Source organism: Moorena producens 3L (assembly GCF_000211815.1).
Classification (GTDB): domain Bacteria; phylum Cyanobacteriota; class Cyanobacteriia; order Cyanobacteriales; family Coleofasciculaceae; genus Moorena; species Moorena producens.
This window is the reverse complement of the sequence record NZ_GL890953.1, coordinates 1-57,671: the sequence shown is the minus strand read 5'-3', so window position 1 is coordinate 57,671 and position 57,671 is coordinate 1. Positions and strand designations below refer to the sequence as shown.

Genomic DNA, 57,671 nt, shown 5'->3' with positions numbered 1-57,671 from the left:
TGAGGATGAAATGTCATAATCATCCACCAAGCTAGCAGATGATGTATCAAAACCGTAGGCACAAAAATATGCTCATAACGGGGCTGTTTCCCTAGTAGAGGCACGAGCACAACTAAACATCGCCAACTATGAAGCAAAAAGCCATAATATCTCTCACCCGGTAACTTTTTTTTATGGTTGTCTAGATATCGAGCGTAACGAAACAGGGGAAAAACTTTTAATTCTTGGCAAATTTCTGGAACGACATCGTGGTGAGCAGCAACTTGTACTTGCCATCCCTGGGCTTCCGCAGCTTGAGTAATGGTTTTAATATACTCAAACCAGTGGGCTTTGAGATCCCTGAGGGCTTCTTCAACAACTAGTAATGATTTTGTCATCTTTTAACCGCGATGCTACCTAAAGTTAAGTGTTTTTGCTTCGTCCAAGCTAAATCCTAATTCTTCAATCAGTAGCTTCTGCTTGAGAGTTAGCCAACCTTGCTGATAGCAATCTGATTAACTGTTGTGACTAAATTTTGTTGCCAATACATGATAGAAAGGAATCGATGCAATCCTAGTACTTCCCTTACCCTGAGTGACAAAGACTTACAACCTTTTCGCTTTGAGCATTCTTTGAGCCATTCCTTAGCGATTTCCATTGCTTCATGAGCAGTTGTGGCGTCATTTTGTAGTCGTGCCTTCAGATAAATATCTGAGTAGAGACGCATGAGACTTTCACAATGTTTTGCGGTTAGCGATCGCTGTTGTTGACTAAGAAAATCTATGTTAGCGGTAGTAATTGCCTTCATAGATTGAAACCATAAAGCCAGAACATCTGGCTGATTTCGGTTGTCTTCAATTTCTTGGCGATAGAGTGCACCAGCGCTAGCAGTATATGCTACCGAGAATGTAGAAGTAAGGCGAAACCAAAAGGCTGTGTCTTCACTCATATAACGGTCAAGCGCTTCAACCCAAATAAATGGTGTATGCAAAATATCTCGCCTAACTATTGCTGAATGCACTGCCCAGGAAGCAAAGGCAATTGCTCCATCAGGAAAGCCAAAAGCTGTTGAATCATAGCCAGCAGGTGCTTTCAAGGTGCGCTGTTGTGGATTTGAATTAGCATATTCTTGCCAATGTCCGGCAATGATAGCTGCGTGAGGATGATCCTCAACAGGCGACAATAAATTTTCTAAATGAGTCGATTCTATAGTGTCGTCAGCATCTAGAAATAAGACCCAGGTTCCTGTTGCATGCCTTAACCCCACGTTGCGAGGTGCTCCAGGCCCACCTGTACGTTTAGGACATGAAATAAGATGGATTCTTGGGTCACAATATTTTTGGACGATTTCTAAGCCGTTATCTGTAGAGTTATTATCTACGACCCACAGTTCCCAATCAGTAATGGTTTGTGCAAGGACAGAATTGATTGCTGCACCTATATAAAGTGCTTTATTATAAAGAGGGACAATAATACTGACATCAGGCATAACTGATTTTCACGAAATCCTTAATTTGTCTGAGAAAGACACTCCAAGCTAACTGTCTTGTTGGCAACAGCATTACGATAGGCGGTTTCAAACCGGGTCACCACCCGAGACCAGATAAACGCTTCTGAAACCTGATCAGCATTTTTACCCAACTGCTCAGCCAGTTGAGGATCATTTAGTAATTGAAGTATGGCATCCTTCAGCTCTATTACATCAAGACCTACCTGATTGCCCTCACCGTAGGCTCTGCCTACTAACAAACCCGCACCCTGTCGCCCCAGTAGTTCCTCGAGAACTGGTAACCGACGGCCAATAACAGGTTTGGCATAACGACCAGCTTCCATATAAACTAAGCCAAATGCCTCCCCTTCAGAGGGAACACACAGCATTGTGCAAGCTGCCAGAGCATCATGCTTATCCTGCTCCGAGCCAAAGCCCAGTTCGAGAACTCCATCCTTTACTTCAAGGCACACTTGAGACGGTTGCTCCCCTGGTGTTGGGCCCATGCAAACCAACTTGGCGTCCGGACGCTGAGCCTGCACGAGAGAAAAAGCCTGCTTGAGCAAAGTATAGCCTTTATCTGGTGTTTTTCTGCCCAGAAATAGAACAATGGGTCCTTCAAGAGAGTAGCTCTGCCGGAACCGATTGGCATTGCCGTCCGTTCGATTATCGATACCGTTACCAACGATAAAAAAAGGACCAGATAGACCACAAGACTCTAGAAAGTTACGCTCAAAGTTAGTAATAGCAAACAGACCTTGTGCCTGTTGATAGAGATAGAAGTCAAAGGGTGAATCTCCCCATTGACCTGGATGTACTGTAGGCTGGATTACAAAGGGCACACCTAACTTGCGAGCGGCTGCCGCCGCTGCAAACCCAATCAACTCATGAGCCTGACCAATGTGGTGGATGACGTCAACTCCTCTTAGGGCAGCGATCGCCTGTCGGGCAAATAAAGCCTCAAATAAGACGATGCCTAGGGAGCGAAAACTCGGACGGCCAATGCATTTTGAAACCACCCACATGATGACATTCGCAACTCTGGGATGTCTGAGGACGTTAACTTGTAGACCGCTCACTTTAAGCTCAGAGACGGACTCAGAAAAAAAAAGGTATCCCAGTAAGAAGGGGTGCGCGAAATGGCTCGCGTCACTATTGTGACCTCGTGTCCCCGAGCACGCAATCTATGGGCTAATTTCTCTGCGTGGGCTTGTAGTCCACCGGACTTTGGGTAAAACGTTCTAATAGTTAGACCAATTTTCATAACCAGTAGAAATATACAATAACTTAAGATTATTAAAAAAGATAGCAATCCGACTTGATCGCTTCTAAGTATACTGAGACTGAAGCCACCACTAGGCAGGGCATCAAGTCTGAGAAATTTTCAAATATCAATCTTGGTTGCTACATAGAGCATCGTTTGAGAAGATCTGAACTAATTCGATCAAGCACCTGCGAAAATTGAAACCGGGTTTTGGCCGTTCGACGAGCATTCTGACTGAGATTCGCAAGTAGCCCAGGATGATCAAACAATCGACCCACCTTCTCAGCACAATCCTTCACATCCCCAGGCTGAAATAGTAACCCACTTGTACCATCATCAATGAGTTCTGCCACTCCTCCCGTGCGGGATGCAACAACTGCTAAACCAGCGGTCATTGCCTCTAAAATCACAATGCCCATGGGTTCCTCCCAGACGCTGGGAAATACCAAGATGGAATTTTGGGCATACACTTCTGGCAAAGCTGACCGTTCCATCGAACCTAACCAAACTACTGCATCCCCTAAGCTACATTTAGCAATAAGCTCTTCTAGCCTTGCTCGATAGGTTGGTGAAAGACAAGGACCTGCAAGGGTCAACTTCAGATTCTGTAAGTTATACTGCTTTCGCAATTGTCCCAAAGCTTGAATTAAAACATGAACGCCTTTATGCTCAGCGACCTGACCTACATAGAGTATGCGATTGGGATTGGCAGCAGGAGTTGAGGGTGGCTTAAATAAATCTGTATTAATGCCCCAATCTGTTTTGAGCCAGACCGAAGTATTCAAAGATTTGCCTTCATGGTATTGGCGCAGATAAATAGTCGGGTAATGTATAAAATCTGGAGAAATCATTGCTTGTGCTGGCGGTATACCCATCAGTTTTCCCAATTGAAGCACACATTGACGGCTAAACTGTCGCACCAGATTATTAGCAGGGGTGGTTACATGTCGCGACCAGGCATCTACATTGAGGTCTCGCCAAAAATGGTCAAAAATAAATAAGCCCCAAGAGTAGTGATTGAGCTGCGCGAACTCTACTAAAGACCGGGATAATCCACTGAGATTCCAAAAGTAAACGAGGTGAGGCTGAACTTCCCGCAGTGTAGCGAGGAAAGAACGCTTTGTCACATATTCATGAATCAGTAGTTGCCTGAATCGATCAATCGCTCCAAATTGGGACAAGTTTCGTCCAAACAGGGAAGGTAAAATTCGGAGAATACTATCCTCCTCTTTACATTCTTCCTGCCGATGGGAAGAAGTCAAAACAACGACTTCAAAACCTCGCTCCCGCAATCCTTGAGTAACTTCAGCACAGCCAAGCTCATAACCACCATAAAAGACAGGCGGATAAAAGTTACTGACAATGAGAATACGTGGTTTTTGTTTTTTATTCAAAATCAGCATTAAAAAAGATGATAGTGATTTAATTTTTCATCAGGCTACAGTAGGCTTTTGAACGAGAATTACCCAGGACTTGTTTGCAACCGTTCATTAGGTATTGCCATAGATCAAATTTATAAGGCAGGTATATTCACATTAAAATTCGATCCAGTTGGCGATTTTATATAATATCAAATTAATTTTTAACTACTGAGTTAAGCAATTTGCTAAAAGCCTTAATATCAACATGCATATCAGTTGGATGTAATGTCTTTTCAGAAACAATAATAGCTTTAAACCTGCTAAATTTATGTCCTAATTGTCTTGCCATTATTAAGTAATGAATTGGTAAATTAGTTGTAATTTCCACCTGACGAATAAGGTAAGTTTTTTTTAGCCAACTTTTGATAGTTGAGTACATACAGGCAATCAAAAATTTTATTGACAATCAACAATTAAGTGCAGCGTTTGCATCAATCCATAACTGATGACGTATAGGTCCAACATAATGCCGGGCTGACCAAGGTTGATTATGAAAAGACTCTATCCAATAAGTGAGACGGTCTTTATCAACGTACACATCTTGTTTTTGAATCGTGTCTCCAACAGTTTTTGCAAGAATTGCTACCAAAGTTTGTTCACTAAAAAGGTGAATTTTATCTTCAGTTAGTGCATATAGAAGCAATTCTTGATAATTATCTATTTCAGATATAAAACGATTAAAAATAGCAAAACCAGCATTTATAAAGGGAGGATACGACATTTCTTCCTGAAGAGCATTGGGAAGCTTAGATAATAACCTTAAATTGTAAGAATTTGTATAATCTTGAGCTGCATAAATTGCTTTTTTTGAGTAACAATTCATTAGCTGGACAACATCACGAAACCATAAAATATCACTATCTGCGTAGAGGACTCGATTCTTATGAGCAATTCTGAGACATGCTGCAAATTTAAAACCAAAGATATGTTTACGACAAAAATCTGCTAACAATGGCCATCCCCGTTCATCATGGAACGCTGCTGTACTGGCGCGATCCAGACAATATATTTTTCCTGGCCAAAAACTAAAAAACTCTTTTACTTCAGACTCAGTCAGTGACTCATCATATGCGATGACTAGATCTGGTAAAGCACGGGTATGTCGAGCAAGTGTTTCGAGGCTTACTTGACTCATCATCAGGTCCTTACGGCAAGTTAAAGTAACATAGCTGAAGTTTGCCTTGGGTTTTTCTGGGATCAATGGAATATTACGAAAAGCTATGCGATATCGACGCCACTCACTGATACGCCATTTTAGATTCGCTGAATTGTTGGGATTAAATATATAGTATGGAAATCTCATATATCTGTGAATAGTTAACGCCTATAGAAGTTAGGTGATAATGGGACGATACTCAGAAAGGTCAGATTGAACCAATAGACTATCCCGATTGCAACAATAGACCTTAATTCCTGCATTAACCAAGTTTTTATTTAAGTCAGGCCAGTGGTCTAACATCGAACCTTTCCATCCATAAACTTCTCCTACGGTAGCATGAACATTTTTTGCCTTAGCCTCTTGATCCCAAGGATTAATCAGTTCTGGATATCGATTTAATTCTGAGTCAAAGAATGTACCACCTCTATTGAGATCTATCCCAATCAATTTGATAACTGGAGCAATCCTGAGAATAGCAAGCACATTCAATAAACAGGTAAGACTTCCCCGACGGTAGAAAATATTTTCATTTAAAGAGTTAGCCCATTTTAAGTTTTCTCCTTTGCTAGTATCTCGAATAAAAAATATGGATAATAAATTAGGATGAACAAATGATTTAAAATAGTTTTCTAAAATAAAAATTGGCAGTTTTTTTTCTGTATTTAACAACTTCAATTCAACTTGTTTAAATGCCTTTTTGCCAATACCAATTGCATCAGCCATAAAGATGAACTGTGGCCAAATACCTATCAGATCCCAGTAAAGGATATATCGATTCATGGCAACTGATGTTTTACTAGAAATATAATTTTTTTCTTCTTGAGTTAAATCCAGCAAACTAGGACCAGAGCCAATAACAAATATTTCGTCATAGATAAAATCATCTGTATTTTTCCTAAAAACTAATGATTCATCTATAGAAGGTGATAATGCACTCGATTTAATTTTTAGAAGATTTAACTCATCTTCAAGTGTTGAAAAATTACTTTTCAAATCAGATATTTGACATATTTCTGACCAAAGTAATCTTTGAACAATAGACCTCAAGCTTGATCTAATAATTCCTTTCATGTATTTCAAGACTATGAAAAAAAATGACTTAATAATATATAGCAGTACGCTTCTAGGTTAGGACAAAGTGTATCAGTTACAAGGGAATAGTTAACGGTTAATAGGGAATAGATAAATATCCTAATTTTTCCCCGTAGTTCTATATTTATAAAATAGCTGTATTCAATCCAAAATATGGTTCTAATTTCTCTAAGCCGAACCAGAATCCCTCTCCATCATTCTTATGTCCTTGCCAAATTTCTGGAATAAAGGAAGCATTAGGCGTAGTCTTTTGCAAATCCTCCGCTAAAGCCGGAAAATCAATCTCACCTTCGCCAATTTGCAATCCTTCACCATCTATCCCTTCTGCATCAGCAATATGTAAATGAGCTGTTAACGGTCCAATTTGCTCAATAAACTCTTTGAAAGACCATTTATGATGATTACAAGCAAGTTTGGAGTGAGAAACATCTAAACAAACTCGATAGCCATATTTATTGCAAAACTCAGCGGTATCTTTTGGGTCTACAAATAAATTATGATAACGTTGACCGCCAAAATGCCAGGGGAAGGGAGGCATGGTTTGAGGAATGATTTCTACACCTTCTGTATCAAGTTCAGATAAACTTTTAACCAGCAATTCGTATAATTCACTCCGTTGAGATTGATGCAACGGTGCGTCTATGGTAAAACCACCAACATTGGTGACGATACAAGGTTGAGTTGCGCGTTTAAAGAAGGGCTTGAGTAGGCGGGTGATATCAATGACTCGTTGCAGTTCTCGGATAGAATGCTGACGGTACTCCTCATTCTGGGAGCATAAATCCAGTAAATGATCTCCAGCAAATAATTCTGGACTGTGAACTACTAAATCCAAATCTAGTGGTTGCTCAAAGTATTGGTAAATATCTTGCTCCAAATCCTTGTAGCTGAGGTGAAACTCTAGTAAATCTGGATTTGTTTTTGCCAAGATATTCTTGAAATCATGGTAACGAACGGGTATACCCCAAGGACGCTGAAACTTGTAATTACGGGCTTGAATTTGCTCTCGTTCTAAATCACTGGGAAAGAAAAAGTCACCCGCTTTAAATCGTCTTCTGGCTAATTGTCCAATTAGTTCGGTTTTGCGGTTTGGTTGCAAACCTTTACCAGGACTTTTGACTTCAATCATTTCTGATGTAATAACTTGTCCTGGTTCCAGGTTGCAGTTTATTACTAAACTTTTAGCTAAAGTCTCGCGGTTGATTAGTTCTCCTTGGCTGAGTCTACGTTTTTTTGCGTTACCCAAAGCCTCTTCTACCTGACGAATACCCCGCACCATTGCTTTAAACTCTTGTGGTAACAAACTTACTTTGTGGTCGTTACCTTCCATCGATTTATCAACGCTAAAGTGTTTCTCAATGACCTTTGCACCTTTAGCAACCGCTGCAATAGCTATGTAAATATCACGTTCGTGACCAGAATAACCAACAGGGCGATCGCTAATTTCTTTGAGACGTTCTAAATAGTTGAGATTTACATCCTTGAAGGGAGCAGGATAGGTAGAATTACAGTGCAGCAGGACGTACATAGCACCCAATCGCTCTAGTAAATTTGCAGCTTCACTAATTTCAGCTTCCGTTGACATACCAGTGGAACAAATTAACGGTTTCCCAGTTTTAGCCAGTGCTGCGAGTAAGTCATGATTTGTCAAGTCAGCTGAAGCTACTTTATAGGCTTGCATTCCATATTCTTCTAAGAATGCCAGACTTTCCAAATCCCAGGGAGTACATAGTGGTAAGATACTACGTTGTTTGCAGTAGTCAAAAGCAGCAAACATTTCCTCTGGAGTGAGTTGAAAGCGAGAAAGTAAATCCAAAGTGTATTGGGAACCTAAATCTTCACTCGCATCATTAGCATTACCAGCATTACGGTAGAGAGCTTTCATACTACGCATCTGGAATTTAGCACAATCAGCCTCTGCTTCTATTGCTAAGTCAATCAGTTTCTTGGCTAATTCCAAACTGCCATTGTGGTTATTACCAATTTCTGCAATTATGAATGCTGGTGATTCTGCATCAATAGTAAAGTTCCCAATTTGAATAACACCAGGTCGCTTTCTTGCAATAGCAACTAAGTGGTGATTTTTATCTATCAGAGGAAGAAATTCGATTTTTTCAGAAAAGTAGGACTTAATCTTTTCTGGTTCGTCTTCAAAATAAGCAAATTTGAAGTTTTTATTAGTAATATTAGAAACAGGCTGGTTTAATTCAATAGTGTTTTGATTTACCAACCACCGCCGAAAGTCGCCATCAGTTAATATACCTTCAACAATACCCGATTCCGTAACCGAGAAAATAACCCGACTTTTGTTGTCGCTAATTTTTTTCAGCGCGTTGATGATACTGTCTTCAGTAAAGACAATATATTGAGCAATATTTTTGTCAATTAGCATCTATTTTAAATAACTACTAGATTTATTCTTTAACTACATAACAAGGGGTCATACAGAAGGGGAATTTTTGAATTTTTATATTTTGGTTAGCAAAATACTCATCAACAGCCTTAGTTTCACCAGGAAAAACTCCATAGTCATCTAAAATTAGAACTCCTCCTTTGACAATTCTTGGGAAAAGACGTTCTAATATTACAACCGCTGGTTCATATATATCTGTATCTAGATTTAATAAGGAGATTTTTAATTCTGGATGCTGTTCTAAGTAATGAGGTACAGTCTGTAGAATATCTCCTTCTATAAGTTCTATATTTTTTCCAAGTCCTTTATTATCTAAAATACTTAATAATTGTTCTTTTGAAATAGATTCTTCTCCAGCGTTGTTGATAAATTTATCTCTGGGAGCTTTATCTTGAGTAAATTGAGTTTCAGGAAATTTACCAAAAGTATCAAAGCCAATTATTTTTTTAGAGTATGGATTTCCAAACAAATCTCTAAAGCTTGCAAATTTAACTAAAGAAGTACCTTTAAAAACTCCACATTCCACTATTGCACCAGGTACGTCTCGAACCATCTTATACAATTCATAGTGAGCTAGTAGTTTACCTATCCTTGTTGGGTCGCAGGATAAATAAAAGTTATTTTCGTATTCAAAAGCACGGTTTAAATCAGGTAATTCAATCATCTATATTCTCCAATTAAATAGAACTATACTTCTTCAAAAGAGACTCTGCTATTTCAAAGTCAGTCAAGGAATCGATTTCCCAACTAGCAGCTTCATTCATGACAAACATAGAAATTTTACCGCCGAGACGATTACTAAATTCTTTGAGAACCCAAGGTTTGAAAATATAAATAGAACCATTTTCAACATACTGTGGATTCATGTCCTGACGGCGCTTTCGATTACAATAATCATAATTAATGGACTTGACTACACCGTTAACTTCTTCCCAAAGAAATCTGTGGGAAGGAGAAACTGACAATAAAGAATCAGCATTTGTACTCTGAATTTTCTTGATAGCATTGTCAATATCTGTACCTGCTCTAATAGGAGAAGTACATTGTAAAAATACAATTAATTCAGGATAAATGCCAATTTTTTCAATCTCATAAGTTGCGTGAATAAGAGCAGATTCAGATGAAGCTTTATCGCTAGCTAATTCCTCAGGACGCTCAATGATTTCGGCTCCATATTCTTTAGAAATTTCTGCAATTTCTGCGTCGTCTGTGGAAACGTAAATTTTGTCAATTAAATTGGATTCTTTGGCATCTAAAATAGAATGAGCGATTAATGGTTTGTCTCCTAATGGGCGTACATTCTTGAAGGGAACGCCTTTAGAACCACCACGAGCGGGAATGATTGCTATTATGTTCACAATAATTTTTCTTGAACTAAAAAATTATATTGTTTTACTCATCAAAAAATGTTAGGTTTTCTTTATTAGTAAACTTTTTTTAATTAAGTAAATAGTTTCTTGCTTCATTATTTTATGAATGATTTTTGAGATAATAGAGCGTATAGAACCAATGTTAAAACGAAACAATCCTAGTGAATAGTTAATTTCAGAAAAATAGAAATATATTAATATTATTAAGTACAATTTTTTGTTTAAATTAGATAGATGCCTTTTGTCTGTTTTTCTATATAATGCTCTAATATTCTCATCTCCTTTAACTAATTCAAAACCAGCTTTTCCTAAAATGAAATTTAAAGTTGATAAGGAAAAGTGATAAAGATGTGCATTTTGAAAAAACCTTAATGGATTGACATAATTTCTATGAATCTTAAATATACCAGGAAGCTCAATATATAAATATCCTCTATCAGTGATTGAATTATATATCTTCTCAAGTTCTTCAAGAGGATTTGGAAAATGTTCAAGAACATGGCAAAGAATTACAAGGTCAGCTTTTCCGTATTTGTCTAAAGATTTTATATCTCCATGTTCTAGAATGAGTCCTATGCTTTTGCCACGATTCAAATATTGACTTCCTAAATCACAACCAAATACCTTACATCCTAAATTTTTGAAAGGGATCAGTACTCCCCCTGCTCCACAACCCACATCAAATACTGTTAAATTTTCATGAAACTTGAAATTTGGCTTTAGGAAATCCATAATTAATCTGCCATGACTTTCTTGTTCCTCAAAAAAATCATCTGGTGCTTGAGAATGGCCAACATAAATAGAACGGTAGTCTTGATCGTAAAATTTTGATAAACTAGACTCATCTAATCTTGGGCTTGTCCGCATTATCCCACAGGATTTACATAAGTATGTTGACACTGACAAACAATAGCGATCACGCTCAGTTAAACAAATACCTTCTGAATCACCACATAGACAAGAAATGCTCTCAAAGGTATATACTCCCTTATTCACTTTTGTCTGAAACTTACCAATAGAATCGTATTGAAATTCAGTAAGGTTTACTTGTGGACTTTCACAAATAAATAACCTACGAAGTAAAATTTTGTTTAGTCTATCAATTATTAGCATGATTCATTAAATCCACATAAACAGTATGTACATCTTCATTTCATAAATAAGATAGATGTCATTCTATATACTCATGAAGCTGAGATTTGACACCAATCTTTTTGCCCTTCTGCAAACTCAGCAATCTCTCTCAACACGTCATAAATACTAGTCTGAGGCTTCCAACCCCAAACATTTGCAGCCTTTGTCGAATCCAACACCATCCAAGCAATGTCAAAAGGCCGTTCCGTATCAGTTTGAACCACCGTATTAGCCCCAAACCGATCTTCACACCAATCAGTTAATTGTCGCAGTGACATACTATTGCTCACCCCACCACTTAAATTCACAGTTCGGGGTTTATTCGTCACCAACGGCTCAGTAAACTGCTTTTCTAACAAAGACACTAAATCTTGAGGATGCAAACAATCCCGTACCTGATAGCCATTACCTCCAAAACCAATATATTTGAGCGCTCGTTTTTCGCGGAAACTATGAATCCAAAAAGCAAAAATCCCCTGTCCTGGATGACCGAATTGTCCAGCACCAGCCATTACTCCACAGCGATTAATCCACACCGGAAAATTAAAAGTTAACCCATATTCCAGAGCCAGTGTTTCTGATGCTAGCTTTGTCGAACCATACAGCGAGACCGGCGGAGCCGTTGAAAACACTTCACTAATACCCTGCTCACTCAATCCCACTGGCCAACTAGACGAGTCAGTTAAACAAGGTCGAAAAGCCCGGTCATGCACCTCTACCTTTAATTGTGCCAATGGTGGAATCGAATATACCCGGCTGGTTGAGAGCAGTATGAAACCTGCATTCCAACGTTTGCACACCTCCAGCAAGTTAATTGTACCACCCAAGTTATGCTCAATCAGTTGACGACTACTCGATTGACCATCGACCCCGGCCAATACACTAGGGTTCGCCGCACAATCAATCACCCAGTCAAAGGGACCATTAGCTTCCAGGTCGCTGGCATTACGAATATCACCATGAACCACCTTCACCCCTTGTTTAGTCAAAATCTCACGATTAAGCCAAGAGCCTGACCGAGATAGGTTATCAATACCCGTAATGGCTAAATCTGCTTTATGGTCAAGTAACGCTTTAGTCAGGGTACTACCCACAAAGCCACAAATTCCTGTAATAAAAAGTTTCATAAAATCCCTTAAACCGTTAAGCTGCCACCTGACTACTCTGCAACTTCCAATAGCGGGCATATAGCAATCCTATCTGATTCGTGAAAGAAATAGGCTGCTTTAAGGCAGAAGGCAGAAGGCAGAAGGGACAGGAGTTGGAGCTAGTTTTTAATAAGTCTAGTGATTTTACAAATGATTTAGGATTGCTATAGCGCTCACCTTGATGCAGAAGCGACTTATGGGTACCCTGCTCCACAACCTCTCCCCGCTCTAGCACCAAAATTTGATCAGCCTCAGCAATGGTCGAAAGTCGGTGTGCCACAAAAATCACTGTTCGTTCTTTCTGGAACTGTTCCAATGCCTGCTGAATCAACTCTTTCTGCTGTTTGAACTTGGCAATTTAGGATGCCATAGTTTACGTTTTAAACTCACTTGCCATTCTCCAGTTAGCAGCCCTTTGGCTAGGTTCCTAGTGATTGCCTTAAGCGTCAGGAGCAAAAGCTGCTTATATAACTTCATTAGCTCTGGCATAGCCATAGTTGCGATTGAACTATTTGGAAAGACTGGATAGTTTCGCTGAATCCCAAATCCTAAGTAGTTGAAAAGGTCTGGACTAGGGTTATCGATAAACCCAGCATTGACCAGATTTTGCTCTCCATGGCCAAGATATTCATCTTTAATTTGCTCGACCTGGAACTGAAAAATATTTCGAACATGATGTCTGTCTTTAAACGGGCGTGCTCGATGAATACCATGCAAATCAAAGATGATGAGGTCGCCCTTCTTTATTTCAAAGGTTCTGATATCCTGCTGATAGTGCGTCTGAACCCAGCGATCGCTGATATAAATCTCATCGTCATACTTTGATGACCAAAGGTGGGAACCCTCAATATACTGAAACGGGCTTAAATTTGGCTCGGAAAGATATATAATAAATACCAGACCTTGCATCTGGTGCTTACCCAAAAACTGACTACCGTACAGCAGATTATTGTCTGTGTGCCAGGGCATATGAAACCCTCGACGGGTCTGACAGAACCTGTGATTTATCAGCTGATATCCTACTTTTAAATAGGCATTACAAACATCTAAAACCTGTTGAGACGTAATCAAATCGTAGGCTCGCTTCGACTTTGCCAGGCAATGGCTCAAAAACTTCTGATTTCCTGAACAAACCACACCTAGGTCATTTTTATTGATCAGAATCTCATCAAAGTCGATTTCTTCTAAGAGCCGGTCAGCCTCTATCTTATCTAATGCACTTTCTGCGAAGTAATAGCCCTTTTCCCTAATAGAGCTGACAATTTCAGCAGTGGAAGTAATATTGAGAGTGTTCCAAGACATAACAATACACCAGAAATGTTGAATCTATTTCACGTCTGTACCTACATTTAGATACCTGACTGGGTGATAAGCAACCTGGTGAACTTGGTAGGGTGTGGGAGAACGGGTGATTATAAAAATGATTATAAAAATACAGGAGCTGAGGCGTTGCTTAATAATGGAATGATTTTAATAGTTTTTAGGTGCGCTTTCCGTTAGCGAATTAAATTCTTAATGGGTCAAGGGCACCGGATATTTTCGGGCGGGCAGGATGCCCCTTACAAGGGTAGGTTTTTTACAAAGGGGCGAGTACGTACTTTTATTGTCTTGATGATTTTTAACGACAATAATGGTACATTTTCTTATACCCCACACCCCACACCTGAGGTGAAAGTTAAAAACCTACCCTGATGAGCGACTCCCGATTCCCGATTCCCGATTCCCGACCCAAATGTAAAAAACCTACCCCTGTGAGCCACTCCCCACTCCCTGATCAATTTTAGGGTCAAGAATGAAACAGCCCTGCCTCAAGCTACTGTTTTAAGCTGCCACCTGGCTACTCTGCAACTGCCAATAGCGTGCATAGCGCTCACCTTGATGCAAAAGCGAGTTATGGGTACCGTGCTCTACAAGCTGTCCCCGCTCTAGCACTAGAATTTGATCAGCCTCAGCAATGGTCGAAAGTCGGTGTGCCACCACAATCACTGTTCGTTCCTTCTGGAACTGTTCCAATGCCTGCTGAATCAACTTCTCTGATTCACTATCTAAGGCACTGGTGGCTTCATCCAAGATTAAAATCTCTGGCTGCTTAATTAATGCCCGTGCCAGAGCCAATCGTTGCCGCTGTCCACCGGAGAGTTTATAGCCCCGCTCACCCACCACCGTTTCGTACCGATCAGGCAACGCTAAAATAAACTTGTGGGCTTGGGCTGCTTTCGCTGCTTCCACCACCTCATCCAAGCTTGCTGAGGGACGACCGTAACGCAAATTTTCTAAAATACTGTCATTAAAAATAAACGTATCTTGACTGACCACCCCGATCTGTTGCCGCCAGTCTTCCAAGCAATAGTCTGCTAGAGGACGACCATTGACTAGAATATGTCCTGCCGTCGGTTGATACAGTCCGATGAACAAATCTATAATCGAAGACTTACCTGCCCCCGACTCCCCGACTAAGGCAGTTACTTGATGTCGGGGCAGAGTAAAGGTGAGATTGTTCAAGGCAAGGTTATCATCGTTAGTATAAGAAAGGCTTACAGACTTAAACTCAATATCTTCCCTTAGCCGTGTAAACGGCTCCGTGCCCGAGTGCTCAAATACCTTATCCCGCTGGTCTAAAATCGTCTCCAACCGTGCCATCCGGGCGCTGTTATCCACAAAAGCTGTAATTGTGTTTGAAGTTGCTCTCAAGCGCCCCGATAACCTTTGCAAGGCCAGCAAAAAGGTCAACAACAGGGGTAGGATTGTCGCCTTACCCCCTTCAAATAGTACTGCGGAAGCCGCCAAAATTCCCAGGGCTACCATGGGCAAAGTCTCTAAAATTGGCTCCGGCAGGTAAAAGACCAATGCCCGCTTTTTTAGTTGTTTCTCGATTTTACCTAATATCTGATTTGCCCCCGTTAGTGTCTGTGGCTGGGTACCAAAGGTATGCAACAACCTCAATGCCTGGATGCTCTGAGTAATATACTTAGCCGACTCCACCTGGCTTGCGGTCACCCGCTTTACCACTCGTCGTAATCGGGGAATCAGCTTGTACTGCACATAAGCCACCGCCAGGATCAGCACCGTTGCCGCCCCTGCCAAGATTGGGGATAGACCCACGATAATAACCAGGTACACCAAGGAGAATGACACACTCACCACCAGATTGTTGAATTGTGTGATATTTTGATCGACTGCGAAAGCCGCATCATTGGTAAAAAGTACTAGGTCACCGACCTTATAGCGGCTGACACAGCCATAGCTAAAGGTCATAATCCGTTCAAACACTTTGCCCGTCACATAGGGCTGTGCTTTGGCCGATAGGTAAGCTGTGGATACCTTATTGAGATAGTTACTCAGACTTAAGCCGATTTGCAGCACCACTGCCCCAAAGATTAATATTAAAAACATTTGCTCTGGTGGCAAAGGCAGAATCTTAGCAAGGATTTGAGCTATTGTGGGATTAGTTGGTGTATCTGTTCCAGGGTCATCAGTCCCGGTTAGATAACCCACGGCCAGATAAATAACACCTAGGGTGCTGCCCTCTAGGACAGCACTGACGAGATTAGTAATCAGGTTCATCCCAATCAGCCACCAGTTTCTCCGGGCTGTCTCCCCGACCAGAACATAGGCTGGCGATCGGAAATTAGGAATAAGTTTTTTGAGTTTTGTCACAATTACTATTAATTAGTCAGCAAATATATAGCGTTTTAAAATCAGATGTGAAACTAGAATTGATGGGAGCAGCGGATCTGGGAAAGAGAGGGGGCGTTGCTTAATAATGGAATGATTTTAAGAGTTTTGTGGAATGGGCATCTTGCCCGTTATCAAGATTTTCCGGGCGTGGAACGGGCATCAGGCGTGGCACAGGCATCAGGCGTGGAACGGGCATCAGGCGTGGAACGGGCATCAGGCGTGGCACAGGCATCAGGCGTGGAACGGGCATCAGGCGTGGAACGGGCATCTTGCCCGTTTCATTTCCCAGGCAGCAACCTAACACTGGCGACCGAGAAAATGAGGGCTCGCCCAAGGGTTGTGCGTTACGGGGCGGACTATCCCAACGCTGGCTACGAGGTGAAAAATAAGGGCAAGTCCGCCCCTAACGCACCCTACTGGCGTGGCACAGCTAAAATAGTGCAATAGAAATAGGATAACTGAGGCGGAAAGTATGGGAAGAGGAAAACGAGACAAGGTGATTCTGAGTCGAGAACAGAGAAAAAGGCTGGAAGTCATAAGCAACAATGGATACGCCCCAGCCAAAAAAATACTTCATGCTCAAATACTGTTGATGTCAGACGAAGGAGGGGAAGCAAAGCGGAAATGGACAGATAACGAAATTGCCTTAGCACTCAATCTCCATCGCAATACAGTGGGTCGAGTGCGAAAAAAATTCTTAGAAAAAGGAGTAGTGCCAGCTAAGGAGAGAAAACTCAGAAGGAAACCACCAGTAGAGCCGATTGTGGATGGAGAAACAGAAGCTCAAATTATTGCCCTTTGTTGCAGTGAGCCACCCCAAGGGAGAGGGAATTGGAGTTTGAGACTCTTAACTACAGAACTCAAGCGACGCACAATCGTCACGGAAATTTCTAGGGAAACAGTGAGACGAACCCTAAAAAAAACAAATTGCGTCCCTGGAAAACTCAGAGATTCTGTATTCCAGAACGAGATTTGCCAAGATTTGTAGCCGAAATGGAAGTAGTTCTAGACCACTATACCTGTCCTGAAAATCCAGAAATCCCCTTAATCTGCATGGATGAAGCCAGCAAGGAGTTACATGGTCACGCTAAGCGAACCGATTCCGATGCAGCCAGGAGTAAATGCCAAAGAAGACTATCACTACACCCGTGAAGGAGTCCAAGCCCTATTTAGGTTTTTTGACCCCAGCCGAGGTTGGCGACGAGTCAGTTGTCGCGACAACCGCACCAGCTCCGACTGGGCTATGGAAGTCAAGCAATTACTCGATATTGACTATCCTGATGATCACATTGTGCGCTTGCTGTGCGACAACCTCAATATCCATAACATCTCCTCTTTTTACAAGACTTTTCCCGCCTCTGAAGCCCACAGTTTGGCACGGCGACGGTCGTTGATTCACACGCCACGCAATGGTAGTTGGCAAAATGAACGCGGAAACTGAGCTATCAGTACTGTCTCAGCAATGTCTTGACCGTCGGATTGCCACGGTTGAGGAACTAAAGAATGAACTTGATGCATGGCAACAAGAGCGCAACAGTAGTTCAGCCAAGGTCGTTTGGCGATTTACTACCGAAGATGCACGAGTCAAACTTAAACACCTATATCCTGTATTTGAACTTGATGAAGACCTAGAATCTAATGCACCAAATTAGCTGTGCCACGCCACTACGCACTCTTTCCCCTCTAGCATGCATGCCTCTTGCCTTTTGCCTTTTGCCCCAAGAAGTGTGTTTACAACCCAGATACAAACACTATATATACTCAAACGGTTACGGCTGATTTAGCCAAACGAGCTTGCCAAGATTCCACAATTTGCTGAATTGTTTCTTCCAAGGACACGGAAATATCCCAACTGGGGTAATGCTCGCGCATCTTACTCAAATCGGAGTAATAGCAAATATGATCGCCAATTCGATTCTCTTGTAGATAGGTATAGTGCATCGCTTTACCACTATACTTCTCTGCCAGCTTAAACGCTTCTAGAATTGAACAGCTATTGCCTTTTCCGCCACCGATGTTATAAACTTCAGCAATTCGAGGTGCTTCGATAAAAGCGTGAATAAACCGCGACACATCCAGAGAGTGGATATTATCCCGTACTTGCTTACCCTTATAGCCAAAAATCTTGTATTCCCGACCTTCGAGATTACACTTGACCAGATAACTGAGGAAACCGTGGAGTTCCACACCGGAATGATTTGGTCCGGTCAGACAACCACCCCGTAAACAAGCTGTGGGCAGATTAAAGTAGCGACCATATTCCTGCACTATCACATCAGCAGCAACTTTCGATGCCCCAAACAAAGAGTGCTTTGATTGATCGATGCTAAAGCTTTCAGGAATGCCGTTGGTGTAAACCCGGTCCTCATAATCCCAACGGGTGTCTAGTTCCTTAAGCTTAATGGTATTGGGGCGATCGCCATACACTTTATTGGTAGACATGTGTACAAAGGGCGACTCTGGACAAGATTGCCTCGCAGCCTCTAGCAAGTTCAAAGTCCCCACTGCGTTGGTATCAAAGTCAGCGAAAGGAATTGCTGCGGCGCGGTCGTGGGAAGGCTGGGCTGCTGTATGTACAATCGCGTCTGGCTTGAGCTGCGCCATTAGGTCTAAAATACCTTTGCGATCGCGTATATCGAATTCATGATGAACAAAGTCTTGAATTGTCTCTTGCAACCGCTGCTGATTCCAGCGTGTATCCCCTTGGGAACCGAAGAAAACAGCCCGTTGATTATTATCAATACCGTGAATTTGCCAACCTTGCTGAGCAAAGTAACCACAAACTTCAGATCCAATCAATCCTGAGGAGCCTGTTACCAGTAATTTTTTCATAGAAAAGCTTAATTTTTTAGGTAAATAATTTAGATTGAAAATAGAGTGTTTATCATAGTAATGAGGTGCACAAATTTTTTTTCCCTATTCCCGACTCCCCACTCCCCACTCCCCACTCCCGACTCCCTAAAACCATAGACACAACATTTCCCCATTACTCCCTTTCCTGGCGTTGACATAAAAACCTTAGAAAAGTAGTATGGGGAGAGACTGAGATCAACAGGACCATCGAAGCCCACTCCTAAAGGTAAGTATCTAGATAGTAATAGCTAGATAATATTTAATTTGAGTTTAGTAGTTTAGTTAATTAAGGTGTAGGTAGCCCCGATTTAAATGTTGATAGTTTTTTATAAACCAATTCGGAAAATAAGCCCTTAGTTAGGTTCCACTTAGTTATTCTTACTAATCGATAGCTTTCAGGAAAATTATGTTAATTGGTAGAAAACGTTTAATCCTTAATTTACGTTTAGTGAATAATTATGGGCTGATCTAGCGTTTCTTATAGCTATGAGGTACACAGGATTTTTTACCTCTTGCCTCTTGCCTCTTGCCTCTTGCCTATTATCTGCTCCCTGCTCCCTGCCTTACTAAGGGGGGTTAGGGGGGATTCCTGCTCCCTTTGTCAAAGTGTTTATTTAGCATAACAAGTACGGAATACCCAAACTTTTGCCTAAATCTTGCTAGTATTATATGAGAAAGGAGTTGTTGATTACTATGGCTTAGCAATAAGGGAGACTCTAACAACATCAATCCCCGCAATAGCATCCCTAATTTTCCCCGGGAACTATAAACATCCTCCTCTGACAAAATATGTCGCCCCACTAGTTTTGCATAAACTCGCACCACCAAGTCCGACTTAATCTTCTGCCAAATGAATGGGGGTAGGGGAGTTGCTAACAAGTCATGAGTTAGACATAGTCCAAACAAAAGTAGTCGTTTTCCTCCCCAAGCAGTGGCACGGGCTAAAACCTTTTCCCAATCTAGATTAGGATAGGCGCGGATCACCTCAGCAATATCACAAACTTTCGATAATTCTTTTTGATGATGATGGGCATCTTTTGCTACCTGAACACACAACACCACTAGCAAGTCTTCCCATGCCAGATGCTCTACGGTCTGGTCCATCAGTTGGATCGGCTGTTTGTCCTGCCACAGGGCCTTAAAATCAAGGCGAAACGGAAAATAGGGTTGAGTCAGATTACGATGTACATCAAGGTTAACTAGAGTCCCCTCATGGACATAATTTTGCGACCAGGAAAAGCTGAAGCTACCCAAATGATACCCTAAAGTTCTCAAAACCTCTTTAATTGATTCAAAATCCTGTTCGCTAACTAGTAAATCTAAATCAACAAACTCCCGCAAAGCTAAATCACCATAGGCTGCTGCTGCTAAAGTAGGCCCTTTATAGGGAATAGCGGCAATACCGCGAGCTTCTAGTTGGGGTAATAGCTTAACCAGGGTTCTAGTAAGAGACAAATTATATAAGGTAATTGAGCGTACCTTAGCTTGCATATATTGCCATAAATCAGAGGGAATTTGAGTGCATTCTAGGTAACTAAGATTTCTAACTAATAAAGGCAGTACTTTCTGCTGCTGTGCCATCCCAACAATCCATAGCCAATCTAAATCCTGCTGGACTAATAGTTGGATCTGATCAACTAGGTCAGGGTCTAATTTAGTACGGGCACAGCACAATAACAGTTTAGCTTCTGGACGGACTAATTGAGGAGCAATACCCAAGCCTGATTTTAGCAATTTTTGTATTTATATTAAATTCAAATTTTTTCAATACCGGTCACTTTGTAGGGTGGGCAAAAACCGTTTGATTGTTTTGAGTATTAATGATTATATTACTTTGCCCACCCTACTTTAATTCGTCTTTGTAGGGTGGGCAAAAACCGTTTGATTGTTTTGAGTATTAATGATTATATTACTTTGCCCACCCTACTTTAATTCGTCTTTGTAGGGTGGGCAAAAACCGTTTGATTGTTTTGAGTATTAATGATTATATTACTTTGCCCACCCTACTTTAATTCTTTACTATTGCCTATTGCCTATTGCCTATTGCCTATTGCCTTAAAGGGATAAGCAATGTCGCTCACTCGTCCTGAGAACTGCTATAACTCAGGGAACTGGAGAAGTTTTTTAGCCTTCAATCGGAGTATTTGTGTAAAACTGAGATGCATGCCCTGGTCTGTTTCCCGTTCGCTACTATGCATTTGTGCTTGCCAAGACTCGGCATAAAGCCCTCCCTGAGTGACTAATTCATCGTGACTACCGGACTCGACAATTTTTCCGTCTCGCATCACGTAAATTAAGTCAGCCCGCATCGCCAAAGTAAAGCGATGGGTGATTACAATAGCAGTTTGTCCTTGGGCCAAGATACGAAAACGATTTAACCAGTCCATTTCTGCCCAAGGGTCCATGGCGCTGGTTGGTTCATCTAGGATAATAATCGGAGCTTGTCTAAAAAAAGCTCTTGCTAGTGCTAACCTTTGCCACTCACCACCACTAAGATCCACACCTCCTGGGAAAGATGTTCCTAGCAAGGAATTGTACTCTTGGGGAAGTCGTAAAATTCGCTCGTGAATCCCGGCGGCTTGGGCTGCTGTTTCAACCGCTGGTAAGTTTGCTGATTCTGCTAAATTACCAAAGGTGATATTCTCAGCAGGGGTAGCCACATGACGCAGGGGAAATTGAAACAGTACTGTAATTGCCTTGCGCAGATCTGCTACCGAAAAGTTTTTCAGGTCAACACCATCTAGCTCTACACTGCCGGATTCCGGGTCATAAAAGCGACACAGTAGTTTAGTCAAAGTGGTTTTACCGGCACCGTTATCCCCGACAATCGCCACAATTTTACCTGCGGGAATTGTCAAGTTGAAATTTTCTAGCACCAGGTGTTGACTACCGGGATACTTAAAACTTACCTGTCGAAAGCGAATTCCCTGCTGCAAGGATGAGGGAATAGTTTTAGGCTGAGGCGGATCAACAACCTTAGGCTCTAGATTAAGAAATGCGAAAAGATTGCTAACAAATAGGCTGTTTTTATATATTTCTCCTATATTACCTAGCAAGGATTTCATTAATTCTTGTCCTCGGTTAAAAGCTTGATAAAATAGGGCAACATCTCCCATGGTAATTAATCCTAGGAGCATTTGCTGTCCAATCCAAACTATAGCTCCACTTAACACCAGTAAGGTAATTAAGTTAGCACCAAAGCGTCCTAAACTTCGCTGTTTAATCAGTTGCAGATGTTCTAGGCGCAATCGTTGACGCAAGGTTTGATAAGCAGTGCGAAAATGGGTTCCCAGTCCAAACACACGCACTTCCGCCGCCGCCGCACTATGGGTAAGCACAATCTCATAATACTCCAGCCAACGCCGGTCTAGGGTGGTTTTCTGCCACCATTGATGATGGTGGCGATTGAGACGTAGCACAACGTAAAAACCCGGTAGAGTACCAATTACTATGGCTATCGGTAGCAAGATACCATAGGGTAAAAGAATGGCAATTACCGAAATCAAGGTGATGCTGCTTTGTAGTAAAATCCCCAGGTTTTCCATTAAAGCCAAAGAACGACCTCCAGCCCCACTCCTAGCTCGATTTAGGTAGTCGTGGTATTCTGAGGACTCGTAGCAGGCTAAATCAATGGCTAAGGACTGCTGATGTACTAAATCACTGATGTAATCTTGAACTATTTCTGCTTGGGCGGTGCGCACCCACTCGCTAATCCCTTTGAGGATTTCAGTGAGTAATAATACTCCCCCGAATAAAGCAATAGGTAACATTACCAAGCGAATAGTCTCCGGTTGTAATCCAGCCCCTACAACTGCGACTAGTCTATCCACTAGCGATCGCGTTAAATACAATGTCGCAACAGGTAAACATCCTTGTAATACCAATAAAATCAGCCAAGCAATTGTCCAATGGTGAGCAGATTGCCAAATTAGACTCAGGGTTTTTGGTAAATAGGAAGCTAGTTGAACAGTACTACGTAAATTTGAAATCAAAACTGATTAATTTTTAATTTTTAATTTTTAATTTTGAAAGACTGTTGATCAAGTAAATCTGCTGACAGCGATTAGTGATTGACTATTGGTGGGTTACGGCGGACAGCTATCTTAAAAGGTGAGTTTTATACTATTCGCCGCCTAACCCACCCTACGACTAATTACTGACGGCTGACCGCTGACGGCACCTCAAGCAGCGTGCGCGTAGCGCATATGCTTACAGATGGTTTTCTACCAATGCCAAACTCTTTGGTAATTCCTCTAAACCAGGACGACGCACGAGATAGAAAAACGTAACTTCCTTAAACAAAGCCGCGCACTGCTGCACATGGGCTTTAACAATTTCAGGAGCATTTAAGATTTGGGTTTCCCTGGTGTGACGCACCAAAGCAGCAAACGCCATTTGAGGGTTTACCGGTTTGATACTATGCTCAGAACCATAGGCCAAAATATAAATACGTTTTAAAGGTAAGGGTGTGCTTTGGAAACCCTCCTCAAACCTATAGCGAAGCTTATCAGCACCCACAAAAATAGGAGACAATTGTTCCGGCTTATGTCCTAAAGCATCTACCGTTGGTTGCCACAGTTTGAATTGAGGATAGGCTGGTAACACCATCGGCTGTTGAGCGGTGGTATTCACTGCCATTACATCATCGGTTAAAACCGGATAGTTTTGGCAATGGAAAGCATCTGCCAGGGTTGATTTACCTGCACCAGAGTTTCCCATGAAAGCAATCCCTTTACCATTGATATTCACACAACTAGCATGAAGTACCAATAATCCCCTTTGTCGCAGTACTGCTGCCATAGCAGACCCTACAATTGTCGGGCGTACTACTGAGGGGTCTTGGTCTGTTAAGGGATACACTGTAATTTCTCGACCCTGACAAATCAAGAATTTGCCCACTCCCTCTATGTAGCCAAGGACGCGCTCTTTCTCGTTAATAGTTTCGTGAGATAAGTCTTTTATATCGCCAAAACGGATCATAAGATCTGGCTGTCCTTGGGATGGTAATAATTCCGGTAACCTAATCTCAGAATGGATGCATAAACCAAAGGCACTATAACTGTACATTATTATTTATTGTTTTAATTAACTAATTATGAATCTGAGGTATAGTCATTTTTTTTACCTACTTCCTAGTATGGTGGGCAAACGTTGGCCCACCATAATCAATAAGACAGAGAATTTATTCTCTGTCTTAAACTGTGTTATATCTATGAGCATTAAAGATTGATTGACTTCAATTACTTTGGGTGCATCTCAGTTTTGCCAAAATATCAAAATCATGATATTATTGGAAGTCAACTATTTTTAATAATTACTAAAATTTATGAACTTGAGTCCGGAATAAAAGCAAGAGCTAAAAGAACATTTAAAAGCTGTCGCTCAACTTTTAGATCGCCACACACCCCCAGGAAATAAGCAAAGATTTGAGGATATAGAAACAACCTTAAGAGACTATATCCAAGAAGAAGTTTCCCCCATGAGCGACTGCATCAAGACAGGAGAAAAGTTACTCTGGTCAGGAAAAGTGGCAGAGACTTTAGAGTTATTTAGCGGTGCGACCCCGCGCTTTCTCAAAGCGCTAGGGAACGCGCACCGTGGGGCTTAAAAAAGAAAGTAGCACAAAATTTTTGCAACTATAGAGAAACTCATAAAAATCGAATAATTAACTATGAATACTATCAGATATAGCGAATTATTTCACTAGGTTCAGGAGCAATTGAATCGGGCATTAAGCAAATAGGAATGCGATTTCAAATATCAGGATCACAATGGAATATTAAAAATGTTAATAAGATTCTTTTTTTACGCTGTGCTTACTTAAATGGAATGCTTTATCAATGATGTTTTTACAAAGATGATATGCACCCATTACTTTTTCCTTGTCATCTTAGAGATGACAAGGAAAAAGTTGATCAAACTCTACAAATGAATAATTAATTCAGGTGAGTTAGGGTTGTGTGAAGTCACTGGAACCAGTACTGTTGGTAGTAATAGTTCCCGATGTTAAGATGATAAAGTCTTGATCAGCTGTGACACCTTGAGATAGAGTGATCTCTTCCACGTTACCGTGAATAATGAGATCGGGTTGAGTGTAAGTTTTAGTCATTGACTAATCTCCTGTAGATAATAGAACATTTGGATTTGGTAAATACAACCTGACCCTGTGACCCGTAAATCACTCTCAAACTGTCTTCTGATTTTTAGACAGTTTATTGAGTGCTAGGGTCAAGCTTGCACCCAGCCAAATAGTCATTTTTTCCTGAGACGTTAGATTCTTAGCTGAGATTAATTTTTGATAGGTCTTTTGCACAGTGTTGGTGTTTACATAGTTATTAATGGACTCAAGGGGTGTTCCCATAATCCCTTCCAGTTGGGCGCGATTAAATTCCAGTAAACCATGAACAAAATTGTCACTGAGATCCCCTTTTCCTCCTCTCCACTGTATCACCTCTGGAAGGCTTCCCCTCAAAGCACGGCGCATAACCATTCTACTCCATCCCTGACGCAATTTTTGCTCGGAAGGAAGTGCTAAACAAAACTCAATTAACCGCTTATCCATAAAGGGATGACGGGCTTCTATACCAGCAGCAGCAGCGCAGCGATCAATTTGTTCCAATACTAAGGTGAATACTCCCGCATTTAAAGCCTGGAATTGGTTTTTCCTAACGGTTAATGGGGTATATGGTGGGGTAGACCAATGTTTTAATCGTTCTTGTAAACCAATGCGTTCAGCAAACTCTTGGTTAATTAAAGGTGTCGATTTATTACCAGAAACCTGGAAAGGTTGATATCGCCTTACCCACTTTTTGATCAAATCTGGCACTATTGGTCGCAAACCATGCTGAACTAATAGTTGTTTGCGAGACAGCCCGATGTGGCGATGAATTTGCTGGATGGCTTCGATAAATTCTAACCAACCAAACTGTTTAGCCAATTTACGTAGAGTAGGAATGCCGTGAATTTCTACTAAAGTACTAGCTGAAGTACCAAAGTTATGGGCCAATGTTTTGGTTTCCTGGGCAAAAACTGCCCATTTTCCTTGAGAGGCTAATTCGGTGAGTCGATAAATGCCGTGGGAAACTATATTATCACCATCATGTCCATCTAAAAGAATACGAACCCCTTGTTTTTTAGCAATTTGAGTCAATCGCCACGGAAAATAATAATTGGGGCCAGGAAACGCCTCATCCTCATACTCAAAAATCTGATCAATGTCTGAGAGAGGTCCTATTTGGTCGCCAGCAATAAAATGGGGTATAAACTCCCCTTGATTTAATACTGCCTCAATAAAGGATCGTTCATCGCATTGTTTGAGGGTATCAAAAACACAGGAAAAGGTATGTAATGGCGGCTTTTTTGTCTCAGCTAATAAATCCCGTGCGACACAAGTAATCGACGAGGAATCTAAACCACCACTTAACTGAGAACCAATGGGAAAAGCACTACGTAAACGACAGCGCACCGCCTCGGTAAAGATTTCCCGAAAGGCATCTGCATAGGCTTGATCGGATTCTAAATGCAGTTCTTTGCTTGGATCTAATGACCAATAAGACCAAGTTCGCAGTTCAGTTTGATTAATAATCAAACTATGGGCTGGAGGTAAGCGGAAAACATTTTCATAAGTAGTAATAACCTTGTCCTCTAGCATTAACATAATAAAGTCAGCAATCCGGACTTCGTTAATGCGTTGAGGAATCTGAGGTAGGCAAAATAAAGCCTTCATCTCAGAAGCAAACAAAAAAGCTTTCTCTGCTTGATAATAATAGTAAAAAGGCTTAACACCAAGATGATCTCTGGCACAAAAAAGCTGTTGCTGAGACTGATCCCAAATGGCAAAAGCAAAATCCCCCAACAGGTATTGGGGACAGTCCTTTCCCCATCGGTGGTAGGCGGCTAAAATTAAATCGCTGTCGGTAATTTTTTCCGGCTCTTGCTCTGCTAATTCCAAGGTAGTAATTAGCTCATCCCGATTATCAATGCGAGCATCAGCGGTTAAAATACAATTACGCTCAGAATCCACTAGGGGTTGGACTTCTAGCAAAGACTCCGGTGTTGTCCACAACATCCGATGACCAAATCCCACCTCCCCCTCACACCAAACATTAGCTGCGTCAGTTCCCCGATGGGCTAAGGTATCTAACATCTGGCTGAGATCGGTTTGCTTTACTGCACAACCATCAAGATCAAAAATTCCAACAATACCACTCATGGTTAATGCTTTCCTAAGGATGGTAGGGTTTTGAAACGAGTTAAATCCGGCAATTGACCAATGACAACTAAGCCCTGATTTTCCACCCAAGCGTGAGCTTCTAGCTGTCCTGATTCTCCCTTAGCAACCCCAATACGTAATTGAGGAACATAGCCATACTGAACCATTAAGGTATAGGTTGTTAAAGCCCTTGCTAAACACTTGACTTTCCCTGGCATATAACGGCTAGTTATGTTTACAGCCCACAGGATGTGATTAAGTTTAACCAGATTGGCTGTGTGAGTAAAACGATAGTGACTTATCTGTTCTAAGCGCTGGTGTAAGGTTTGAAAGGATAAAAACTTCAACCCTACCCGAACTAACAGTAACATGATAAATGTTTTTACCAAGAGCAGATAAAGTCTAGGGCTAAGGTTGAGCAATTTCCACAGATGCTTCATCAATGACCTCGATTAGTCCTTTAGTGTGCATTTTTTCCAGCAGAGAGACGATATCTGGGTCACAAACTTCAGGAGTAACCCCGTATTCTTCTACAATTGCAGCACTAATATCAGCGAATTTTTGGGGCTTTTGGATTAATTGCCAAATCCTCGCACCAACTTCAGTTAACCCGTAATAAACACCAGATTTATAATCAAGAATGACTACTTCTTCAGCCGTTAAATCACAAGCAAATTGATCTTTAGCTGCTACTACGAGGCAAGAATGGGAATTTTCACCACTAAAAGTTATCATATCTAGTTATTCGTAAATACAATTAAATTGCACCAAAATCTTTAACCCCATAAAAACCAATCCGTTTAGACTGGCGACGGGTAAACTCTCCCACTGAAGAGTTGCCATTCGGATCTATCACCCCTGTTACCTGCTGCCATAACTCAGCCGGAGCCAAGGATACCTTATAAATGCGATCGCCACTCTTGCACACGTGATACCACTTGCTTTCCTGGCACTGACTACACCAAAAAGCCTCTAGCCACTCTCCTTCGATAGCTACCGTGGTTTTACTGGCTATCAGCATCAAGGCATATTTTTGTGGAACACCACGCTCCTGAAGTTGTCCTGCTCGATCGGCAAACAACCGATACTTTTGACTAACGCTATCAAGGTAGCAACCATGAATGGGACATAAAATAGCTCTTCGTTTAGAACGCTTCCGGTTGCGTTGACATCGTTTGGTTTGAGGTGTTGATGGTGGCATTAGGGAATTTAGAATGCGCGAATTTAGAATGCGCGAATTTAGAATGAAGAATTGAGAATGAAGAATTGAGAATGAAAAATTTAGAATGCGCGAATTTAGAATCGGGAGGCAAGTGTAGAACAGGCATCTTGCCTGTTGCCCAACCCTAGAACCGGCATCTTGCCTGTTTCATTTCCGGGCAGCCAGGATGGCCACCCCACTCCTATTCATTCCGCCCCTCAGCAATGCCCTTATAGCTGATACGCGACACGCTGATAGCTTACATTCAACTCACAAAATTTTCTGAATACGGCCTCTTGCCACTATTCGCGCATTCTAAATTCGCGCATTCTAAATTCCCGATTCTCTACTCCCTACTCCCTTCTTCTCCAAGAAGTCCCACAAATTCTCGCAAAGCCACACTAGAACCAAACTGCCATCCCTTATTAATGTATTGGGGAATTGTTTCTTTCACCGGGAAATTTGGAAAAATTTCGCTGGTTTGAACCTCTAAATAGCGGCCACTTTCAAATCGATAGATGTGAATTGTGTCCGCTTTGTAAATCCAAACTTCTGGAACAGCTAGAGGAATGTAGTCGTTAATATCAGTAATTGAAGTCAGGTCAATTTCTAGGGCGAGATCCGGTGGTGGATCTTGGCTCAGGTCTAGTCTTCGCTTTCCTAAAATTGCTTGGTAATTTTGGATGTAGAAACAAGCATCTGGCTCCACTCCAGGCATTCCCCCTTGCCTGAGGGTAATGGGATCAAAGCTCTGCCAATCTTTTCCTTCATAGCGTAGCAGTGCTTTAACTAAGTCAGCCAGTATATCAGCTTGGTTACCGTGTTCAGGAAGAGGAGCCATGAGCAAAATCTGATTATCTCGAAATCGCATGCGAATACTAGCCCGGTCACCAAGCTTTACCAACAGCTGCTCATAGTCTTCCCAAGTTCCTGGGAACCGCAATTGAGTTCCAGGAGCTAGATCAATAGTGGTTGGGGTGATGGTGGGCAACATATCGCAAAGGGAACAGGGAATTTAGAATTTAGAATGCGCGAATTTAGAATCGGGAATCGGGAATCGGGAATCGGGAATCGGAACCCACCCCTAACCCCTCCCAGGAGGGGAACGGTAATCGGGAGCAGGTGGAAGAAGAGTGGCAAGTGTAGAATAGGCATCTTGCCTGTTTCATTTTATTTAAAAGCTAATAGCTGATAGCTGATAGCACCTCAAGTAGCACCTCAAGTAGCGCATTAGCTGATAGCTTACCCTAAAACTCTTCCCCCTACTCCCTATTCCCTGTTCCCTGTTCCCAGATCCGCTGTTCCCTACTCCCTACATTACAAATCATCAGGATTGACCCCAAGGCTACGCAATCGTTCTGCCAATCGTTCAGCCCGTTGGTGTTCCTGTTCAGCCCGTTCTGCTGAAGTTGGAATCCAATTACCAGCTTCATCATACCAACGCAGCCACAACCCTTCTGTTTCTTGATATTTCCCCTGCCAAACTCCTAACCCTAATTCCAGCCTTGGAAACCAAAATTTCGGTTCAGAAAGTTCTACCGCCTGATACTGTATGGGCATTAATTGAAACACCTGCAACTGGTTGTCATAACGGTCAAAAACTACATAGTAAGGAATCCGCATATACTGCTCATAAGCTTGCCATTTAGTAGGTGGCTTGTTCGCAGACCTTAGGGTTTGTCCTAAATCTTCGGCTTCCGTACCTGGTGATAGGAGTTCCACCACCAAAAATGGCGCTATTCCTTCCTGCCAAACCACATAACTCCAGCGCAGGTCTTGTTGTTGTTGAGCGGGAGTCACACCCAATACCAGAAACCAATCCGGTCGCTTGTGCCATAACGAATGACGGCTATCGTAATATAAATTCAGGTCTGTACCAATGAACATTTCCTCCCTGGGATAGTTGGGAGGTTGGCAGGTTTCTCGCAATAGTTGGGGTTGGAAGTCATGAAACTCGTCAGGCAAACCAGGCTCCTCTGGGTCTTCACTAGGTAGATCATACATAGTGGGCATAGTTTCCCTGGGAGGACGGGGTGGGTCAGTGTGGTACATGATCCTCTGTTGAACCTGATAGTTTGAGCATAGCATCTTGAGCTTTAGGGAATAGGGAGCAGGGAGTCGGGAATTTAGAATTTAGAATGCGCGAATTTAGAATCGGGAATTTAGTGCGTAGGGTGCGTTAGGGCGGGCTTGCCCTGATTTTAAACCTCGTAGCCAGCGTTGGGATAGTCCGCCCCGTAACGCACCACCAAGTAGAATTTAGAATCGGGAATTGGGAGCAGGGGGGACAAGAGTGGCAAGTGTAGAACAGGCATCTTGCCTGTTGCCTCAACTGTAGAACAGGCATCTTGCCTGTTGCCTCAACTGTAGAACAGGCATCTTGCCTGTTGCCTCAACTGTAGAACAGGCATCTTGCCTGTTTCATTTCCGGGCAGACAGGATGCCCACCCCACTCCTATTCATTCCGCCCCTCAGCAATGCCCTGATAGCTGATAGCTAATAGCTGATAACTCACCCTAAAACTCTTCTCCCTCGGTGCGCTTACAGTCGTCGAATTAAATTCGCCACGGGTCGCACCGCTCCCGACTCCCTCGGTGCGCTTACAGTCGTCGAATTAAATTCGCCACGGGTCGCACCGCTCCCGACTCCCTGCTCCCTAAAATAATAGACACACAATCTCCCCCTTAATCACTTTCCTGCTGTTGACATCACAACTAATGAAAAGTGGTGTGGGGAGAGACTGAGATCAACAGGACCATCGAAGCCCACTCCTAAAACTTAAGGATCTAGATAGTAATAACTAGCTAGTATTTAATTTTAGTTCGTAGGGTGGGTTAGGCTGGGCAAGGATTTTGAGAGATTACCAATCAGTTTTTATCCGCGCCGTAACCCACCTTCTTTAAATTTCGCGCCTGACTACGGACGCTTTTTAATTAGCGCGGGTTGCCAATTTTATTTTTTAGATGATTTCCTAAACAAACCAGTCAAACAAACTAGTAAACTAAACTATTAGTAGTTAGGCACCAATTAGTTATTCTTATTAACTGAGATCTGTCAGGATAATTGAGCAAATTGGTGAGATAATTTGTGGGATAATTTTGTTTAATCCTAAACATACTTTTATTAAACCATATAATCCCCATCCTACCCTTTATCTAGATATTAATAACTAGATAATAATATAGTTGTTAATTGGCTTTTATGAAATTAGTTAATGTAAGCATTCAGCTATCAGCTATCAGCTATCAGCTATCAGTTATCAGCTTATGGGCTATGGACAGGCTACTTGAGGTGCTTATGGGCATAGGGTAAGCAAAGGGAACAGCTTTTGAATAAGCGATGCAGAGGTGCGACCCGTGGCGAATTTAATTCGCCTACGGAAAACGCACCATTACGGTCTTGGGGGTTTCCCCCATGAGCGACTGCATCAAGACAACAGGTAAGCATTAGTTTAATCTGAGTTATGGAAAGCTGTTCGCGCAGCGTGAGCTTTTAGCTCACGGCTGACCGCTGACGGCTGAATGCTTACTAGTTAATTAATAACTTATATAGCACTACGCATTCAGATGTTTAACATTCCTAAACTCCGAAACTTAGTCATAGCTTACTTCTGACTTCTGACTTCTTACTTCTGACTTGCGCCTAGCGCTATAGCGAGCACCGATTGAAATAGATTATTTACTAAAGCCAGTCAAAAAAAATAGTCAAACAAACGCTTATGAGTTAGGCGTTAGGCACCAATTATTTATTCTTAGTAACTGAGATATTTCAGGACAATTGAGTAAATTGGTGGAATAATTTGTGGGTAAGCATTCAGCAGTCAGCAGTCAGCAGTCAGCAGTCAGCCATTCGCTACGCGAACAGTAGTGTGGCCATAAGCCATAAGCCTTTAGCTGATAGCTGATAGCTGATAGCTGATCGCTGATCGCTGATAGCTGATCGCTGATAGCTGATCGCTGATAGCTGACATTTGTGGGATAATTTTGTTTAATCCTTAATTTAATTTTATGGGACAATGTTTCCAGGAATTAATACTATCAAAAAACGGCGCATAAGTCAAGGTCATAAGGCAAAAGGCAATAGGCAATAGGCAATAGGCAAGCTAGTGCTGTAGGGAGCGGTTAGCGATAGCGTAACCCCACAAAAGCCTCACGCTTTGTTGGGTTTCGTTGCCTCAACCCAACCTACGCCATGATCTAAAGTCAGTCAACCAGGGGAAATTGCTTATCCTTTTGCCTCTTGCCTTTTGCCTCTTGCCTTTTGCCTCTTGCCTACTCCCTCGGTGCGCTTACAGTCGTCGAATTAAATTCGCCACGGGTCGCACCGCTCCCGACTCCCGACTCCCGACTCCCGACTCCCTACTCCCGACTCAAGGCTTCACAAAGAACCTGATCATACTGTTTAGCAATCACTTCAGGAGTAAAATTCTCTAGTAAATACTCACGACCAGCCTGACCTAGGGAGTTTACTAACTCCTGATTAGCGGCCAGAGAGCGGATATAGTCAGCCAGACCTTGGCTGTCTCCATTCACGAAGCTGGCACCGCACTTAGCCTTGGCAATCAGCTCAGTTAAGTACGCTTGAGGAGAGCAAATTACCGCCACGGGAACCCCAGCAGCTAACGCAGAGTAGAGTTTGCTAGGAGCCACTAAGGTTTCCATACCAGGAATCACACTTACTAAGGAGAGATCGCAAGCGGTTAATGAGTAAGGCAGCATGTCTTTGTCTTGGTAGGGCAAAAACAGAAAGTTAGTTAAACCTAAGCGCTTCACGTCCTCGATTAAGGCTTCTCGCTTCGCACCACTACCAATACAGACAAACTGAATCGGTTCGTCTTTCAGTAATTTAGCAGTCTCAAGAATCGTGTCGATATCATGGCAGCGCCCCATATTACCAGAGTAAAGCACCGTGAATTTATTAACTAAGTTGTGCTTCTGGGCAAACCAGTTATCTGGCTTGGGGAGTGGCACAATCACATCTGGGTTAGCCCAACTGTGAATCACTGCCACCTTGTTAGCCAATTTAGGACAGGTATCTATGACTCGTTGCTTCATGGCTGAACTAAGGACAATAATTGCCTCGGCTTTACGCCAAACCCGACGATTGAGACCTCTCCAAAATCGAGCCAAGGGATGATCGTGACCAATGACTCCTAACTCCACAGCAATGTCTGGATAAAAATCGTAAATTAGGCAAACATAGCGCATACCAAAAATCCTACGAGCCAGGTAGGCAACCACAGGGAAAAACGGTGGCGCAGTCGTTAATAACACCAAATTACGACGACGACAGTTTTTAACTAAGTGCAAGAAAGCTCGCACAGCGAAAATTAAGCCATTAACAGCTTTGCCACGAATCCGCTGAGGCCACAGTTGAGCTGAACGCGATCGCTTAATTTGTACTTTTCCCAATTTTTCATACATTGGTGCAGTGGCAGTCTCAAAAGCATAGCCTGGTTGCCCAGTAAACACCTTAATATCCATCCCTTGTTTGCCCAATTGCATCACCAACTCTTGAATTAGCTGGCCAGTCGCAGCATAGTCAGGAGGGAAAAACTGAGTTAGTACAGACAGCCGCAGAGACTGGTCACTAACTGTATTTGTTGGTAACCAGTCTTTAATTGGGTTTGATGTTTTTAGTTGTTTAAGTAAAATCATAGCTCCACTGATAGTCTTTTCAATTGGTTGAAGTACTTTTGTTTTAGGGAGCAGGGAACAGGGAGTAGGGAGTAGGGAGTAGGGAATCGGGAATCGGAAATCGGGAATCGGGAGTAGGGAGTAGGGAGTAGGGAGTAGGGAGTAGGGAATCGGGAATCGGGAAGAGGAGGCACGCGGAGATAGCGCGCGGAGTATGGGGAGATGGCCATCTGGCCATCTCCCCAGCCACATTTAAAATTCAGATGTAATTAAGATCTGTAGCGTTTCTCGTACTAATCAGGTACAAAGAATTTTTTCTCTGCTCCCTGCTCCCTGCTCCCTGCTCCCTGCTCCCGACTCCCGACTCCCTACTCCCTGCTCCCCACTCCCTGCTCCATGGAAGAGCCATGAACAGACTGCCATGCTCTCCAAATCACCAATCCCAGTAAAATCGTTGTACTACCGACAATTACCGGACTGCGAGGAAACTGAACAGAGACTAGGGCTAAACTGCCAGCCCATAACGTGAGGGCGTAAATCAGTAACACCGTTAGTCGATGAGACAAACCTGCCTTTAACAAACGATGATGGAGATGGCGTTGATCAGCCTGGAAAGGTGAACTGCCGTGACATAATCTCAGGGTAATCACAGCAGACATGTCTAAAAGGGGTACTGCCAAGACCAGAAAGGGTAAGAGGACTGTGGTAGCTACGGCACTCTTGACCAATCCAATCACACTCAGGCTAGCGATAGTGAAACCGATGAAGTAGGAGCCACCATCTCCCATAAAAATTTGGGCTGGATTGAAGTTGTAGTACAAAAATCCTAATAAACTCCCTACTAATGCCGCACTAATTAGTGCGGCCTCGGTTTCGCCCATGAACAAACTGAGGAGCAAAATCATCACCCCAGCAATACCAGCCACTCCTGAAGCCAAGCCATCCAGTCCATCAATCCAGTTAATCCCGTTGACAACCCCTGTCAGCCAGAGGACGGTAAGAGGTAAGCTGAGCCATCCTAAGTGTACAATTCCCACTCCTGGAAGGCTGACAACGCTAATCCCCAGCCCCATTTGCCAAGCGACACTAGCAACGACCGCTTGGAGTAACAAGCGCGTTAACGGCGATAAATTCACCAAGTCGTCTGTGACGCCAATCAAGAAAAAGCAGAAACTGCCGAGAAGAACTGCCCAAACCTCTGAAGAAACGTCAGGGGGAAAATCAGCCAACCCTCCTAGACTCCAGACTAAAAACAGAGCAAGTAAGGTGCCAGCACAAATAGAAATTCCCCCTAAACGCACCATCGGTTGTCGATGCACTTTACGCTCGGCTGGTAAGTCAGTGTACTGATACTTGATGGCAGCCGCTTTAACTAAAGGAATAGTCTTGAAAACAATTAAAGCGGCAATAATGAAGGCAACTACATAATATCCAAAGGAAACCATGGTGCAATAGCGTAAGAATTATCAGATCTCAGAACCAGGATTTATAGCACTACGCATTCAGATGTTTGACATTCCTAAACTCCGAAACTTAGTCATATCTGATTTCTGACTTCTGACTTCTAACTTCTGACTTGCGCGTAGCGCTATACCTAAGGGGCTTGTACTTCTGAAGCATCTAATTCTTGTATAAGCTGATTTCCTTGCTCTAATAAACTTGGCCACTCTGCACAATTAGAAGCCACACAAGAATCTAGCTGCTGCACAAGCTGTTGAGCAGCCTCGACCTGCTTTGCGTTATCCACCAATGTTGCCGTATTGCCTGATACATTGGTACCTGTGATGTCTGAAACATTAGGACCAGTAATATCTGAAATATTCAGACCAGTAATATCTGACAAGTTATTCGCCAGCCCAGGCAAAACTGGAGTGAATCCCACCGCCAAAGCAGTGATTGCCAAAATACTGGTAGTTTGATTTTTAATTGAGGAAATGAGTTTCATGATTTACCTCTGTGAATTTACCTCGTGAATTTACCTCGGTGTAACGTGTTAGCTTGCCTTAAAGGCAGTTGAGTCTAAACCAGAATCTCATAAAATGAGATCCACCAGAGAGAGAACATCGCCAATTGAGCCACCAACACCCAAAACAAAACGGGCTCCGTCACCTTGACCAGCAATATCTCTTACGGCTGGAGTAATTACAAGAGGGATACCTTTAAAAGGGACTATTGATGCCCCTATTGCTAAATCTTGTCCCGTCCACTCTGTAATTAAACTTACCGACGGGAGCACTCCCACACCCAAACTACCAAAGAAACCAATACTGTTTTCCCCATTAGTTATTTGTTCTACACTGCGAAACCGACCTGTACCAGCTCCTACAGTGATTACTACACGACTAAAAGGGTCATTAATGTTACGTCTGAGGTTAAACACCTTGGTAACTGCCCCGTAGTAGGTATTCTCGAAATCATTAAATTCAGTCGGACTACCTTCTGGTAATCGTCCCACGTTAATAATTCCTTCTCCTCCTAAAGCAACAGCCCATCCCGGAGCAAATTGAGCATGCAACTTGGCATTCACACCGCCACTACCAAGGGGTCGGCTACCACCAAAACTAGCGATCGTATAGGACAACTGTAATCCCACTGAGTCCCTCGCGTCGCCAAGACCGAAGCCAAATCCTAATGTTCCATCCCTACCACCTCCAATCAAACCACCGCTATTATTGCTAAAGCGCGTGCGAGATTGAAAGCCAAAGCCAACAAAGCCTCTGTAGTTATCAGCTCCAAATCCGGAGGGATTGGAAATGTTAAACCCTGGAGAAATTGAAGAAGTCTTACGGAAATTAGGCGCTAATTTGTAAGAATCTAGTTGCTTTTGTAACTTGCGGATTTGCTCTTGAGTTGATGGAGGAATTGGGGAAGAGTTTGGGGATTCAGAGGAGTCACTAGATTGAGAAACTAGTGTTCTCGATACTAGTTGATCAGGTGTATAGGCTGGAGTAACGTCAGCACCACTGGTTCTAGAGTGCCAAGTCAAAGATGAACTAGATCCTAACCATTGACTGGAAAAACGGCTTCTTGTTGACGTTAATCTTGCTTGAGTTGTACCGGTTTCAGTTGTTACCTTGGGAACCGAGTTAACTTGATTACCAGCAACTATTCCAGCTCCCAAGACTGGAGTTGCTAAGTTAGAGATGGCACCGAGATGGTTAATTCGTTGTGGACTGGCTTTAATCTCAGGGTCAGTAGTACGGAGGGCCACGGGAGTTGCTCCCAGCATTACATTTACCGATGGACCCTTAACAGTAGGAACAGAGGTTCCTAAATCCTTGTAGTTAGATTGTGAATTAGCAGTTGCTGGAGCTTGACCCCCTAGAAACCAGGGAGTTAACACAGCAAAACTGTAAGTTGCAAGCTTGGAAATGTGCATCATGCCTTAAGCTGACTCTGAATTTGAGTGTCAGTCCGTAACGTTTGAATAGTCTAAGTGTGGTGTAGCGCACTCCCAGAAAAACGATGCAGTAATTCAGAAGTGTTGAACATTAATAAAACTTAACAAATATCTAGGCAAAAATAGGTTATTATTTACTAATATTTACCTATTGAATAATTTTAAATTATGAGTGATTCCATTAAAAAAATCATCAAATATATCCTCAAAGATTTACCTAAAAATGATGATCCAGTCCTAAATACTAAATTATTCGTAAGTTGTTGGGTTGGTTATTGTTTGGATCAAAGCTTAAGCAGTATGAGGGATTTATTTCAACGATTAAATTATACGGGAATTAATCTTCATATTTATACTTTTTCCAAAGCTAGCAAACAAAGAAGTATTGAACCATGTCTTGAGGCAGTCGCTCATGGTTTGAAGTTACCGTAAGACAGTTGAGCCTTAATCAATGGAGGCGCGCTTTCCTATGGCGAATTAAATTACGGGGTCGCGCCTCAAGTTTTAACCCTTTTTTGCATAACCTACCAACCATAAAGGCTCAACTGTCTTAGGTTTCGTCTCCGGGGAAACCCCCAAGACCGCGCTGCCTCGCTTTTAATAATTTTTGAAAAGTTACTTCAAAAAAAACAATTTAATAAATCTCAATTTAATCCCTCCAATAAAAATAGCGCAACGCTACCAAATTTGTCCGATTGATTCAACAATAATAACTCTAACCAGCAAATTACTTTTTAAAATTGGTTATAGCCAAGTTAAACTAATTAGTGGATTAAATTTATCAACAGGAGTTCCCGAAGATACTTTAATAAATTTTGGCTCAAATCATGACTATAACTATGGACAAGAAATGATAGATGCATTGCCCAAAAATGCTATAGCCGTAATGGATAGAGGCTTTGCTTCTCTAAATTTTATCAAACAAAATAGCCTAATGAATAATTATTTTGTGCTAAGATTACCTAATAATTATAAACTACAGTTTTTGGAAAAATCTGAGTTTATGAAGGTCGGCACTGGTCAAAAATCAGGAATTTACAGAGTTATTAATTTTTGTGATCTAGAAAATAGATCTGAATATAAGACCTCTCCAAAAACTTGAAAGTATCTCAGTAACTGCTTTTCAGCCCTCAAATTGACCAAGTCAATTAAACCGTTGAATTAACGCTATAATAGGCTTTACGAAGCTATTGATATTAATTTATCACCAAAACTATGAGCAGATATAACCTCAATTGTTTCAGCACTTTCAGAGGCTTTTGTTACTTGTAATACTAAGGCTCCTGTTCCTGGGGGGGCGACATGAGAGCTAAAAAGTAGACTGTATAAGCTTCATAGCTCTCATACCTCGTAAATAATTATCGAGCTTATGACGACTTAAACGCATCAAATTTTCAACTAATTCCCAACATTTATCCATAAAATTAATCCACTTTTGGCCATAATTACCAATATAAAAACTGGACGGTGCGCTTTCCAATGGGCGAGTAAATCGCCCTTGGGTCGCACCGCTATGTCTTTTAGTTGTTCGCCCATATTATTTGACTCTAGCCACATACTTTTGAACTCCTTTTTTATTAATTTTATCTCCTTGAGATGTAGCAAATAGATAAGCAAAAGATCTTAAAAGAACTAAAGACAAAAAACGTTTTCCTACTACATTACTGCCTTCCATATTATATCCACCACTTTGATAATCTCGAAACATTTCTTCAATACCAAAACGTTGTCTTGATGCAGTCGCTCATGGTTTGAAGTTACCGTAAGACAGTTGAGCCTTAATCAATGGAGGCGCGCTTTCCTATGGCGAATTAAATTACGGGGTCGCGCCTCAAGTTTTAACCCTTTTTTGCATAACCTACCAACCATAAAGGCTCAACGTAATCAGGTTTCGTCTCCGGGGAAACCCCCAAGACCGCGCTGCATCGCTTTTTATAAGCAGCAATTGCTTCCGAGGTACTGCTCATATTTGTTATAATAAACCAACCTTCTTTTGTTACGGATTTTCGATAACTCTTTTTCCATTTACAGGCGATATTAAATCCAGCAATTTGTTTATTTTTTGTCACTTTTACATTTTCAAAAAATAAAGATATTCCCGGTTTTAATCCACAATTTTTTAAGGAAATCCAACCCGAATTATTAAGTTCAATTTTTTCCGATTCTTTTAGTCTTAAACAAAATGTAAAACCTTGTGTATCTAGCCATTTAGCCAATTTTACTGAACAAAATTCTCGGTCTCCTTGACAACATCATAGCTATCAAATAGCCCTATAATAGTTGATAAGCTGTTATGCATTTAAGCTGTGATAACAGCATTACCTTGATTTTTAATTTTTCGATCCCATTTAATAACTAATCCTCCTTCATTTAAAAGATGATTGAGCAAAATTTATAACTCTTCGATAGATTCAAAAAGACGATTAGCAATATATTCTTTAGCTGAATGCCAAACTAATTCAATTAAGTTATAGTCTGGGCTATATTTTGGCAAATACTCTAAATGTATATTAGACATCTCCAGAAACTCGGTTTTGACCCAGGCAGTGCAAGGGTTTGAGGTTAATTTTTGGAGATGTCTATTAGGCATTTCAGTTTCTATTTTATCGATATATTCGGCTTTCTTATGAAAACTAGCATTATCCAAAATAATTACTATTTTTGGTCCTTTTTTAACAAAGTATTCTTTTTTATTACCTGCTTTTATCCATTCATTGATTAGCTCTTCATAAAAAAGCTTTAAGACTTCATAAAAACTTTTACTATTGCTTTTTTTAAGAAAATCTACAAATCTTTTCTTATCTGAATATCGTAAAGCTCCCATTACATTTACTCTGCCTTTTCTTCTGTCTCCTCTGACTTTTTTTCGCTTCCCCTTTTTACACCAGTTTTTCCTCCTTATTACTCTTAAACTGAAACCACTCTCATGAGGGGCTGTGTGGCGAACCTGCGTCGCCACCTTGAAAGCCCCGTCCCAAAACCATACCTGTAAAAGCTCTGGGTTTTCTTTTTCTATTTTTAAATATTCGGATAATTTTTCTTTGAATGCTTTTCTTTTTTCAGAATCTCTCTTCGATTCTAAGCTATACTTTGACCAGACGTAAACGTACTTTTTTTTTTCTAATATCCTTCGCACTTGTGATCCACTTAATTTAATTCCTGTTACTTTTTCTAAATAGGTTGCTAATCTTTGGGCTGACCATCGCCCAAATTCATATCCTAATTCTTGTGGTTCTTTTTCGACCGTATCTAATCAAATATCTATGTACTTATCTGTAGCTTTTTGATGATTACCTTTCATTCTTTGATCTTTAAGGGTTTCTAAGTTATCTGGGTCTCCGTGGACACACCAGTAACAAACTTTATTTTTTGAGCAGCCAATAAAATTAGCAATTTCTTGCTGTGTTTTGCCATCATTTAATAATAGCAAGATCAGAAGTCTCTCTCTAATATATCCATTTTCTTCTATTTTTAGAGCTTTTTGAATTTTTGGTTTTTGCTCTGATGTGAGATGATTTTTAGCTGGCATCTTTTTTTATGGAATTGTTGTTAACTCTATTATACCCAATTTAAATGCGCAACAGCTTATAATTTTTTTTTGCTCTGAAAAATTACTTGAACCAAGTTTTGAAAGAAGTTCAAAATAAATTGGGATTGCTCGATTTTTATAAATTAGACTAATCATCAATAAATTTTTGTCCTTCCAATTAGTTCTATCGAGGGCTAAATAAATTTTCTGCTGTTTATTAAATCTTTGAAATATCCATTCTCTAATAATTGGAAACCACAAGGATTTTATTTGAAATATTGGTAAGGACAAAAATCTCTGCAACTTTTTACGTCTTGATCTAAATTGAATGGGTAAAGGTAATGACTCTGCGATTTTTTCAAGTTTAACATTTTTGGTATCTTGTATAATAATGACTACAAGGTTAAGAAATAATAATTGAGATTCGGAAAGTAGATTTTTTAGATGTTTTTGATATAATTCTGGTAGCATTTTAAATTGATAGGTCGTCTTGACAATTTCTGACCTATCTTTTTTTACCATAATTCGCTCAATTTAATATATATCAAGGGTTACAGGGCGCTTGTCGCCCCCCCAGCTCCTGTTCTCAATCTTACCAAACCGCATATTGTCAAAATTACCTCAGAATATTTACTAGAATTTAGGCGAAACCTTTCTCCCGCTATTTTAAAAATTTTCACCAATCTAATTACGTGTTCTACAAATATTCTGTTTGAAGATAATAGCTTGTTATATTTCTTTTCCTGTGAGGTTAATTCACCATTTTTTGGTTTTTTATGGGGAGTTTTTATTTGTTCTTCTCCAAGGTGCGCTTTCCAATGGCCGGGGAACCCGGCCTTGGGTCGCACCTCTATATAAGCTTTGTCTCCACTCAGTCGTTGTTTATCATCAAATTTTTTTAAACTTTCCCGACAAATATTTATATCACTTTTGGGGCCAGGTTTACCCACCACTACGTCCACAATATCTTCCCCTTTTGGCAACACAATAAAGCGGTGCGACCCAAGGGCGATTTACTCGCCCTTGGAGGCGCGCACCGTTTGGTTTTTAAATGTATGACTTTTCTTCTTACCAGAATAGAAATTTTTTTGCTGATTATAATCTTTTGGTCTTTCTCTGACTTGTTCAGCGCTATCTACTATTAACTCATATTCAGTCAAAGCTTCCCGAATTATCTCCGACTCTTCTTCGCACTTTTTTACTTGTTCTAATAGCGATGCAGCGCGGTCTTGGGGGTTTCCCCGGAGACGAAACCTGATTACGTTGAGCCTTTATGGTTGGTAGGTTATGCAAAAAAGGGTTAAAACTTGAGGCGCGACCCCGTAATTTAATTCGCCATAGGAAAGCGCGCCTCCATTGATTAAGGCTCAACTGTCTTACGGTAACTTCAAACCACTCGCTATTGCATCAAGACAAAGAAGCTGGTAGAGCTTCTCTCAAAAGAGATTGCCAGTAGTTAAAAGTAGAGTTTGCTGTAGATTCACTCACCTGAAACTGTAGTCCTAGAAGTTGAAAGTTTATGTGATGTCGTAAGTAAATTAACGTCAAGACTATTTGGTCTTCAAGCGATGCAGCGCGGTCTTGGGGAGGCAGCGCGGTCTTGGGGGTCTCCCCCATGAGCGACTGCCGTGGTTTCCCCCACTCGCTATTGCATCAAGACAGTGATAATTTTTGTGAAGCACCTCCCCCAGGCTTAATTAGCCGGACTTTTTGATTTTGATTTTTTTCTTTATGTTGACGATGTAATAACTTGGCTTGTTCTATCAGTTGATAGAGTTGTTCATGATTTATCCCTAGCAATCGTTTAGTTTGTTTAGGATTTTTCTGGATATAATCCCAAGTATAGCTCATGGATGATATTCCTAAAATTAATTTATCATCCTCTTATTTTACCATAACTTTATTTGTTGGAGAGGTCTAAGGGTCACAGTGGTTAGAACCAGAAGACAGTGAGTGGGATTTGGGCCTTTGGCTTGGGGTGGCGCGACGGCGAGGAGTAGTCATTGTAGGGGTAGTAGTGACAGGGATGTCCTTCGTCATCCCGAGAACTTTAAATGAAGAGCCAAGTTACCAAAGCAAATTTCGGATTTTAGTAGAGCCTGTTAATGCTGAAAATGACTTAGGCAATTTAACGCCTGGTTTAGGGAACCAAAACATTAAATCTAGTTTAGACTACCAAACCCAAATTCAAGTCCTGCGTAGTCCTGAGCTAATGGAAGTAGTGCTCGCAGAAGTACAAAAAACCTATCCCGAAATTAGTTATAATTCCCTAATTGGCAATTTAAAAATTACTCGCTTAGGGAAAACTAAGATCTTGGAAATCAGCTACCAGGGAAACGATCCGGATCTGATCCTCACTATTTTAGAGCAATTAGCCAAAGTCTACCTGAACTACTCCCTGAACGAGCGCCAGACTAACTTACGCCAAGGGATTCAATTCATTGAAAACCAGTTACCATCTTTACAAGCCAGGGGAAATGAACTGCAAAACCAATTACAAGCCTTTCGAGAGCGATATCAGTTTACTAACCCAGACAGCCAAGCTGAACTAATCGCTTCTCAAATTACCGCCTTGAAGCAGGAAAACTTAGCCCTTGAACAACAATTAGCTAAAAGCCGCTTCAATCTTGGTTCTCTACAAGAAGAAACTGGGGCTGTGGCCGCTCTTAGCGAAGCTCCACTATATCAGCAAATTATTGGTCAGTTAAGAGAGGTGGAAACGCAAATTGCTGCGGAATTAACTCGCTTCCAACCACAAAGCACGGCGATTCGACTTCTGCAAAATCAACGGCAAAACCTCCTGCCGATCCTAGAGCAAGAAGCAGAGCGAATTTTAGGATCCAAGTTAGCAGAAGCTGTAACTGAAGTGCAAAGGCTTGAAACCCAACGTCAAACCTTATTAGTTGCCCAAAAACAGCTAAAACAACAGGCTAAACAAATGCCTGCTTTAACCAGACAATATACCGACTTAGAGTTAGAAATACAAATTGCTACTGAGGGGTTAAACCGTTTTCGGGCTACCTGGGAAACCTTGCAAATCGAAGCCGCCCAAACTGAGATTCCTTGGGAAGTAATTGAAGCCCCAGTTCGGCCAGTGGCTCCCATCTCTCCTAATATCCAACGTAGTCTAACCTTGGGAGCTGTAGCTAGTCTTGCTGTAGGCATTGGTGTTGCTTTAATATTGGAAAAATTAGATCACGTTTATCACACTGCCCTGGAACTAAAACAGCAAAGCAAACTCCATTTGTTAGGGAATATCCCCATTAATAAACAAATAGCAGCAACGCCAAGTAATAACTCCCTAGCCAAAGTAGGAGGTTTATTGTCTAAACCTTTTACGTGGCTAATACCAGCTTTGAAGCAAAAATCAACGCCTTACATCTATTATGGGGACTCCCAATCCTCACACTTTTTGGAAGCCCTACGAGTACTCTATACCAATATTCAATTACTGAGTTCAGACCGCCCAATCCGTTCTCTGGCAATCAGTTCAGCTCTGCCTGGGGATGGTAAGTCAACCATTGCTATTTACCTGGCTCAAACAGCGGCAGCCATAGGGAAAAAGGTGTTATTAGTTGATGCAGATTTGCGTAAACCCCAAGTTCATCCAAGATTGCAATTATCCAACCAGTTGGGATTAAGTAATTTAATTCTCCAAACCCTATCCCCTGAAGACGTAATTGAGCAAAAGTTACCTGTAGCTGGCTTATCAGTCCTAACCTCAGGTCAACTTGTTCCAGATCCTACCAAGCTGATATATTCCCATAAAATGACACAATTGATGGCAGGTTTCCACGAAACCTTTGACCTCGTAATTTATGATACTCCCTCAGTTTTGGGATTAGCAGACGCTAGCTTGCTTACTTCTCACACCGATGGGTTGATTCTGGTAAGTCGCATTGGGAAAACAGATCGTTCTGCTCTGACCCAAGCTCTTGAGAATCTGAAACTGTCTCAAATTCACGTTTTAGGCATTGTTGCTAATGGTGTTAAAGGTGACTCTATTAGCCCTTACAAGTACTACAAATCCGGTTACGGAAACAATCACAAAGAACAGGATTGGGAGGAGGAGGAGAACCTTACCCCGACATTGTTCAAGTAAAAGGGAATCGGGAATCTACCTCACCTATTTTAAACATGCTATATGACCCACCTATTGCTACTAAAATCGCTACAATCAACCAGTGCTTATGCTGGCGTAATCCTGGGATTATCAAGGAGGGAATTGACCAAACTCAGTTAGTGCTTGATGATGGTGAAAATGAACGTCCAGACTTTTCGTTTCTAGTCCTTGGGGATACGGATTCAGATACGAAATATGGAGAGAAGCTGCAAGCACAAATTGCTCAACAATTACGTGAGCACATGGATACTTGTTGCTTTACGTTACACACAGGGGATCTCGTTTATCCCTTTGGGTCGGGTGAGTTTTATCTGGAGAAATTTCTTAAATTCTACCGAGAGGTTTTTGGTATTAGGAGTCCTGTCAAAAAAACTGACACTACTCGACTAGTCTTTAATCACCCGATTTTCCCTGTACCAGGAAATCATGATTACTATGACCTGACTTTTCTGCCCAGATTATTTGCTCAGTTAAGTTTACCTCTACGCCGTTGGTTAAAATCTCAGTTAGGGTTGACGCTAGGTTGGGATAGTTCTAACCAAGGCAAAGCCTATGCTCAAGCTTTTCTTGATTGCTTGAGTCAACCTCACAAGCGCAGTAATTTAGCTGAGTACCTCAACCAACACTATACTGCCAAGACCGAAACGGGAAGATGCCTGCGCTACCAACCTGGTCACTTTACCCGTCTACCTAATCGCTACTATACCTTTAGATATGGTGGCATTGACTTTTTTGCCCTTGATTCCAATACGTTTTGTATTTCTGGCTCTTCGTCTAAACCTAAGGCTGATCCTGACCTAGAGCAACTAGACTGGTTACAGCAACGGTTAATTGATTCTTGGCATGATCCTCAGGTAAGGGGACGAGTGATCTATCTTCATCACTCTGCCTATTCAACGGAAACAACCCGATGGGAGCAGCCAGATGCGATCGCAGTTCGTGGCCATTTACGCCAAGTATTCGCTCAGGTGGCTGCTGCTCTTGGTTCCCTACCGGAAAAACGCCCACTGGTAGATTTCATCTTAAGTGGACACGCCCATTGTTTTGAGCATTTGCGTACCCTTGATACTAAACATGCTGACTCCAATTTAAATTGGCTGGTCTGTGGCGGCAGTGGTGCTGGTTTGCGGCGTCAGCGCAAAGATGGGGTTGAACTGATGGAAATTAGTCGGGGAGGTTATGTTCAAATGGTGGCGCGATCGCTTTTATTTATCGGACGCAAAGGTAAAGGCAGAACAGTGCGCTCTCCTCATACTTTCCTACGGATTGATGTACATAACGGTGTTCCCCCTAAGTTTGTAATTCGGCCATTTGTAGTTGAGAAACTCCAGAATCAGTGGAGTAGTAGTGCCATCAAACCCTTTGTGATCCAGAATTTATAGTAGTTCTCAATGCTAGCTCCCCATCTCCCCATCTCCCCATCTCCCCACACTTCCCATACTTCCCACACTTCCCACACCTCCCACACCTCCCACACTTACCTGTCTTAATCTGGTACTATTTATATAGTCATAGGTCAAAACAACAAATGAGTAAACTGCGCAACATACTAATGGGTGCTGGTATAGCAGCAGTAGGTGCGGTCGGAACTAAAATGGCTGTGGATTATTTCCGCAACCGTGTTGGCGTTCATCTATACCGATGAGGGTCGTAAGATGGTGGCTAGCGTGGGATATACTCCTGATGCAACGGATTACAATATCAATTTAGCTTGCGGCAAAAGAAGCCCCATAACTGCGATCGTGTTACGTGAGTGTGGGGGACGAAACCTTGTAGACGGGAGCCAAACTAATCGGTAGGTTATGAGTAATAGTTTTAAGTTGTCTGAAATAAGGCTCCCGTCTACTTACGGTAATTCCAGGGATGAATTTTGCACAGGGTATGCATGGAATTGCTATAATATATTTACTGATAAACAAAGCCGTTCGCGTAGCGTGGCCTACGGCCTTAAATGCTGGTTTGTTAGCAAAACAGTCTTAAAAAAAAGACCAAGAAAATAGAGCGGCAGCGATGCAGAGGTGCGACCCGTGGCGAATTTAATTCGACGACTGTAAGCGCACCTAAGCGGTCTTGGGGGTTTCCCCCACTCGCTATTGCATCAAGAGAGGGCAGTCCGTTCTTAAAGCCCAGCGCCTCCTAAGCAATAGCTGGATTGGCGCTTGTTGCCTACACTGATTCTATAGAATCAGTGTAGGAGCTGTCACACAGCACACCCTTCGCTGTTGAAGTGAATGGGGAACAAATTACCTCCGGTCAAGATCAAACTGGCGGAGCTGATGAAGTGGATTTTGTCCTAGCTGGGGGCGACATCGGATTTTTCATTGGATAATCTCTGAATAATAAAAGCGATCGCTTGTCTACGGTGATAAGCGATCGCTTTTATTTCAAGCTAAACTATGATGATCTATACCAATTGTCATCAGGAGTGAGGTACACAGGATTTTTTTCCACTCCCGACTCCCTCGGTGCGCTTACAGTCGTCGAATTAAATTCGCCACGGGTCGCACCGCTCCCGACTCCCGCGCAACCCAGAACGAAAGTACTGACCCAATTGAAAACTGCTGTAAGCTATAGAGTAAACCATTTTTATTCCTTCCGGTCAATGAATAAAAATAAACGACCGAGAGAACAAATTATTGCTGATCTCAGTATCAATTATGTGGAACGATATATATTCTTATGTGGTTACTCAGTAGAACGAGTTGAGCTTGAGTACACTTATGGTTTTGACCTGATTATCTTTACCTATGATGCCAATTGTGAACTTGAAAATGGTAAAATTTACGTCAAGCTAAAGGCAACGGATTTTCTGAGCATGCTAGCCGCCGACCAAGAAACCATAGGCTTTCCCCTAGGACGCTCAGACATAGAGCAATGGTTAAAAGAACCAATGCCATGTATCCTAATTGTATACGATGCTCAAATCGATCTAGCCTATTGGCTGTACTTGCAAGCCTACTTTGAAAACTGGGAAAACTTTGACCCATGGCAAATGGAAGGAACGATTACGGTTAATCTTCCTAAAAAGAATATTGTCAATCAAGATGCCATTAAAAAGTTCGCTCGATATAAAAATGATGTGCTGCGACAGTTACCGGGAGTAATTCGTCATCGTGCTTAGAAAAGTTATTTTTCAAGAGTGTCAGCAGTCAGCATTCAGCCTTCAGCTATCAGCGGTCAGCTATCAGCGGTCAGCTCTGAGCAGATCAAAAAAATGATTACCTGTTTTCTTGATGCAAAGCGCGAGTGGGGGAAACCCCCGCAGGTCGGCGCTGCATCGCTTGTTCAAAAGCATCTCAAGTAGCGTGGCACAGGCTTCTAGCCTGTGAATTAGCCCATAAGCTGAATGCTGATAACTGATAGATGATAACTGATAACTGATAACTGATAGATGATAACTGATAGATGATAACTGATAGATGATAACTGATAAATAATAGCTGATATAAATTTAACTATTAATAGTTATAAAAAGGCATGATAATCAAGGAATGAAAATGCGATCGCCTTTCGGCCACACTAAGCGATTGGCCTTTCGGCCACGCTACGCGAACGCACAAAACCATCCTCTGGGAAATTCCCATAAACCTCAAAATTAGGGAACCTTTTCAGGGGAGGCTTAGTCGATAGATAGAGCAATCCCCTTGAAAAGCTGAATCGGATTGCTATATATATCTAGCGCCATATTAATGGCTACCGGGTGCAATCAGATCTGTTGCAGATATTGACCCATGAGGTAATTTATGCATAGAATTCAATTTTGGGCAATTGCTCCGCTTAGTTTGCTCGGATTATTTGAAATAGCGCTTCAGTCTAGCTCAGTTCTGGCTAACCCTTACTCCAATAACACTCTCCAGAGAGGTTCTCAGGAGCAGATAACTGTGCTAACCAGTAGCTCATCCTTAGCTAAATTCAATACTGAGTTGCTTGGACTAACCAATGCTGAACGGCGAAAAGCTGGCTTGCCACCATTACAGCTTTCTGCTGAGCTAACTCAAGCCGCACAGCTACACGCTGAAGATATGGTGCGCAATGGTTTTTTCAGCCATACTGGTTCAGATGGTTCTAAAATAAGCGATCGCGCTAAAGCAGCAGGTTACCTCTATTCCTATGTTGGTGAAAACATCGCCGCAGGTTACTCGACTCCTGCTCAAACTATTAGGCAATGGATGAAAAGCACTGGTCATCGCCGTAATATACTCAAGCCTCAGTATCAAGAAATTGGCTTTGGTTATGTCAGCGACCCTTCCAGTCCCTATCGCCACTACTGGGTGCAGGTGTTTGGTTCCCCTCGTTAATACTCAGTCGGGAGTCGGGAGCGGTGCGACCCGTGGCGAATTTAATTCGACGACTGTAAGCGCACCGAGGGAGTCGGGAGCGGTGCGACCCGTGGCGAATTTAATTCGACGACTGTAAGCGCACCGAGGGAGTCGGAATCCTCGTAAACCCCCTTAATAAGTAAGGGAGTTATATCATGTCAGGATAATTACCCTTAATAAAAATCTCCCCATCTCCCCACACCTCCCACACCTCCCACACTCCCCACACTCCCCGCTTGACTCTGGGGTTAGATATATGCCTCCATCCCCTCACAAGAACAAACCAAATTCCTATCCCCAAAGGCATTATCAATGCGCCCTACCACAGGCCAAAACTTGTGTTCCCTTAACCAAGGTGCCGGGTATGCCGCTTCCTCACGGGTATAGGGATGGGACCATTCAATGACCATCAAGGCTTCTGCAGTATGGGGAGCATTCTTCAGCTGATTGTCGGTTTGGTCTACTTGACCCGATTCAATTGCTTCAATTTCCTGGCGGATGGCAATCATGGCATCACAGAAACGGTCGAGTTCCTCCTTCGACTCACTTTCAGTAGGTTCCACCATCATTGTCCCCGCTACAGGCCAGGATACCGTTGGAGCATGGAAACCATAATCCATCAGGCGTTTGGCAATATCATCCACTTCGATGCCCGCAGACTTTTTAAGCGATCGCAAATCCACAATACACTCATGAGCCACTAATCCATTGTTCCCCTTGTACAGAACAGGATAGTAAGGGTCTAACCGCTTAGCCATGTAATTAGCATTAAGAATAGCTACCTTAGTCGCCTCAGTTAACCCCCCACTCCCCATCATGGCAATATACATCCAGGAAATAGGTAGAATGCTGGCACTTCCCCAAGGTGCCGCAGAAATGGCACCAATAGATAAATTTGAAGGTTGAGGCTGTAAGGTTTTGGGCAGGAATGGTACTAAGTGAGGCATCACCCCAATTGGTCCCATACCAGGTCCACCCCCACCGTGGGGAATACAGAAGGTTTTGTGCAGGTTCAAGTGACACACATCTGCCCCAAAGTCCCCCGGACGGCACAGTCCCACTTGGGCATTCATATTCGCCCCATCCATATAAACCTGTCCCCCATGGTTGTGGACAATGGCACAGATCCCTTTAATCTCTTCTTCAAACACACCATGGGTAGAGGGATAAGTCACCATCAGAGCAGCTAGGTTTTGGCTATGGTGCTCGGCCTTATTCCTCAAATCATCTAAATCAATGTTGCCCATCTCATCACAAGCAACAGCCACCACCTTTAAACCAGCCATCACCGCACTGGCGGGATTGGTTCCATGGGCAGAAGTAGGAATTAGACAGATATTGCGATCGCTTTCTCCCCGGTTTTCATGGTACTTACAAATAGTGAGTAATCCTGCATATTCCCCTTGGGAACCAGCATTAGGTTGAAGAGAAATGCCAGCAAAGCCAGTAATTTCTGCTAACCATTCTTCCAGCAGCTGGAATAGAATTTGATATCCCTGAGTTTGGGAGACCGGAGCAAACGGATGAATCTTACCAAATTCCGGCCATGTCACTGGCATCATCTCAGCAGTGGCATTCAGCTTCATGGTACACGAGCCCAGAGGAATCATCGACGTGTTTAGAGCCAAATCCTTACTTTCCAGGCGGTGCAAATAGCGCAGTAACTCCGTTTCTGAGTGATAGCGGTTGAATACTGGGTTGGTTAAGTAGGTACTATGGCGAGCAAACGGTTCATTAAAATCAGCTGCCACCTTACGTGTTACCTCAGCCGCCAACTCTTCCACAGTAAAGAGTAGGGATGCACTGCTTGGTTCCCCTAAACTTGCAAAAATTTCCCACAAGTCTACTAAATCCCTAGCCGTCGTTGTCTCATCCAGGGAAATCCCGATAGTAGTTGAATCAATAATACGTAGATTAATTTGACGTGCTTCAGCTGCTTCGATAATTTCTGACACAGAGCGATCGCTTAATTCTACGCGCAAGGTATCAAAAAACGGTTCTGAGCTAATACTGTAACCTAAGCGTTTCAGTCCCTCCGCTAGGATAACCGTTAATTGATGAATTCTCTCGGCAATACGTTTGATGCCTTGTCGCCCATGATAAACTGCATACATTGAAGCTATCACGGCCAAAAGCACTTGCGCAGTACAAATATTGCTTGTGGCTTTGTCACGACGGATATGTTGTTCACGGGTTTGCAGTGCCAAGCGCAGTGCTGGTTTACCATTAGCATCTTTTGATACACCAACGATACGTCCTGGTACTTGCCGTTTATAAGCTGCCCGAGTAGCAAAATAAGCTGCATGAGGTCCCCCATATCCTAGGGGAACACCGAAGCGCTGGGTGCAACCTATGGCAATATCAGCCCCAAATTCTCCAGGGGGTGTAAGCAGGGCAAGGCTTATAATATCAGCTGCCACAGTTACTAAAGCTTTAGCACCATGAGCCTTATCAATAAATTCCCGATAATCGTATATGGTGCCATCCGTTGCTGGGTACTGAAGCAGAGCTCCAAAAATCTCTTGGTCAAATTCAAAGGTGCGGTGGTCACCAACAATCACCTCAATGCCCAAAGGTCTAGCCCTGGTTTTTACCACTGCGATAGTTTGGGGATGACAGGTTTGGGAAACAAAGAAATGTTTGGCTTTCGTTTTACACAGACCATAGCTCATGCTCATCGCTTCCGCTGCTGCTGTTCCTTCATCCAGCAAGGAAGCATTAGCAATTTCCAGACCAGTCAAGTCTATAATCATAGTCTGGAAGTTGAGTAGTGCTTCGAGTCGTCCCTGAGCAATCTCTGCTTGATAAGGGGTGTAAGCTGTGTACCAACCAGGATTTTCTAGGATATTCCGTTGAATTATAGGTGGGGTAATGCAGTCGGAATATCCCATGCCAATGAAAGACCGGAATACTTGATTCTTAGATGCAATTTCTTTTAGCTGAGCTAGGGCAGCATACTCGCTTTGGGCTGGTGGTAACTGCAGGGGTTGATTAAGCCAAATAGCGGCGGGTACAGTTTGCTCAATCAGGCTGTCTATACTGGATATACCCAGGACGTTGAGCATTTGCTCTATTGAATCTGGATTTGGACCTATGTGTCGATTGACAAAAGCATCGGTAGATGGTAATATTTGCGATGCGGAAAGAATAGGGTCAGATTTCAGCAACGACTGAGTATTTGCTCTATTTTTTTGATCCTGGATATCCAAATTCTGCATAGTAAACCCATTTGTGAATTAAGCAGCGAAGGAGGGGGTCACTTTTGAGGGCTGTGACCCCCTAAGTTGGTAAATCTATAGATACACAAAGCCCGGATGTATAACTAAAGAGATTTAGACCTAAAGCAATTTAGTTCTAAATATACACTATGAAAACCTAGGATACTACAACCTAGAGGTATTGCTAGATTGGTTCTAGATACACAACTTTATACAGCCGGGTTTAGTTATGACAACCCTACTGATCAGATTTTTACCAAAAAATTTGGGTCATTAGCCCCGTCCTTCCAGGACGGCTTTGTGCTAAGATAAAGACATAACAAAAAAATAGTATTCTAGATGAACATGATCTTAAATAAGTAGACAGTGTAAAAAACCTGTTTTGAGATAATCAGGTTGCACAATCAAGTCTAACGATTTGGAAGTCTATGAAAGTCTAAGATCCCTAAGAAAATGTTTATCTTAATATGTTAATTAGTTTAGGTACGGTGGGGCACACCGAAACCTAGGTTATAAACCAAATACGCTTGGGTCGAGGCGACCTCTATTTTTCCTGGCTCCGGCCTGGTTAAATAATTCACCCCATTGTTCGCGCAGCGTGGCCTACGGCCAAGCAAGAATCCCCGTCCTTTCAGGGCGGGGAGTGTCATAGTCTACTCTGCATCGACTTTGGCACGGTACTCCTCAGGAGAAAGGACACCCTCCAGTGGGTTATCAGGGTCATTCAGCCGCACTTTAATTAACCAACCTTCACCATAGGGGTCTTCTGCAATCTGTTCAGGAGCCTCAATCATCTCCTCATTTCGTTCTACCACCGTACCCGATACCGGTGAATATAGATCCGAAACTGCCTTGACAGATTCAATGGTACCAAAGTTTTTGTCATTTTCCTTGTTACCCTTCTCAATGGTGTCGTCAATGTCTGGGAGTTCCAGAAGAACTAAGTCACCCAGTTGGTCAATGGCAAAGGCGGTAATACCAATAGTGGCAATTTCGCCATCAAGCCGGACATATTCGTGGCTATCAAGGTATTTGAGGTCATCAGGATATTCAAAGGCCATGTCAACTCCAAAATCAGCAGCAATGCTAATTATCCTTCCTCATTTGTCTTTCGTCCAGCAGCTCTTTGACCACTGACCGTTGACTATTGACAGGGAACCGTAAGAAGTAGTAATGCACTCATGGTTAACTTATACCTACCTAAATCGTTAAAATACCATTACTAAAATATCACCACTAATTGGCAATCTATGGTATTATTCCTTTTATTCCGTCAAAAGGAATAATTTTAACCAAGACTGGCTATTGCTTTGCCTGTTTATGCCACAAATCACTAATAAATTAAAATCAAAATACATGATGTCAGATCGGAGCTGCTCCGATCTGGAAGTTCAGTAGGCAAGCATTTCTAGAGTTTCTCGTAAGTAACGACGTACGCGGCTATCAAGACTATAGTCCTGAAATTGTTCACCCAAGGGATGTTCCATTTGCCAGCGTTGAAATCCTGAACTAGCTGCTATGGCTTGTTTGAGACTGTCCCAAACTTGAGTGTCGTGATTTAATTGTCCGGATTCGGATTTAACGAAGCTTGCCATATGCACCTTACCAAAATTTAATACAGATGAATCTAGTTGGGTAATGCTTAAGTGGTGACATACTCCCACACTTAATCAAAGATTACAGTGTGGGCTTCTTACCAACTCCACCTAACGGTTTGGATACTCGGTAAGCTTTATTAACGACACGGGATGCCCCTCCGCGCCGGAACAATACAATAATCCGGAACAATACAATAAGTTCTATTTTTTAGGCACGTAGGTGGCGGTTAGCTCTTAATTTATTTTCCCTACTACATCTAGTATAGACGATATTCAATTGTAATTGTTTCCTTATTCCATGCAATAAGAGCGCAAAATTAATCCCACATCTCAATGGGCATTGAGATGTGGGATTAATTTTGCTAGAAGCTAAATAACCTTTAACCTTCAACCTTAAACAAAACAACCTTCCCAGCAAGGGACCCCTGGGTAAGAACACCCCTCAGCCCTACTTCAGGGAGAGAGTCCGTCGCTTGGTTACCATCTGATAGGTTTCAATGATATCTTTTTCCGTCCAGTCGTTGAATTTATCAACACCCATACCACATTCGTAGCCAGCATTGACTTCCTTGACATCATCCTTAACACGCTTGAGGGAATCCAAAACTCCTTCGTAGATAACTTTGCCACCACGCCGCACTCGTAAACGGCAATTGCGCACGGCTTTGCCTGAGAGTACATAGCAACCCGCCACGGCACCACGACCCACTGGGAAGACAGCTCGAACTTCTACTTCACCCAATGGTTCTTCTACCTCTTCTGGCTCTAACAGACCTTCCATCGCACCTTGAACATCATCCAGGAGTTTGTAGATGATGTTGTATTCCCGCACATCTACAAACTCCTGTTCAGCTGCTGGTCGAGCACCAGGAGCTAAGGTAGTGTTAAAGCCAACAATAACTGCACCACTAGCAGCCGCTAAGTCCACATCCGTTTCGGTGACTTCCCCAGGGGCAGCCAGTAGAACTCGAATTTGCACTTCACTTTGGGGCAGCTGTTCGAGGGATCCCAGAATAGCTTCCACCGAGCCTTGAACGTCTGCCTTCAAAATCAAGTTGAGTTCTTTGAGTTCACCTTCTTGAGCCTGGGCTGATAATTCAGTGAGGGTAACTCGCCGTGATTTCATGCGAGTTTGCAGGCGAGATTGACGTTGCTGTTGAGCTCTTTCACCAGCAACTGCCCGGGCTTCTTTTTCGCTCTCAAAGACTTCAAACTCATCACCAGCAGCTGGAACATCACTCAAGCCAAGGACTTCCACAGCAAACGAGGGAGTCGCTTGTGCGACTCGCTGTCCTCGGTCATCAAGCATGGCTCTGACCTTACCGAAAACTGAACCAACAACCAGGCTATCACCGATCCGCAAAGTACCGTTTTGCACTAAGAAGGTGGCAACAGGACCTCTGGCTTTATCTAGGTGAGCTTCAATCACCGTACCTTTTGCTGGTCGATCCGGATTAGCAGAGAGTTCTTCTAGCTCTGAGACCAATAGAATCATCTCCAGCAGTGAATCCAAGTTTTCCCTTTGGATAGCACTCACTGGTACCATGATCGTTTCACCACCCCATTCTTCTGGAACCAAGCCCCGTTCTGATAATTCTTGCTTAACCCGATCAGGTTGAGATCCGGCTTTATCAATTTTGTTAATAGCAACTACCATGGGAACTTCAGCAGCTCTAGCATGACTAATGGCTTCAAGGGTCTGAGGTTGCACCCCATCATCAGCGGCTACTACTAGCACAGCGATATCAGTTACTTTTGTTCCCCTTGCCCGCATGGCTGTAAAGGCTTCGTGACCGGGGGTGTCTAGGAAGACAACCTGTTGAATTTTATCCTCATGCTCAACATCTACGTGGTATGCGCCAATATGCTGGGTAATTCCACCGGCTTCTCCTTGAGCCACTTTTGCTTCACGAATGGCATCGAGTAGAGTCGTTTTACCGTGGTCAACATGACCCATAATTGTCACCACAGGTGGACGCCGCTCGAGGTTTTCCAGGTCTTGGACATCCAGCATTTCCACCTTAGTCGCAGCAGAGGCTTCTTCTTCCATCTCGACCTTGACTCCCACTTCCTCAGCTACCATTGTGGCAGTAGGAACATCCAAAGTCTGGGTAACACTCACAGCTATGCCTTTGAAGAAGAGCATTTTAACAATGTCAGTTTCTGCAATAGCCAGTTCATTAGCCAGGTCTCTAATGGTGAGTGAGTCTCTCAAAACAATTTGTTCTGGGCGTTTGGGCTGACTTTTCTGTGTACGACGGCGATCGCGATGATCGGACTTGTTGCTACTACTGGTTTTAGCAGGCTTCTTCTTGTGGCTAACACTCGCAGTATTTGCTTGGCTTTGCTGTTTTTGCAGAGACTTTGGTTTGGGAGGACGAGCCAGAGAAAGACTAACTGAAAATGAACCATCGATTTTGTTATCGATTTGATCTGATCCTGTTTCGAGATCATCTTCATCATCCAGAATCATTTTAGGTCGCCGCTTGAGTTTGGCGGATTTAGCCTTCTGGGCTTTGTCTTCGTCTTCTCCATTTTCTGCCTCCCACTCTTTCTTCTTAGCAGGTCGGGGGACAGATGGTCGCCGGAGCTTGACCTCCTTGAGCAGTTCCTCGGATTCATTGACTAAGGTGTTGGTGTCTTGATCAGAGACATCATCTGTCAGACCCGTTGAGTCAGCATCAATTGCTGAATTTTCTTTCTCAAGACCTGGTTTGCTCCTTTTTGGAGGTCGCTGGAGTTCAGGAACGGGTGGTCTTGGTGAACTAGAACGCTTTGGTGGTGATGTTTCCGAGGGCGTTGACTGTTTATTGATAACAGGGGATTTGTTAGGAGTTGGACTCTTTACTGACTTTGAACCGGAAGAACCCTTTTGGTTTGATTTTATCGGTCGCTCAACCTTAGCAGGCTGAGTTTTTGGTTGTGATACTCTTACAGGGGGTCCAGTTAATTTGGGTTTTTGTGTACTCTCCTGTGAAATGTTCTGGACTGGTTTAGTGGCTAGTTCTGGTTTAGCGGCTGGTTCTGGTTTAGCGGCTAGTTCTGGTTTAGCGGCTAGTTCTGGTTTAGCGGCTGGTTCTGGTTTAGCGGCTGGTTCTGGTTTAGCGGCTAGTTCTGGTTTAGCGGCTAGTTCTGGTTTAGCGGCTAGTTCTGATTTAGCGGCTGGTTCTGGTTTAGCGGCTAGTTCTGGTTTAGCGGCTAGTTCTGATTTAGCGGCTGGTTCTGGTTTAGTATCCTGCTTAATCTTGGTCTCCTGTTCAGTGACCTGCTTAGGTCGATTGAGAGTGCTAGGCTGACGTGGGGGTATAGCAGTCGGCTTGATGGGAGGTTGGGGTGGGATTGCCATTTGATTACTTCTCTGGCTAGAAGTATTGCCAGAACTGCGTTTGTGCTTACGAAGCTCCACAATTTGCTGCTTCCGCTCCCCTTGGGACG

The 57,671-nt window shown here is 42.4% G+C and carries 45 protein-coding genes and 9 pseudogenes (1 of these 54 running past the window's edge); 11 read left to right on the top strand and 43 right to left on the bottom strand.

The window, feature by feature from the left end:
- The 14 genes from LYNGBM3L_RS23910 to LYNGBM3L_RS23840 all read right to left on the bottom strand — a co-directional run.
- Window positions 1-377, bottom strand: partial view of a glycosyltransferase gene (locus LYNGBM3L_RS23910; RefSeq protein WP_009149845.1) — the 5' end (the start) only. Its footprint begins 871 nt before the window's first position; the window shows 377 of its 1,248 coding nt (coding positions 1-377); it begins with the start codon at window positions 375-377; the stop codon falls past the left edge of the window.
- 89 nt (window positions 378-466) lie between these two features.
- The gene (locus tag LYNGBM3L_RS34235) at window positions 467-1,468 is read right to left on the bottom strand and encodes a glycosyltransferase family 2 protein (protein WP_009149843.1); all 1,002 of its coding nucleotides are present in this window, start codon (window positions 1,466-1,468) and stop codon (window positions 467-469) included.
- Between the two features lie 20 nt (window positions 1,469-1,488).
- A complete protein-coding gene (locus LYNGBM3L_RS23900; protein WP_009149841.1) occupies window positions 1,489-2,493 on the bottom strand; it encodes a glycosyltransferase family 4 protein in 1,005 nt (334 codons plus the stop codon).
- Between the two features lie 379 nt (window positions 2,494-2,872).
- On the bottom strand, window positions 2,873-4,135 hold the full coding sequence (locus tag LYNGBM3L_RS23895) for a glycosyltransferase family 4 protein (RefSeq protein WP_009149839.1): 1,263 nt from the start codon (window positions 4,133-4,135) through the stop codon (window positions 2,873-2,875).
- A 424-nt stretch (window positions 4,136-4,559) separates the two neighbouring features.
- Complete coding sequence (locus LYNGBM3L_RS23885) at window positions 4,560-5,291, bottom strand: hypothetical protein (RefSeq protein ID WP_229414671.1); 732 nt, start codon at window positions 5,289-5,291, stop codon at window positions 4,560-4,562.
- A gap of 195 nt (window positions 5,292-5,486) precedes the next feature.
- Window positions 5,487-6,392: a hypothetical protein gene (locus tag LYNGBM3L_RS23880; protein ID WP_143764230.1), complete on the bottom strand. Its 906-nt coding sequence runs from the start codon at window positions 6,390-6,392 to the stop codon at window positions 5,487-5,489.
- A 136-nt stretch (window positions 6,393-6,528) separates the two neighbouring features.
- Window positions 6,529-8,796, bottom strand: coding sequence for an N-acetylneuraminate synthase family protein (locus LYNGBM3L_RS23875; RefSeq protein WP_009149831.1), 2,268 nt, complete (start codon window positions 8,794-8,796; stop codon window positions 6,529-6,531).
- A 22-nt stretch (window positions 8,797-8,818) separates the two neighbouring features.
- Complete coding sequence (locus LYNGBM3L_RS23870) at window positions 8,819-9,481, bottom strand: TylF/MycF/NovP-related O-methyltransferase (RefSeq protein ID WP_009149830.1); 663 nt, start codon at window positions 9,479-9,481, stop codon at window positions 8,819-8,821.
- 13 nt (window positions 9,482-9,494) lie between these two features.
- Window positions 9,495-10,175 carry an acylneuraminate cytidylyltransferase family protein gene (locus LYNGBM3L_RS23865; RefSeq protein WP_009149829.1) on the bottom strand — a complete coding sequence of 227 codons (681 nt, stop codon included), beginning with the start codon at window positions 10,173-10,175 and terminating at the stop codon, window positions 9,495-9,497.
- A gap of 51 nt (window positions 10,176-10,226) precedes the next feature.
- Entirely contained in the window at window positions 10,227-11,300 is a 1,074-nt protein-coding gene (locus LYNGBM3L_RS23860; protein ID WP_009149828.1) for a class I SAM-dependent methyltransferase, read from the bottom strand.
- Window positions 11,301-11,371: 71 nt separating this feature from the next.
- Complete coding sequence (locus LYNGBM3L_RS23855) at window positions 11,372-12,448, bottom strand: NAD-dependent epimerase/dehydratase family protein (RefSeq protein WP_009149827.1); 1,077 nt, start codon at window positions 12,446-12,448, stop codon at window positions 11,372-11,374.
- 16 nt (window positions 12,449-12,464) lie between these two features.
- Window positions 12,465-12,800, bottom strand: a complete 336-nt coding sequence (locus LYNGBM3L_RS23850) for a hypothetical protein (RefSeq protein WP_009149826.1) — start codon at window positions 12,798-12,800, stop codon at window positions 12,465-12,467.
- Window positions 12,797-13,771, bottom strand: a complete 975-nt coding sequence (locus LYNGBM3L_RS23845) for a phytanoyl-CoA dioxygenase family protein (RefSeq protein WP_009149825.1) — start codon at window positions 13,769-13,771, stop codon at window positions 12,797-12,799. Before LYNGBM3L_RS23845 ends, LYNGBM3L_RS23850 begins: the two co-directional genes overlap by 4 nt.
- Before the next feature lie 519 nt (window positions 13,772-14,290).
- Window positions 14,291-16,126, bottom strand: a complete 1,836-nt coding sequence (locus LYNGBM3L_RS23840; protein ID WP_009149824.1) for an ABC transporter ATP-binding protein — start codon at window positions 16,124-16,126, stop codon at window positions 14,291-14,293.
- 96 nt (window positions 16,127-16,222) lie between these two features.
- Between LYNGBM3L_RS23840 and LYNGBM3L_RS23835 the strand changes: the two genes are divergently transcribed.
- Window positions 16,223-16,594, top strand: a complete 372-nt coding sequence (locus tag LYNGBM3L_RS23835; protein WP_161603182.1) for a hypothetical protein — start codon at window positions 16,223-16,225, stop codon at window positions 16,592-16,594.
- Between the two features lie 25 nt (window positions 16,595-16,619).
- Window positions 16,620-17,799: pseudogene (locus LYNGBM3L_RS38830) on the top strand (IS630 family transposase).
- Window positions 17,800-17,908: 109 nt separating this feature from the next.
- Here LYNGBM3L_RS38830 and LYNGBM3L_RS23820 read toward each other — a convergent pair.
- From LYNGBM3L_RS23820 to LYNGBM3L_RS23805, 4 genes are all read right to left on the bottom strand, one after another.
- Window positions 17,909-18,979 (bottom strand): NAD-dependent epimerase/dehydratase family protein, encoded by a 1,071-nt coding sequence (locus LYNGBM3L_RS23820; protein ID WP_009149822.1) that lies wholly within the window; start codon window positions 18,977-18,979, stop codon window positions 17,909-17,911.
- A gap of 597 nt (window positions 18,980-19,576) precedes the next feature.
- The gene (locus LYNGBM3L_RS23815; protein ID WP_009149821.1) at window positions 19,577-20,734 is read right to left on the bottom strand and encodes a nucleotidyltransferase domain-containing protein; all 1,158 of its coding nucleotides are present in this window, start codon (window positions 20,732-20,734) and stop codon (window positions 19,577-19,579) included.
- 362 nt (window positions 20,735-21,096) lie between these two features.
- On the bottom strand, window positions 21,097-22,992 hold the full coding sequence (locus LYNGBM3L_RS23810; RefSeq protein WP_009149820.1) for an ABC transporter ATP-binding protein: 1,896 nt from the start codon (window positions 22,990-22,992) through the stop codon (window positions 21,097-21,099).
- A gap of 217 nt (window positions 22,993-23,209) precedes the next feature.
- Window positions 23,210-24,067, bottom strand: a complete 858-nt coding sequence (locus tag LYNGBM3L_RS23805) for a hypothetical protein (RefSeq protein WP_009149819.1) — start codon at window positions 24,065-24,067, stop codon at window positions 23,210-23,212.
- A gap of 424 nt (window positions 24,068-24,491) precedes the next feature.
- Here LYNGBM3L_RS23805 and LYNGBM3L_RS50570 point away from each other — a divergent pair.
- Window positions 24,492-24,844 (top strand): annotated as a pseudogene (locus tag LYNGBM3L_RS50570) (hypothetical protein); the annotation flags it as partial.
- A 106-nt stretch (window positions 24,845-24,950) separates the two neighbouring features.
- Here LYNGBM3L_RS50570 and LYNGBM3L_RS41640 read toward each other — a convergent pair.
- From LYNGBM3L_RS41640 to LYNGBM3L_RS38820, 9 genes are all read right to left on the bottom strand, one after another.
- Window positions 24,951-25,109: a lasso peptide gene (locus LYNGBM3L_RS41640; RefSeq protein ID WP_009149818.1), complete on the bottom strand. Its 159-nt coding sequence runs from the start codon at window positions 25,107-25,109 to the stop codon at window positions 24,951-24,953.
- Between the two features lie 75 nt (window positions 25,110-25,184).
- On the bottom strand, window positions 25,185-27,212 hold the full coding sequence (locus LYNGBM3L_RS23800; RefSeq protein ID WP_009149817.1) for a lasso peptide isopeptide bond-forming cyclase: 2,028 nt from the start codon (window positions 27,210-27,212) through the stop codon (window positions 25,185-25,187).
- Between the two features lie 2 nt (window positions 27,213-27,214).
- Entirely contained in the window at window positions 27,215-27,652 is a 438-nt protein-coding gene (locus tag LYNGBM3L_RS23795; protein ID WP_044494525.1) for a lasso peptide biosynthesis B2 protein, read from the bottom strand.
- On the bottom strand, window positions 27,621-27,947 hold the full coding sequence (locus tag LYNGBM3L_RS23790) for a PqqD family protein (protein WP_009149815.1): 327 nt from the start codon (window positions 27,945-27,947) through the stop codon (window positions 27,621-27,623). The genes LYNGBM3L_RS23795 and LYNGBM3L_RS23790 overlap by 32 nt, the downstream gene beginning before the upstream one ends.
- Before the next feature lie 22 nt (window positions 27,948-27,969).
- Window positions 27,970-28,413 carry a hypothetical protein gene (locus tag LYNGBM3L_RS23785; protein ID WP_009149814.1) on the bottom strand — a complete coding sequence of 148 codons (444 nt, stop codon included), beginning with the start codon at window positions 28,411-28,413 and terminating at the stop codon, window positions 27,970-27,972.
- Between the two features lie 346 nt (window positions 28,414-28,759).
- Window positions 28,760-29,407, bottom strand: a complete 648-nt coding sequence (locus tag LYNGBM3L_RS23780) for a Uma2 family endonuclease (RefSeq protein WP_009149813.1) — start codon at window positions 29,405-29,407, stop codon at window positions 28,760-28,762.
- A 43-nt stretch (window positions 29,408-29,450) separates the two neighbouring features.
- Complete coding sequence (locus LYNGBM3L_RS48920) at window positions 29,451-29,582, bottom strand: hypothetical protein (protein ID WP_267872083.1); 132 nt, start codon at window positions 29,580-29,582, stop codon at window positions 29,451-29,453.
- Window positions 29,583-29,730: 148 nt separating this feature from the next.
- A complete protein-coding gene (locus LYNGBM3L_RS23775; protein ID WP_165691866.1) occupies window positions 29,731-30,465 on the bottom strand; it encodes a Uma2 family endonuclease in 735 nt (244 codons plus the stop codon).
- A gap of 1,775 nt (window positions 30,466-32,240) precedes the next feature.
- Entirely contained in the window at window positions 32,241-32,429 is a 189-nt protein-coding gene (locus LYNGBM3L_RS38820; RefSeq protein WP_009149811.1) for a hypothetical protein, read from the bottom strand.
- Between the two features lie 223 nt (window positions 32,430-32,652).
- Here LYNGBM3L_RS38820 and LYNGBM3L_RS44205 point away from each other — a divergent pair, with 223 nt between their 5' ends.
- A complete protein-coding gene (locus tag LYNGBM3L_RS44205; RefSeq protein WP_154659899.1) occupies window positions 32,653-32,805 on the top strand; it encodes a hypothetical protein in 153 nt (50 codons plus the stop codon).
- Here the strand turns inward: LYNGBM3L_RS44205 and LYNGBM3L_RS23765 are convergent.
- The 5 genes from LYNGBM3L_RS23765 to LYNGBM3L_RS34230 form a co-directional block, all read right to left on the bottom strand.
- Window positions 32,772-34,070 (bottom strand): glycosyltransferase family 4 protein, encoded by a 1,299-nt coding sequence (locus LYNGBM3L_RS23765; protein ID WP_131827258.1) that lies wholly within the window; start codon window positions 34,068-34,070, stop codon window positions 32,772-32,774. The two genes, LYNGBM3L_RS44205 and LYNGBM3L_RS23765, sit on opposite strands and share 34 nt — an antisense overlap.
- Complete coding sequence (locus tag LYNGBM3L_RS45205; protein WP_131827259.1) at window positions 34,067-34,279, bottom strand: hypothetical protein; 213 nt, start codon at window positions 34,277-34,279, stop codon at window positions 34,067-34,069. The genes LYNGBM3L_RS23765 and LYNGBM3L_RS45205 overlap by 4 nt, the downstream gene beginning before the upstream one ends.
- Before the next feature lie 138 nt (window positions 34,280-34,417).
- On the bottom strand, window positions 34,418-35,494 hold the full coding sequence (locus tag LYNGBM3L_RS23760) for a glycosyltransferase family 4 protein (RefSeq protein WP_009149809.1): 1,077 nt from the start codon (window positions 35,492-35,494) through the stop codon (window positions 34,418-34,420).
- A gap of 149 nt (window positions 35,495-35,643) precedes the next feature.
- Window positions 35,644-35,994, bottom strand: coding sequence for a hypothetical protein (locus LYNGBM3L_RS23755; RefSeq protein ID WP_009149808.1), 351 nt, complete (start codon window positions 35,992-35,994; stop codon window positions 35,644-35,646).
- A gap of 87 nt (window positions 35,995-36,081) precedes the next feature.
- Window positions 36,082-37,431: a hypothetical protein gene (locus tag LYNGBM3L_RS34230; protein WP_143764229.1), complete on the bottom strand. Its 1,350-nt coding sequence runs from the start codon at window positions 37,429-37,431 to the stop codon at window positions 36,082-36,084.
- Between the two features lie 186 nt (window positions 37,432-37,617).
- On the opposite strand from LYNGBM3L_RS34230, the gene LYNGBM3L_RS23745 reads away from it, so the two are divergent.
- Window positions 37,618-37,881, top strand: a complete 264-nt coding sequence (locus LYNGBM3L_RS23745) for a hypothetical protein (protein ID WP_009149806.1) — start codon at window positions 37,618-37,620, stop codon at window positions 37,879-37,881.
- Between the two features lie 104 nt (window positions 37,882-37,985).
- Window positions 37,986-38,533 (top strand): annotated as a pseudogene (locus tag LYNGBM3L_RS23740) (transposase); the annotation flags it as partial.
- Window positions 38,534-38,986: 453 nt separating this feature from the next.
- Here LYNGBM3L_RS23740 and LYNGBM3L_RS50565 read toward each other — a convergent pair.
- The 7 genes and pseudogenes from LYNGBM3L_RS50565 to LYNGBM3L_RS47785 all read right to left on the bottom strand — a co-directional run bounded on the left by LYNGBM3L_RS50565 (window position 38,987) and on the right by LYNGBM3L_RS47785 (window position 42,829).
- Window positions 38,987-39,157: a hypothetical protein gene (locus LYNGBM3L_RS50565; protein WP_009149803.1), complete on the bottom strand. Its 171-nt coding sequence runs from the start codon at window positions 39,155-39,157 to the stop codon at window positions 38,987-38,989.
- 217 nt (window positions 39,158-39,374) lie between these two features.
- A pseudogene (locus tag LYNGBM3L_RS23730) lies at window positions 39,375-39,692 on the bottom strand (IS4 family transposase); the annotation flags it as partial.
- Between the two features lie 56 nt (window positions 39,693-39,748).
- A pseudogene (locus tag LYNGBM3L_RS38815) lies at window positions 39,749-40,978 on the bottom strand (IS630 family transposase).
- 54 nt (window positions 40,979-41,032) lie between these two features.
- Window positions 41,033-41,449 (bottom strand): annotated as a pseudogene (locus LYNGBM3L_RS23715) (IS4 family transposase); the annotation flags it as partial.
- Between the two features lie 80 nt (window positions 41,450-41,529).
- Window positions 41,530-42,195 (bottom strand): annotated as a pseudogene (locus LYNGBM3L_RS46650) (HARBI1 family protein); the annotation flags it as partial.
- A 205-nt stretch (window positions 42,196-42,400) separates the two neighbouring features.
- Window positions 42,401-42,547, bottom strand: a pseudogene (locus tag LYNGBM3L_RS47790) (helix-turn-helix domain-containing protein); the annotation flags it as partial.
- A gap of 84 nt (window positions 42,548-42,631) precedes the next feature.
- Window positions 42,632-42,829 (bottom strand): hypothetical protein, encoded by a 198-nt coding sequence (locus tag LYNGBM3L_RS47785; protein ID WP_009149795.1) that lies wholly within the window; start codon window positions 42,827-42,829, stop codon window positions 42,632-42,634.
- Window positions 42,830-42,938: 109 nt separating this feature from the next.
- On the opposite strand from LYNGBM3L_RS47785, the gene LYNGBM3L_RS23700 reads away from it, so the two are divergent.
- From LYNGBM3L_RS23700 to LYNGBM3L_RS23685, 5 genes and pseudogenes are all read left to right on the top strand, one after another.
- Window positions 42,939-45,080 (top strand): GumC family protein, encoded by a 2,142-nt coding sequence (locus LYNGBM3L_RS23700; protein WP_009149794.1) that lies wholly within the window; start codon window positions 42,939-42,941, stop codon window positions 45,078-45,080.
- Window positions 45,038-46,483, top strand: a complete 1,446-nt coding sequence (locus tag LYNGBM3L_RS23695) for a metallophosphoesterase family protein (RefSeq protein ID WP_009149793.1) — start codon at window positions 45,038-45,040, stop codon at window positions 46,481-46,483. Before LYNGBM3L_RS23700 ends, LYNGBM3L_RS23695 begins: the two co-directional genes overlap by 43 nt.
- Window positions 46,484-46,629: 146 nt before the next feature.
- Window positions 46,630-46,810, top strand: a pseudogene (locus tag LYNGBM3L_RS50560) (hypothetical protein); the annotation flags it as partial.
- A 716-nt stretch (window positions 46,811-47,526) separates the two neighbouring features.
- Window positions 47,527-48,222 carry a DUF4365 domain-containing protein gene (locus LYNGBM3L_RS23690; RefSeq protein ID WP_202799246.1) on the top strand — a complete coding sequence of 232 codons (696 nt, stop codon included), beginning with the start codon at window positions 47,527-47,529 and terminating at the stop codon, window positions 48,220-48,222.
- Window positions 48,223-48,844: 622 nt separating this feature from the next.
- On the top strand, window positions 48,845-49,399 hold the full coding sequence (locus tag LYNGBM3L_RS23685) for a CAP domain-containing protein (protein WP_009149789.1): 555 nt from the start codon (window positions 48,845-48,847) through the stop codon (window positions 49,397-49,399).
- A gap of 269 nt (window positions 49,400-49,668) precedes the next feature.
- Here LYNGBM3L_RS23685 and gcvP read toward each other — a convergent pair whose 3' ends face one another.
- The 4 genes from gcvP to infB form a co-directional block, all read right to left on the bottom strand.
- Entirely contained in the window at window positions 49,669-52,638 is a 2,970-nt protein-coding gene (gcvP, locus tag LYNGBM3L_RS23680; protein WP_009149788.1) for an aminomethyl-transferring glycine dehydrogenase, read from the bottom strand.
- Window positions 52,639-53,291: 653 nt separating this feature from the next.
- Window positions 53,292-53,699 (bottom strand): glycine cleavage system protein GcvH, encoded by a 408-nt coding sequence (gcvH, locus tag LYNGBM3L_RS23675; RefSeq protein WP_009149787.1) that lies wholly within the window; start codon window positions 53,697-53,699, stop codon window positions 53,292-53,294.
- A gap of 330 nt (window positions 53,700-54,029) precedes the next feature.
- A complete protein-coding gene (locus LYNGBM3L_RS23670) occupies window positions 54,030-54,233 on the bottom strand; it encodes a hypothetical protein (RefSeq protein WP_044494522.1) in 204 nt (67 codons plus the stop codon).
- Between the two features lie 451 nt (window positions 54,234-54,684).
- Complete coding sequence (gene infB / locus LYNGBM3L_RS23665; protein ID WP_215629092.1) at window positions 54,685-57,582, bottom strand: translation initiation factor IF-2; 2,898 nt, start codon at window positions 57,580-57,582, stop codon at window positions 54,685-54,687.
- Between the last annotated feature and the right edge of the window lie 89 nt (window positions 57,583-57,671).

Bases quoted from the DNA above. Each gene is read 5' to 3' on its own strand.
- LYNGBM3L_RS50565 (WP_009149803.1), bottom strand. From the start codon at position 39,157: ATGTTTCGAGATTATCAAAGTGGTGGATATAATATGGAAGGCAGTAAT.
- LYNGBM3L_RS23755 (WP_009149808.1), bottom strand. From the start codon at position 35,994: ATGAAACTCATTTCCTCAATTAAAAATCAAACTACCAGTATTTTGGCA.
- infB (WP_215629092.1), bottom strand. From the start codon at position 57,582: ATGGCAATCCCACCCCAACCTCCCATCAAGCCGACTGCTATACCCCCA.
- LYNGBM3L_RS23800 (WP_009149817.1), bottom strand. From the start codon at position 27,212: ATGAGTGGTATTGTTGGAATTTTTGATCTTGATGGTTGTGCAGTAAAG.
- LYNGBM3L_RS23845 (WP_009149825.1), bottom strand. From the start codon at position 13,771: ATGTCTTGGAACACTCTCAATATTACTTCCACTGCTGAAATTGTCAGC.
- LYNGBM3L_RS34235 (WP_009149843.1), bottom strand. From the start codon at position 1,468: ATGCCTGATGTCAGTATTATTGTCCCTCTTTATAATAAAGCACTTTAT.
- gcvH (WP_009149787.1), bottom strand. From the start codon at position 53,699: ATGGCCTTTGAATATCCTGATGACCTCAAATACCTTGATAGCCACGAA.
- LYNGBM3L_RS23870 (WP_009149830.1), bottom strand. From the start codon at position 9,481: ATGATTGAATTACCTGATTTAAACCGTGCTTTTGAATACGAAAATAAC.
- LYNGBM3L_RS45205 (WP_131827259.1), bottom strand. From the start codon at position 34,279: ATGGCCATCTCCCCATACTCCGCGCGCTATCTCCGCGTGCCTCCTCTT.
- LYNGBM3L_RS41640 (WP_009149818.1), bottom strand. From the start codon at position 25,109: ATGACTAAAACTTACACTCAACCCGATCTCATTATTCACGGTAACGTG.
- LYNGBM3L_RS48920 (WP_267872083.1), bottom strand. From the start codon at position 29,582: ATGAAACAGGCAAGATGCCTATTCTACACTTGCCACTCTTCTTCCACC.
- LYNGBM3L_RS23860 (WP_009149828.1), bottom strand. From the start codon at position 11,300: ATGCTAATAATTGATAGACTAAACAAAATTTTACTTCGTAGGTTATTT.
- LYNGBM3L_RS23885 (WP_229414671.1), bottom strand. From the start codon at position 5,291: ATGATGAGTCAAGTAAGCCTCGAAACACTTGCTCGACATACCCGTGCT.
- LYNGBM3L_RS23900 (WP_009149841.1), bottom strand. From the start codon at position 2,493: ATGTGGGTGGTTTCAAAATGCATTGGCCGTCCGAGTTTTCGCTCCCTA.
- LYNGBM3L_RS23760 (WP_009149809.1), bottom strand. From the start codon at position 35,494: ATGGTTTCCTTTGGATATTATGTAGTTGCCTTCATTATTGCCGCTTTA.
- LYNGBM3L_RS47785 (WP_009149795.1), bottom strand. From the start codon at position 42,829: ATGAGCTATACTTGGGATTATATCCAGAAAAATCCTAAACAAACTAAA.
- LYNGBM3L_RS23875 (WP_009149831.1), bottom strand. From the start codon at position 8,796: ATGCTAATTGACAAAAATATTGCTCAATATATTGTCTTTACTGAAGAC.
- LYNGBM3L_RS23795 (WP_044494525.1), bottom strand. From the start codon at position 27,652: ATGAAGCATCTGTGGAAATTGCTCAACCTTAGCCCTAGACTTTATCTG.
- LYNGBM3L_RS23765 (WP_131827258.1), bottom strand. From the start codon at position 34,070: ATGATTTTACTTAAACAACTAAAAACATCAAACCCAATTAAAGACTGG.
- LYNGBM3L_RS23685 (WP_009149789.1), top strand. From the start codon at position 48,845: ATGCATAGAATTCAATTTTGGGCAATTGCTCCGCTTAGTTTGCTCGGA.
- LYNGBM3L_RS23895 (WP_009149839.1), bottom strand. From the start codon at position 4,135: ATGCTGATTTTGAATAAAAAACAAAAACCACGTATTCTCATTGTCAGT.
- LYNGBM3L_RS23670 (WP_044494522.1), bottom strand. From the start codon at position 54,233: ATGGCAAGCTTCGTTAAATCCGAATCCGGACAATTAAATCACGACACT.
- LYNGBM3L_RS23820 (WP_009149822.1), bottom strand. From the start codon at position 18,979: ATGAAAAAATTACTGGTAACAGGCTCCTCAGGATTGATTGGATCTGAA.
- LYNGBM3L_RS23805 (WP_009149819.1), bottom strand. From the start codon at position 24,067: ATGTACAGTTATAGTGCCTTTGGTTTATGCATCCATTCTGAGATTAGG.
- LYNGBM3L_RS23855 (WP_009149827.1), bottom strand. From the start codon at position 12,448: ATGAAACTTTTTATTACAGGAATTTGTGGCTTTGTGGGTAGTACCCTG.
- LYNGBM3L_RS23790 (WP_009149815.1), bottom strand. From the start codon at position 27,947: ATGATAACTTTTAGTGGTGAAAATTCCCATTCTTGCCTCGTAGTAGCA.
- LYNGBM3L_RS23775 (WP_165691866.1), bottom strand. From the start codon at position 30,465: ATGTACCACACTGACCCACCCCGTCCTCCCAGGGAAACTATGCCCACT.
- LYNGBM3L_RS23780 (WP_009149813.1), bottom strand. From the start codon at position 29,407: ATGTTGCCCACCATCACCCCAACCACTATTGATCTAGCTCCTGGAACT.
- LYNGBM3L_RS23745 (WP_009149806.1), top strand. From the start codon at position 37,618: ATGAGTGATTCCATTAAAAAAATCATCAAATATATCCTCAAAGATTTA.
- LYNGBM3L_RS34230 (WP_143764229.1), bottom strand. From the start codon at position 37,431: ATGATGCACATTTCCAAGCTTGCAACTTACAGTTTTGCTGTGTTAACT.
- LYNGBM3L_RS23785 (WP_009149814.1), bottom strand. From the start codon at position 28,413: ATGCCACCATCAACACCTCAAACCAAACGATGTCAACGCAACCGGAAG.
- gcvP (WP_009149788.1), bottom strand. From the start codon at position 52,638: ATGCAGAATTTGGATATCCAGGATCAAAAAAATAGAGCAAATACTCAG.